This is a genomic window from Janthinobacterium silvisoli (genome assembly GCF_014200725.1).
Classification (GTDB): Bacteria; Pseudomonadota; Gammaproteobacteria; order Burkholderiales; family Burkholderiaceae_D; genus Janthinobacterium.
On record NZ_JACHCL010000010.1, the window covers coordinates 1 to 57,671 of the forward strand.

Below are 57,671 nucleotides of genomic sequence, written 5' to 3' on the forward strand. Positions count from 1 at the left end.
GTGCTGCAACCAGTGTGAAAGTAGGTTATTGTCAGGCTTGTTATTCGTAGTAGAGAAAAACCCCTCCGGTATCCGGTGGGGTTTTTTTTCGTCTGCTGCTTTTGCTGGGATGAACCTCAACGGCAAGGGCCGGGGTCAGACCCGGCGGGTCTGACCCCGGATTTTAACTGCCTCTATACGTCGAATAGGACCAGGGGGAGACGACGAGCTCCTCATTCGCACCCTCAATAATCAGCCGGCCCCATATATCGGACCGGCCCCAGATGGCAGTATCACACCCAAACAGCAGCTGCGCTTGGCCGCTTAAGCTCTGCTTTTAGCGCTTTAAAATAGAGGGATTACTTCCACTTCGGATATCTCTCTGCTCGATCACATATGCGTCATCAAGGTTTATATCCATCGTTAAGTATCTTCAAGAAAGCGATGAGGTCAGCGATCTCTGCGTCGTTCAACGGCGGCGTATCGCCAGCTTTTTTGTCGAACGGTGCATCGAAGACGTCGATATTGGTGTGATCGCTTGCAGGTAGGTCATCGTATTGTTGAACATGTCCATTTTTATCGTGCGGATAAATTTTTTCGGGTTGCGTTGCCCGCAAATTATAAAAATCCAGGACTTGCTTTAGGTCGTGATAGACGCCGTTATGGAAGAACACTTTTCGCATTGCCGCATTGCGCAGGGTCGGGGTCAGGAACATGCCGCAGTACTGCGATTGTGTCGCCATATCTTTACGGAGAGGGCCGCAGATGCCCATGTCGTAGAACGTTGCAGCGCGATTTGCCGGTAAATCCCGGTTACGGGGAACCCCCAGCGCTTCGTACTGTGTATCGGTAAACAGCGGTGGCTGACCATCCTGGGACGGTTGACTCAAATGGCACGCGGCGCAATTTCCCTTGTTTTTATCGTTGAAAAGCACCATGCCACGTTGTTCCGACGACGTTAATCGTGCATGCCCTTCCAGCCAATAGTCGTACTTGCTGGAGAACGCATGAAACGAAGCATCTTCGAATTGGTAACGGCCGATTGCGAACATGGCCTCGGAAACGAACAAGTTCGGGTCCTTCGTCACCGCTGTACCGAAAATTTTAGCCAATTCGGCGCCATAACCAGCTTTCGCCAACTTACGCGCGACCTCGGCATTGTCCACGTTGGCCATCTCGGCCGGATTGGTCAAAGGACCGATTGCCTGGTCCTGAAGGGTGCTCGCACGGCCGTCCCAGAAGAACCCGCCCTGCGGCACCATTGCTGGTGCCGCCACCTTGACGTCTGCGGCCTTCTGCTGGCGAGGCGTATTGAGGGCGGAGGAGGCGAGTTGATCTAGATTCACTGGCGTGTCGGTCTCTCCGGCTTCAGGACCGATACCGAATACAGACTGGCGATACAGGTAGGCCAACGAGGGCACGGCCCGCAAGCCAGCTGTCGCCAGGTGCAGGCCGCCGAGTTGCACCGACTGTCCATTGGGTGGGCCATATCCGTTTTGCGCGTTATGGCAGGACGCACAAGATTGCCTGCCTGATGCCGAGAGCGTCGGGTCGTGAAATATGCGCTGGCCAATCAGGGCGACGGCGCTAAGCGGCATAACCGGAGGACGCACAAGCTTGACCGGGTGAGGGTTGATGCCGAACAGATTTCCGGCGAGCTGCGCTATCGGTTCCGGCAGAGCTTGGGGACGGTAATATTGCGCGATGGTCGCGACGATACAGATGACCGCGGCGCTGAGGATTGCTATCGACCAGCCTCGGCGAACGAAGTGGGGAGAAGATGTCGTGGGCATGGTGGTATTGTTTAAACCCCAAAAAATTCGATATCCTGGATTTTTTGGGGTTGGCTGGAGAATTAGCAGCAGTGTCTGCTATTAAGCCGTCTTCCGCTCGTGCGCAAGGCGGCCGATTATCAGCTCAGATTGGTGTTAACAACAGGAGGTGTTGAAACCTTCAGGCCGGTTGTCGTGTCGATATAGACTGGTGGCGCAGGGTTGGCGGGTTTGAAATTGAACAGGCTCATGATGCTGCCCGTTGTTGCATCGTGCGAACCGTTACCGAGACGCTTACCCCCCAGCCAGTTATCCTCGATGAACTGGACGATCGACGCCTGAGTGACTTGGGTATGGTCGATATAGTTCACCTTCGCATAAGGCGAAATTACCAATAACGGAATGCGGGTGCCAGGGCCGCAACGGCCGTTGACTGCACTGCCGGTGACGCCAACGCCTTGTTTTGCAGCGCTTGAAGTACAGGAACCCACACCGTTCAACTGGTCATGCACGGGGTCGAACGAGGAGGTGGTCGGTGCCGTATAGGCATGGTCGTACCAGCCATCCGAGTCGTCGTATGTAACGACCACGGCGGTATTCTTCCAGTCTGGCTGCTGTTGCAGGAAGTTAACCACGTTGGCGATAAATGCCTGTTCATCGAGTGGATCGGAATTGCCAGGATGCGCATCGCCGACGGCGGGCGCCTTGATGTAGCTTACCGAGGGGAAGTTACCTGCAGACACAGCCGCGAAGAAGTCATTCACGTCATATTGATGATGCACTGGAGTCGCTGTGCTGTCGAGCGGATCGGTGGCGCCGATCACAGCAGTCGAGCTTGGACGGGTATGCGCTGGATTTTGCGTAGTCGGATAATACTGGAACCAGGCATGGTGAGGCACATAGTCTGTCGAGTTGGCGGCCAGCACACTCGAATACGTACTGCGCTTGCAGCCATTTGTTCCGTTGGCGTTGACGGCTGCGAGATTGAAGCCGCCCATGAAACCACCCCAGGTGATGTTTTGGGCATTCAACAGGTCGCCGATGTTCTTGTTGTTCGAACTCATTTGCACGAGGTTGCTGGCGGAGGTCGAAGAACAAACGTCACCGACCGGATCGGAGTCGCCGTTCATCGTGAAACCACCAGCCCCGTCGGCAATCACATTGTCGCCTTGCGCCGCACCGTTTGCCGGGATGGCGCCATTGGTCTGACCAGACACCACTTCGAGTGCGCCTGGCGTCGAAGGGCCGTACGTATCAGTGTACATATTGTCGCTCATGGCGAAATTCTGGGCGTAGTTCCAGAGTGCCGTGACCGTATTGCCATCGTAGTAGCCCATGACGAGACCAGGTGTACCGAACTTGGTGCCGCTTCCACCACCGTTGTTACCGGTTTTTGCAGGGAACAGGTCGGCCGCGCCATTGTTGTAGGCCAATTGCTCGTTCGCGTAGTCGTGCGATTGGCCATTGGTATTCGCCTGGCTGCGATCCAGACGGAATGGATTGATACCGCTACCGGGAGCAGTGGCATTATTTTGCGGATTGAGGAAATTCGGGTTATTCGTCAGCAGTGTGCCTTGCGTCAGGTTGTTCGGCACGGTAGTGCCGGGAGCCGCATTGAAGGCCGGTTCGTTGAGGGGGTTCGCTGCGTTGGGATAGGTACCAAAATAATGGTCAAACGAGCGGTTTTCACTGAAGATCACGACCAGGTGCTTGATCGGCGTTGTGGTTGTCAACGCGTCCTGTGCCGAAACAGGCGGCGTGGGAGATCCATTTCCGCCACTCGCCGCAGGCGAGCTATCGCCTGAACTACAAGCGACGACTGTGAGCGCTAACGCAACACTTCCGCATAAAATCTTAAGAGAATTATTATTAATTAACATATCGACAGGCTCCTGGAATACATATGATGCTGCCGTCAAGGCAACGCCACGATAATTCGAAATGAATATAAGAAATGCATAATTGGCAACGGTTGGCGTCGCAACCATAAGTATGAGACGGATTTATGACCGTATTGTGACGTCGTGACTGAAGATGGCAAGTTTGCAAGCGTTTCCGCTATGCATTCCTGATAATTATCGACAAACTATTACATTGATCTATGCGGGAAATGCAAGGTGTTACACGAGAAGCGATAGCAAATGTGGCAACAACAGGGGACGCTGCGCCAGCAATTGGCAAGTCCGGCGCTTGAGCGTTATGCCGCTGCGGGCACGCTGCCGATACACAACAATCTGCTCGAGAACGCCATCCGGGCTATGGTCATCGGTAAGTTCAAGCTGCATACCTGGCTTAGGTGGGGCGGCTTGCCGCTTACAAAAAAAGCAGCGCTACGCGCTGCTTTTTTGCTTTTATGGCCGTTCTTTATTGACCGGCTATCACTGGCATGGCGCCGCTTTTGGCTACCCAGTCGATCAACGCATCGGTAATGGCGCGCCCATTACCGTTGCCGACCAGCTTGCTGTTGATCATGGCGACCACGATGCAGAGCTGGTTGTTGGCGTCGGGAACGTAGCCGGCGATGGCCACTACATTATTCAAGGTTCCCGTCTTGATGCGTGCCCGCGCTGCTGCCGGGCTGTTCAGCAGGCGCTTGCGCATGGTGCCGTCGAGGGCGGCGATAGGCAGGCTGGACTGGAACTCGGGCGCCCACACGCTTTGCTGCATGGCTTGCAGCACGCCCGCTATCTGGCGTGGTGAAACACGTTCCGTACGCGACAAGCCAGAGCCGTTTTCAATCTGCAAGCCCTGGTCATCGATATTGTGTCGCTGCATCCACTCATGGATGACTTGCCGCGCGCGCGTTGCCGTATCTTCCGGGGCGGCCATGGCGACCGGGCGGCTGCCCAACCAGCCATCGCTTTGCAAGCTGCCCAGGCTTAAGAAAAGGGTACGGGCCAAGGTGTTATCCGAATTCTTGTTGGTATCGCGCAGCACTTCCGGCAAGGCGCGGGCCACGTGGTCAGCCAGCAAGCGGGTGCCGACCGGGTCGGCCGTGGGTGGAAGTCCGGTCGGCGCTGCTTCACGCACCGTGCCCATCAGCGTACCGCCCAGCCGTTTCCAGGTGGCACGGAACAAGCGGTCCGCATAATCCGTGCGATCGAGGACATTGATGCTGGTGGCTTTGGTGCAGTTTTGCGGGAAGGTGCCATGCAGTATCACTTGCAGCTTGCCGTTCGGGCCACGCACATATTCAGGCGGGCGCCAGCCATCTTCCCATTTGGCGCAATTTCCCTTGATCAGCTTCATGTCGCTGCTGATGCTGACATTGTCCAGCGGCGGCATCAGCAGCAGTTGCAATTGCCGTTCCGTCGAACTCATCTGGACGTCGAGCAGATTCGTGTTCAGCAGCAAGGCGTCGGGGATGACGTTATAGCGGAACTCGGCCGATTCATCGAAGGGCGGCGCTCCGATATCGGGCCGGGCCGGCTGGAAGAGCTGGCGGTCCAGGATCAAATCGCCCTTGATAGTCGTGATGCCCTGGTTGCGCAAGGCTTGCAGCATGTGCTCGAGCACATCGGCATTGAAATCCGTATCGGCGCCACCGCGCAATATCAAATCGCCTTTCAGCACGCCATTGATGACATCGGCGCTGGTGCGCAATTCCGTGCGCCCCCGAAAGATGGGACCCAATTGCTCCAGGCTGACGGCGGTAGTGACGATTTTCATGGTGGAGGCCGGTTCCATGCTGCGCTCGGCGCCATGCGACAGCACGGTGGTATTGCCCCGCAAGACAATCGCGCCGATGGCATCTTCTGGAATATTCGCGCCACGCAACAGCAGGCTGACGGATTCAGGTAGCTGCGCCTGCGCGTTGGCAATACCTATGCCGGCGAGCAAGGCGGCAAGCAAGACGGGACGTAACATGGCTCTCCTTAATGGAAAAAGACGTAGGCGACAAAGATGGCGGCGATGACGCCAGCCAGGTCGGCGATCAGTCCGGCCGTGATGGCATAACGCGTCTTGCGGATGCCCACCGAGCCGAAGTACAAGGCCACGATATAGAAGGTGGTGTCGGCCGATCCTTGGAACACGCAAGCGAGGCGGCCGACGAAGGAGTCGACGCCGTAGGTATTCATGGCGTCGATCATCATGGCTTTCGAGCCGGAACCGCTGAGCGGCTTCATCATGGCGGTCGGCAGCGCGGGCACGAAGTCCGTATTGATGCCCAGGTTGGCAAAGACCCAGTTCAGGCCCCCCATCACAAAGTTGAACACGCCCGCGTTGCGGATCACGCTGATGGCCACCAGCATGCCGACAAGATAAGGAATTACGGTGATCGAAGTCTGGATGCCGCCTTTCGCGCCTTCAATGAAAGCGTCATAGACATTCACGCGCTTGCGCAGCGCGCCGATGATGAAGATGGCGATCACGCTAATTAACACCAGATTGCTGACCACCTTCGATACCAGTTCGATTTCCTGTTTCGTCAGGTACTGCGTGAAATACCAGATCAGCGCGACGATGGCGCTGGTCATGCCGCCCAGCCAGCCCAGCACGACCCGGTTGATCAGATTGATGCGCTGCTTGATGGCAACGGTGATGATGCCGACCACGGTGGCCACATAGGTGGCGATCATGCAGGGAATAAAGATGTCGGAAGGATCGGCCGCACCCAGGATAGAGCGTTGCGCCATGATGGCCAAGGGAATTAAAGTCAGGCCCGAGGTGTGTAGCACCAGGAACATGATTTGCGCGTTGGTCGCCTCATCCTTGTTCGGATTCAAGGTTTGCAGGCTTTCCATGGCTTTCAAGCCGAATGGCGTGGCGGCATTGTCCAGGCCCAGCAGGTTGGCCGAGAAATTCATCACCATATGGCCGGTGGCCGGATGGTCCTTGGGAATTTCCGGGAATATCCTCGAAAAGAAGGGAGCGATCACTTTCGCCAGCCAGCCCACGATGCCAGCCTTCTCGCCGATATTCATGATGCCCAGCCACAAGGTCATCACGCCGGCCAGCGGCAGGGCGATATCCATCACGCCCATGCGCGCTGTTTCAAACGTGCCGTCGATGATGCGCTTGAAAATATCCGTGTCACCGAGAAACAGCCACTGCAAGATGGCAGCGAGGAAACCAACGAGGAAAAAGCCGGACCAGATGTAATTAAGTGCCATATCAGTTCTTTGCAGTGCGGTGTTGCGGGACGGGGAATGTAGCTGCAAGCAAAGTATAGAGGTAGCCCGATACGAGTTGATGAAAGAATGCAGCAATCACATGCCAAAAAGTTATAAGCTGGCAGTCTGTTTTCATTGGCGCCCCATGGCTTGCCCGCGTAGTCTCGGTGACGCCTTTCCTTCTGTACTGGAATACTGATGATGTCTCTGCATAAAACCGCCTGCGCCGCCGGCCTGGCCATCGCGCTTCTTTTCACCACCGGCAGCCATGCCGCGACCGAGGCGGCTGACGCTCGCGCCGGCAAGACCTTGCACTTATTCCTGAGCACCAGCGAGACGGGCCTGGACCCGGCCGTGGCGTCGGACCTGGCCAGTTTGAACCTGATGGAAAACGTGTTTGACCCGCTGCTGCGCTACGACTATCTGGCGCGCCCCGTCAAGCTGCAGGGTAATACAGCGCGCGGCTTGCCCAAGGTCGCGGATGGCGGCCGCACCTATATCTTCCAGATACAACCCGGTATTTTTTTCACGCCCGACCCGGCCTTCAAGGGCAAGCCGCGCGAAGTGACGGCGCAGGATTATGTGTATAGCCTGACGCGGCTGTACGACCCCAACCTGAAATCGCCGTGGTTGTTTTTACTGGAAGACAAACTGGTGGGTGATGCGGCGCTGAAAGCCAGGTTCAGCTATGACAGACCGATCGCGGGATTGCAGGCGCTGGACAAATACACCTTGCGCATCCGCTTGAATGGCGTCGACCCGAACTTCCTGTTTTACCTGGCCATGCCAGCCACTGGCGTGGTGGCGCGCGAAGTGGCTGAAGCTTATCCGGCAGCCGGCCAGTTTGGCAATCACCCGGTTGGCACGGGACCGTTCATGATCAAGGAATGGAAGCGCAGCGACAAGATCGTGCTGGAGGCCAACCCGACTTTCCGAAAAAGTCTGTTTCATACGGAGCCGGCAGCACTGGCCGCCTTGGCACCTGGTGACCAGGCGATTGCCACAGCGCTGGAAGGCAAGCAATTGCCGCTGGTGCAGCGCATCGAGGTACGCATCGTTGAGGAATATCAATCGCGCATGCTGGGTTTCCTGAAAGGCGAATTCGATTATCTGGAGCAAGTGCCGGAATCGCTGACGGATATGGTGCTAGACCATGGCAAGTTGAAGCCGGAGCTGGCGACCAGGGGCATCACCCTCGACCGCTTTCCCGTGCTGCAGACGTATTACATGTGGATGAATATGGACGATCCCGTGCTGGGCGGCTATACCAAGGACAAGCTGGCCCTGCGGCGCGCCATCGCCCTCAGCTACAACAGCCGCGAAGATATCGCCTTGCTGAAAAAGGGCCTGGCCTTGCCAGCGCAATCGCCACTGCCACCCAACGTGCTCGGTTATGACAAGGATTACCGCAGCCCCGTCGGCTACGATCCGGCGCTCGCGCGCGCCCTGCTGGACCGTTATGGCTACAAGCTGGGCGCGGATGGTTTTCGGCATCAGCCAGATGGTACGCCCTTGATTTTGAGCATGCATACGGAAGCGAACATGGTGGGGCGCTTGCGTGATGAATTGTGGCGCCGCAATTTGAACGCCATCGGCTTGCGCGTGGAATTCAAGAGCGACAAGAAGACGGAAATCATCAAGGCTTCGCGCCTGGGCAAGGTGCAGATGTTCGAGACCAACTGGGTGGCCGATTTCCCGGACGGCGATAACTTTATGCAATTGTTGTACGGTCCCAACAGTGGCCGCGCCAACTATGCCCGCTTTAATTTACCCGATTACAATAAACGCTATGAGGAGGCGCGCCTGCTGTCCGATTCGCCGCGCCGCCGCAGTCTGTACTTCGATATGTCACAGCTGATCCACGCGTACACGCCGTGGGTACTGCTGACACACCCCATCTCAGCCGACTTGCAGCAGCCGTGGCTAAAAAACTACAGGCGTCATCCCGTTGAATTCACGTCCTGGCGCTATCTGGACGTCGATATGACGCGGGGTCGCCCGGCTGGCAAGTGACCATGGTCTGAGAAAAAGGCATTCATTCCAAAAAGTTATAGTTAGGAAAGCATTTTTCATTAGCGGGTGTTTGAGGCAAGGCGTTACTCTGAAATTGAAAACAAATAAAGTCATGCGTAGAAGTCATTAGAAGAAGTAATGCGAGCAGTAACGCGAAAAGTCCTACTGAGACAGACGCTACGACATGAAAAAACGACCTGACTTGAGAAACTCAAGTTTCGCTTGCCCAAACGAAGGAGAGACCCGTGAAATTGAAGAAACTGGCGCAGTTGATGGCATTGATAGGGGTGGTGAGCCCGGCATTGGCACAGGAAGCCGCGCCGCAATCGTTGCAGCGGGTGGAAGTGACGGGCAGTAGCATCAAGCGCGTGGCCAATGAAGGCGCCTTGCCGGTGCAAATCATCAGCTACGATCAAATCGAAAAACAAGGCATCACCAGTGCCGAACAATTGCTGTCCATCATCTCTTCGAACGGCACGGGCGCCGATAACATGACTTCGGGCAATAACGTGTTTGGCGCCGACGCCGACCGCGTCAGCGGCGGCGCCTCGTTTGCCTCCTTGCGCGGCCTGGGCCCGAACAGCACCCTGGTATTGCTCAATGGCCGGCGCATCGCTACCCACGGCGCCAGCGGCAAGGCGGTCGACCTGAACTCGATTCCGATGGGGGCGATTGCCCGCGTGGAAATTCTCAAGGATGGCGCCTCGGCCATTTATGGTACGGACGCTATCGGCGGCGTGATCAACTTCATCCTGAAAACCAATTACAACGGCCTGGAAGTCTCGGGCACCACCAATTCCACGCAAGCGGGCGGTGGCATGCAACGTCGCGCGTCCCTGCTGGCCGGCCATGGCAATCTGGAAGAAGACCGCTACAACATCATGGTCAGCTTGACGGCCGACAATGACGACAAGCTCAGCTCTAACCAGCGCAAGTTTGCCAATGGCTTCCAGCCTGGCCGTGGCTTGTCGCCGGACACGACCGGCACGCCATATGCCAACCAATTGTCTGGTGCCGGTACGGCCCTGCAAATCCCTGACCCTAAAAATCCAGGGAAATTTATTGGTGGTTATACCTTGCCTGGCGATGCGAATGTGTATCTGCAAGCCAATCCGCTGAGCTTCCAGGGCAAGTGCGACACGATCAGTGGCATGTCGCAATACCAGACGGCGCTCTGGTCGAAAGTCACCTCCCCGCTGCGCAGCACCTATTCCTGCGCCTATGATTATGGCGGCGATTATGTGATCTCTTTCCCCGTCGAACGCGTCAACTTGCTCAGCCGTGGCACCTTCAAACTTGCTGCCGATCACACGATGTTTGTCGAACTGCTCGGTTCGCGTACCAAGGCGACGGCGGAATTTACGCCGATGCAAATCCAGACCACGGTGGCCAGTGGCGGCCTGTATCCGGTCGGCGGTGCGTATTATCAGGATCTGTCCGCCTACATCTCGACTTTCGACAAGACCAAACCGATTTCCTATAAATGGCGGGCCAACGATTTCGGCAACCGCACCCAGGAAAACACCACCGACAATATACGTTTGCTGGTCGGCTTCGAAGGCTCGGTTGGCCGCTGGGATTACAAGGCGGGTGTGTCGCATGCCGAAAGCAAGACCAACACCAAGCTGACCGATGGCTACGCTTACACGGCTGCACTGTTCCCGGCCTTGGCCAGCGGCATCATCAATCCGTGGGTGGGCCCAGGCCAGACCCAGACCGACGCTGCCAAGGCCTTGATCGAGTCGACCAAGTTCCGCGGCGACTTCCAGCATGGCAAGACGACCCTGACGGGCATCGATGGTTCGCTGTCTGGCGAAGTGATGCAATTGCCGGCCGGCCCCTTGTCCGCTGCCGTGGGCTTCGATCTGCGCCGCGAAAGCTATGCCTTTGGGCAAGATATCGATGCGACTACCGTGTATCTGTCGCCGGGCAATGCCGCGCTGGACAAGGCCAGCCGCAACGTCAAGGCCGTGTATGCGGAATTGCTGGTGCCTATCGTCAAGGATTTGGAAATGCAGCTGGCGCTGCGCCGCGATGATTACAGCCTGGTGGGCGCCACGACGAACCCCAAGGTTTCGTTCCGTTATCAGCCCGCTTCCTGGCTGCTGTTCCGCGGTTCAGCCAACAAGGGTTTCCTCGCGCCCAGCTTCACGCAATTGTATTCGGGGCAGTTGTACCAAGAATTGTCCAGCGGCGTGATCGATACAGTCGGTTGTGCACGTCACCCTGGCGACCCGGCATTCTGCGCTCCATCGCGCCTGAATTATTTCTCGGGCGGCAATCCTAATCTGAAACCGGAAACCTCGAAGCAAGGCAGCCTGGGGATGGTGATCGAACCGTTCAAGGGTTATTCGGCCTCGCTCGATTACTGGGCCATCAATTCCAAGGATCGCATCCTGAACCGTTCCGCCACCATTGTGTTGCAGAACGCTGCCTTGCTGCCGCAATACATCATCCGCAATCCGGATGACACGATCAACTATGTGCAGGGCGGCTGGATCAATGCCGCCGGTTCGCGAACGCGCGGCGCCGACCTGAGCTTGCGCGGCGAAGGCAAAGTCAATGGCTTTAAATGGAATGCGACGCTCGATGGCACCTGGACGCAAAGCTTCAAGTTCGCGGAAATTGCAGGCCAGGAATACAAGGAGTATGTGGGCAATTTCTACACGCGCGATTTGTACCTGCGCTGGAAACACAATGCGACCTTCAGCCTGTCGCGTGGCGATTGGAGCGGATTGCTGGCGCAGAAATACAGCTCGGGTTATAAAGACCAGGTGCCGAACGGTGGTGCCTTGCCTTATCCGGTCGGCTTCAACCCCGACGTGTCCAGCTATACGACGTACAGCCTGTCGGGTACCTACACGGGCTTCAAGAACACCACCATCACCGTGGGCATTCAGAACCTGTTTGACCGTGATCCACCATTCACGGCGCACAACGTCGATGATGTGGTCGGTGCGGGATGGGACCCACGGGTAGCTGATCCGCGCGGGCGTGCGCTGTCGTTCCAGGTAAAGTACAAGTTCTTGTAAGGCACACTGCCAGAAAGGGCCGCATGTCCAGTCCCACCCATTTTGGCCGACGCCGCTTCGGCGGCTTGCTGGCCGCCCTAAGTATGGCTGGTACGGCTGGGATACCGGCACTGGCGGCGGCGCAGCAAAAAACTATGCCCACTCCACTCCCCCTGATCAAGCCGGCGCGGCTGCGCCAGGGCGACCTAGTCGCCATCATCGCACCGGCTGGTTTTACCGATGACGAAGCGATCGCCAAGGCGGTACAGAATATCGAATCGCTGGGCTTGCGGGCCACCCTGGGGGCGAATATCCATGCCGTGCACGGCAATTATGCGGGCACGGTGCAGCAGCGGCTAGCCGATCTGCATGCCGCCTTCCGCGATCCGCAAGTCAAGGCCGTGTGGGCCATACGCGGCGGCTCGGGATGCATTTCGCTGCTGGCGCTGATCGACTATGCCTTGATACGCAGCAACCCGAAGATATTGATCGGTTATTCCGACATCACGGCGCTGCACCTGGCCATCGCCAGCCAGACGGGCCTGGTAACGTTTCACGGCCCGGTGGCTTCCTCGACTTTTTCCGATTACACCGTGACCCAGCTGCAAAACGTGCTGATGACGCCGCAGCCGCGCTATACGATCACGATGTCTGCGGAAAATCAGCTACGCGGTGAAACGGAGCCCAATTTCGCCATCCGCACCGTGCATGGCGGCCTGGCCACGGGGCGTTTGATCGGCGGCAACCTGGCCATGGTCAGTGCGCTGGCCGGCACGCCGTATGCGGCAGACTTTCGCGAGCATATTTTGTTCCTGGAAGACGTCAACGAAGCCCCCTACCGCATCGACAGGATGCTGTGCCAGCTGGATTTGTCGGTCGGCTTCAGGCACGCGGCGGCCTTGATGCTGGGTATTTTCGAGCATTGCGAAGCGGACGAGGGCGATACCTCCCTGACCCTGAACGCTACAGTCGACCAGCATTTATTGCCCTTGTCCGTGCCTGCCGTGGCTGGTTATTCCTTCGGCCATATCCGCCATCAATTCACTTTGCCGTTGCAGATATTGGCTACCCTGGATACCGGGCGGCAAACCTTGACCTTGCTGGAAGCGGCTGTCACTTAGCGCTCCCGTGCGCGCGGCGCGGCAAGCATATTGCCGGTATGCTTGGCACATGGACATCTTCAACCGCCGCGCCAGTGCGTATATCCTCAGCCACCCGCTGGCTTTCACGCTGCAAGTGCTGAAAGCCTTCCGGGCCAACCAGGGTTTGCTGCTGGCTGGCGCCGTGGCCTATTACTCGCTGCTATCGATCGTGCCGCTGCTGATGCTGGTGGTGGTCGCGTTGTCGCATGTGATTGCGCAAGATGAATTGCTGCAAACCATAGGCCATTACCTGGAATGGCTGGTGCCCGGGCAATCGAAGGCCATCGTGGCCGAAGTCGCGCATTTCCTCGATAACCGGGGTGTGATTGGCTGGCTGCTGTTGCTGACCATGCTGTTTTTCAGTTCGCTGGCATTTACCGTGCTGGAAAACGCCATGAGCGTGATCTTCGTGCACAGGGTGGCCATACGCCGCCGGCGTTTCCTGATTTCCGCCATCTTGCCCTACTGCTACATCCTGTGCCTGGGCCTGGGTATCTTGCTGATCACCCTGGTGGCGGGCGGCTTGCAAGTGATGGGTGAGGAAAGCGTGCACTTTTTGCGCCATGACTGGGGCCTGGGGCGGCTGTCCGGCGTGCTGCTGTATCTGCTGGGGCTGGTGGGCGAAATCCTTGTGCTCAGTTCTATCTACCTGGTGATGCCGGTAGGCCGGCTGTCGATCTCGCATGCGCTGATCGGCGGCGTGACGGCAGCCCTGCTGTGGGAAATCGCGCGTCATGTGCTGGTCTGGTATTTCTCGACCTTGTCGCAAGTGAACGTGGTGTACGGTTCGATGACGACGGCCATCGTCGTGATGTTCAGCCTGGAAATCGGCGCCACCTTGCTGCTGCTGGGAGCGCAAGTGATTTCCGAGTATGAAAGAGTGGCACGCGGTGACAAGGCCAAGCCTCCAGGTGCGCTAAATACTTGATTTTAAATAGTTGTTGCGACGCACAAAAAAGCTGTGCTATAATACGTGCAGTGATTGAGATTTGCTTGCAAATAGTCTCACTATCCAGACCCCGCACGGCGACCGACAGGTGTAATGTCGATGGCGTGACAGTGTGAAGAATGGATTTTGTAATTCCGGATACGTTGGTCGATTTTACACTTGGAGTCACCATGCAGATAGCATGGGAGTCCGAAATCAGGAGGCACTTTGCAGATAGCACTGGCGTCCATGACACGATTAAAGCATTGGTAATACATTGGAACAAAGCCTGCAAATATGCAGGCTTTTTTTTCGTCCATCGTTGGCGTTTGATTGGGGTCTGACCCGCCGGGTCAGACCCCAGCTTTACAACGCCCGAGCAATCAATATCTTCTGGATATCGCTGGTGCCTTCATAAATCTGGCACACGCGCACGTCGCGGTAGATGCGTTCGACGGGGAAGTCGGACACGTAGCCATAGCCGCCGTGCACCTGGATCGCGTCGGAACAGACTTTTTCCGCCATTTCAGACGCGAACAGCTTGGCCATGGCCGCTTCTTTCAGGCAGGGCAAGCCGGCATCTTTCATCGATGCTGCGTGGCATATCAATTGCCGCGCCGCTTCGATTTGCGTGGCCATATCGGCCAGGCGGAATTGCACGGCCTGGTGTTCATAGATGGGCTTGCCGAAACTTTCACGTTCGCGTGCATAACTGAGCGCTGCTTCATACGCGGCGCGCGCCATGCCCACCGCTTGCGAAGCGATGCCGATGCGTCCGCCTTCCAGGCCAGACAAGGCGATCTTGTAGCCTTGCCCTTCTTCACCGATCAAGTTTTCCGCAGGAATGCGGCAATTTTCAAACAGGATTTGCGCCGTGTCCGATGAATGCTGGCCCATCTTCTGTTCCAGCCCTGCCACGATGTAGCCCGGCGTATTGGTCGGCACCCAGAAGGCGCTGATGCCGCGCTTGCCAGCGGCCTTGTCGGTCACGGCCATGACGATGGCCACGTCCGCATATTTGCCGCTGGTAATGAACTGCTTGGTGCCGTTGAGAACGTAGTCATCGCCATCGCGCGTGGCCGTGGTGCGCAGGGCCGAGGCGTCGCTGCCCGTGTGCGGTTCCGTCAGGCAAAACGCCCCCAGCATGGTCCCTTGCGCCAGCGGGCGCAGCCATTGTTCTTTTTGCGCCGCATTGGCGTACATCATGGCGATGCTGCATACAGGGCAATTATTGACGGAGATAATCGTCGACGTGCCCCCATCGCCAGCGGCGATTTCTTCCAGCACCAGGGCCAGCGACACGTAGTCGAGTCCGGCGCCGCCCAGCGCTTCCGGCACGGCCACGCCGAATGCGCCGAGCGCTGCCAGTTCCTGCAATTCTTCTTTCGGGAAATGATGTTCCTTGTCCCAGCGGGCGGCGTTGGGCGCCAGGCGCTCGCGCGAAAAACTGCGCAAGGCATCCTGGATCATCGCTTGTTCTTCATTCAGTATCATCGGTGCTTGTCTCTTTCTTTTTTATGTTTTGCGCCGGGTCAGCTGTTTCTCTGCTTACCAGCCGATAGGCTTGCCATCGTAGTTGCGGAACACGGCCTCTTGTGTGGGCGCCAGGCTGGCCAGGGTGGCACGAATGCCGGCAGCGCTTTCTTCAGGAGAAATATCGGCGTCACTTCCGCCCATGTCCGTGCGTACCCAGCCCGGATGGAAGGCCACGCAGCTGACGCCTTGCGGGCCATGCACGAGGGCCGTATCGATCAGCACGGAATTCAAGGCTGCCTTGCTGGCACGGTATAGCGAGCCGCGCGGACTGTTGCGTTCGGAAAGCGAACCCATGTGCGATGACAGCACGGCCAGCTTGCCCTGCGCGTTGGCGACCAGCGGCGCCAGTATGGGTAATAAACGCATGGCGGCCAGCACATTGGTGTGCATCACCGCATCGAAATCTTGCTGTGCTGGAAAACCATCGTGGCGCGGACCGTAGACGCCCGCGTTGAGGATGGCGACGTCCAGTTTTTCATCATCGAGCTTCCAGCCCATGCCGGCGCAACCTTCCACATCGATCACATCGAGCAGATGCGCTTCGGCGCCCAGCTGTTTAAGCGCTTCGCAATCGTCCGGTTTGCGGGCGGTGGCGATGACGCGCCAGCCATCGTGGCGGTACTGGCGGACGATTTCGTGGCCGATGCCGCGTGAGGCGCCGATGATCAATGCTGTAGGCATGTGCTTCTCCCTGGAATGAAATAAAAAAGCGCGCCGTCTGCAAGCTCAGTGCCGACTGCGCGCCTGTCGTGTTAAGCAGGAAGCTTATACCAGTTCGATCGCCATTGCAGTCGCTTCACCGCCGCCTATGCACAGGGCCGCCACGCCGCGCTTGCCGCCGGTCTTTTTCAGTGCGCCCAGCAAAGTGACGATGATGCGCGCGCCCGAGGCGCCGATCGGATGGCCCAGTGCGCAGGCGCCGCCATGGATGTTGATCTTGCTGTGTGGAATGTCGAGATCGTGCATGGCAGCCATCGGCACGGCGGCAAACGCTTCATTGATTTCAAACAAATCCACATTGCTGCTGCTCCAGCCCGTTTTGGCGTACAGCTTTTTCACCGCGCCGATCGGGGCCGTGGTGAACTCGTTGGGGGCTTGCGCATGGGTGGCGTGGCCATAGATTTTCGCGATCACGGTGCAGCCGAGTTTTTTGGCCGTCGATTCGCGCATCAGCACCAGCGCAGCGGCGCCGTCGTTGATTGACGAAGAAGACGCGGCGGTGATGGTGCCGTCTTTCTTGAAGGCAGGTTTGAGCGAGGGGATTTTTTCCAGGCGCGCTTTTTGCGGACCTTCATCGAGGCTGATCACCGTGTCGCCGCCGCGACCGGAGACGGTGACGGGTGCGATTTCCCATTCAAAGCTGCCATCCTTGCTGGCCGCCTGGGCGCGCTGGACTGATGCAATGGCAAACGCATCCTGCGCTTCGCGCGTAAATGCGTACTGGCTGGCGCACTCTTCGGCAAAGGTGCCCATCGAGCGGGCATTACCTTTTTCATCGCGGCTGTAGGCGTCTTCCAGGCCATCCATCATCATGTGGTCGTAAATCATGCCGTGGCCGATGCGGTAGCCGCCGCGTGCCTTGGGCACGAGGTAGGGCGCATTGGTCATCGATTCCATGCCGCCTGCCACCACTACGTCGGCGCTGCCGGCCAGCAAGGTATCGTGGGCAAACATGGTTGTCTGCATGGCCGAGCCACACATTTTCGACAGGGTCACGGCGCCGGTGGAATCCGGCAATCCAGCCTTGCGCAATGCCTGGCGGGCAGGCGCCTGGCCTTGGCCGGCCATCAGGCAATTGCCGAAATACACGTGCTCGACTGCATCAGGCGCCACGCCAGCGCGCTCGACGGCGGCGCGGATGGCAACGGCGCCCAGGTCGCTGGCCGTGACGTTGGAAAAGTCGCCCTGGAAGGCGCCCATGGGGGTGCGCGCGGCACCGACGATGACTACTGGATCTTGCATGGTGGATCTCCGTTATCTAGGGTGGCTTACTTGGTTTCCGCAAACAATTCACGGCCGATCAGCATGCGGCGGATTTCGCTGGTGCCGGCGCCGATTTCATACAGTTTGGCGTCGCGCCACAGGCGGCCGGCCGGGTACTCGTTGATGTAGCCATTGCCGCCCAGCGCCTGGATCGCTTCGCCTGCCATCCAGGTGGCTTTTTCGGCGCTGTACAGGATCGCGCCGGCCGCATCCTTGCGCAACTGGCGCACGGCTTCGGGTGTGGTGGCGCGGTCGCAAGCCTGGCCGACGGCGTAGACGTAGGCCTTGCACGCCATCATGGTCGAATACATATCGGCCAGTTTGCCCTGCATCAATTGGAATTCACCGATGGCCTGGCCGAATTGCTTGCGGTCATGCACATACGGCACTACCAGGTCCATGCACGCCTGCATGATGCCCAGCGGACCGCCAGACAATACGGTGCGCTCGAAGTCCAGGCCCGACATCAGCACATTGACGCCTTTGCCCAAGCCGCCCAGCACGTTTTCGGCTGGCACTTCGCAATCCTGGAATACCAGTTCGCCTGTGTGCGAACCGCGCATGCCCAGCTTGTCGAGTTTTTGCGCAATCGAAAAACCCTTGAAATTCTTTTCGATCAGGAACGCCGTCATGCCGCGCGGGCCCGCTTCCAGGTCATTCTTTGCGTAGACCACCAGCACGTCCGCATCGGGGCCGTTGGTGATCCACATCTTGGTGCCGTTCAAGACCCAGCGGTCGCCCTTGAAATCGGCGCGCAGTTTCATGCTGACGACGTCGGAACCGGCGTTCGGTTCCGACATGGCCAAGGCGCCTATGTGTTCGCCCGTGATCAGTTTCGGCAGGTATTTGGCTTTTTGTTCTTCGGTGCCGTTGCGCTTGATCTGGTTCACGCACAGGTTCGAATGGGCGCCATATGACAGGCCGACCGAGGCCGAGGCGCGCGAGATTTCTTCCATGGCGATGATGTGGGCCAGATAACCCATGCCGGCGCCGCCGTATTCCTCGCCGACGGTGATGCCGAGTAAGCCCATGTCGCCCATCTTGCGCCACAAATCCATGGGGAACTGGTCAGTACGGTCGATTTCAGCGGCGCGCGGTGCGATTTCAGCGGCGGCAAATTGTTGGATCGCTTCCCGCAGCGAGGCGATGTCTTCGCCGTGATCAAAGGTCAAACCTGGGAGATGGAGCATGTCGTCCTCGTCTTCGTTATAAGTATGGCAATCAAGGCTGCCGTGTCAGAAGCTAATGATACCGAGTCATGACGTTAACGTAAACGTCAAGTAAGCGTCAAATATACACCCGATCACGACTCCGGGGTTGCAGGTCTTATTTTGCCTGGACCGCGTTGCTGTCCAGACCAGCCAGCATCTGCGCGCAAGCTTCTTCGTGCGAGCTGATTTCCGCCAGCGCCATCTCGATGTCGATGCGCTGCTGTTCCAGCGTCTGGCGGTGCTGGGCCAGCACGCCGAGGAAACGGTCCATCTGCGCGCGCGTGTCCTTGGGCGTCTCATACATGTCGACCAGGCTTTTGATTTCCGACAAGGCCAGGCCCAAACGCTTGCCGCGCAGGGTCAGCTTGAGACGGGTGCGGTCGCGTGGCGTGTAGACACGGTTGCGCCCGCCCGCGCCTTCGCGCTTGGGACTGAGCAAGCCCTGGTCTTCATAAAAGCGGATGGCGCGCGCCGTGATGTCGAATTCTCGGGCCAGTTCGGTGATGGTGTAGGTCGTCATCTGTACAGGCGGTGTGGTTTGCATGGCTGGGCGTGGTGTGCAGTGAAAGGTCGGATACTGTGTGTGGTTGACGTTAACGTCAACCACATTGTAGCGCGCCTGCAGCGTGTGGCAACAAGGAAAACATGCTGAGGATGCATGCTTGCTATTGGCGAAGAGTTGCAACAAATAAATGGATTCCATGCGCTAAAAGAGGGCATAGATCGAGAGTTGGTGGCTAATATGACACCAAAAAGAATTTTCTTTGTGTCAACAGCGCATATTTTCGTTATGATAGAAGTAAATTGCAAACCCGGCAATCATGGCGCGATAACATGTTATCAAGAAACATTTCACAAGTGAAATGTTGTCATCGCCTGCATTCTAAAATGCAAATAACATGTTATTAGTGAAAAGTTTTCCATTAGGAAAGTGTATGACATACGTCTTGCACTAAACGGTGTAGGGGCGCATTATCCGATACCGTACGTTGTAGCGCCAAACCGAAGCTTTGAATCGTGTTGCAGTGCGAAAATCAAAGCTGGCCGCGAATTTGACCCGAAGCCACACAGGATAACAATAGAAAATTCGGCTCAGGTTTTTATCTGAAACCCCCGTCGGATTGTTAATTGTTAATTACTTTATTTTCAAATGTAACAATCCGTATGGTCATTCAAGAAACTGACTTTCATGTTACAACATGAAATAGTGCACCTATGAATTCTTCTAACGAACGCGAAAGCTTTAGCCAACGACTTCAGTTGGCTCTCAAAAACGCCCACTACTCCCCAGACAGCCCGACCAGATTGGCACGGGAATTCAATATCCGTTTCGACGGACGCCCGATCACCGTGCATGCCGCTAGGAAATGGTTGGTAGGTGAAGCAATTCCTACGCAAGAAAAGTTGCGCATGATTGCCCAATGGTTGGGCGTACCTGCGGAATGGTTGCGTTTTGGTGGTCCTGAAAGTGCCACGCCGAACGGCGAATCAACCGGCGGCTTGTCGCGCTTTGAGTCGGCCGATGTGAAATTAATTGCTGATTTGCAAAGATTGGATGAACATCATCGGCAAATCGCGCGTGAATTTATTCGCATGCTGGTAAGAGTTAACTACCAAAAGTAATCATTCTGGCGCTAACACGCCGTTGCCGCCCGGCTACATGCAGGCGGCGTCACCCTTGTACTTTTTTTGCGCCGGGTCATACTGGAGACATGATTTTGCCGCACAATAAGACCTCGTATGTTGCGCTGCAACCGGATTTCTTGATGATAATCCTGTAACAGTCAGCGCAGTGGCAAATACTAGCTCATAATCACATCAGAAACAGCCAGTTGTCATCCACCACGGAGCCGAGCATTTGAGCCGTCTTATGAAAAGTAACTACAGCAATACCGCGCAGCTGAAAGACTTGATGACCGTACCGCCCATGACTGCCGCGCAACATGCGGAAGTCATGCGCAAACGGATAGCCCACCGCAGGATGGTTGAAGAAGCCAGGGATTTAAAGCAGGCAGCTGCAGTTCAATTCGAAAAGCGTTGAACCGCTAGCACTAAAGAGCAGTACCGCCGTCGCTGGCGCTGGACTTCAGTCCATTCCAGCGCGGCGCCAGACCATGTTCGATGCCGAACAGGTCGATAACACGCGCCACAGTATGGTCAACCATTTCCGCTATGCTCTGCGGATGGTGGTAAAAACTGGGAAGCGGCGGGAAGATGATGCCGCCCATTTCGGTGACGGCCGTCATATTGCGCAAGTGCGCCAGGTTGAACGGCGTTTCGCGCACCATCAATACCAGCCGGCGGCGCTCCTTGAGCACCACGTCGGCGGCCCGTGTGATCAGATTATCCGACAAGCCATGGGCCACGGCCGCCAGGGTTTTCATCGAACATGGTGCGATCACCATGCCATCCGACTGGAACGAGCCGCTGGCGATCGCCGCGCCGATATCGCGCAGCTTGTGCACCACGTGCGCCAGCGCTTCGACTTCCTTGCGGGCCATGCCCGTTTCCTGGTGCAGGGTCAATACAGCCGCGTCTGACAAGACGAGGTGCGTCTCGACGCCGGGGATGGCGCCTAGCAATTGTAGCAACCGTAAGCCATACACGGCGCCGGTGGCGCCCGTGATGGCAATAACGATACGGCGCGGCTGTTGGCTATCAGGCATTCAACAGGGATTTCAGTTCGCCCGACTCAAACATTTCATTCATGATGTCGGAACCACCGATGAACTCGCCTTTGACATACAGTTGTGGAATGGTAGGCCAGTTCGAGTAATCCTTGATGCCCTGGCGAACTTCCGGGTCATCCAGCACGTTAACGGTAGCGATGTTTTCAACGCCGCATGCTTTCAGGATCTGGATGGCGCGGCCCGAAAAGCCGCATTGTGGAAATTGGGCCGTGCCCTTCATGAACAGCACGACGGGCGTGTTCGTCACGGTTTCTTTGATCCAGGTTTGTACGTCGCTCATAGCTGCCTCTGATGGGGAAATAAATAAGATGGCGTCATTTTATAAGAAAACGACGCCATGAGTATGGGCCGGGCCCACAAATGGGGAAAGCAGGCCACGTTGCCGGTGCTATAAAACTTTACCCAAACAAATAGATTGCGCGGCGCCCACATATTTGCCATAAGCAAGTATGTCGGCGTAGCCGTGCTTGCGGTAAAAGACCATCGCCCGGGCATTGACCACGCGGGTCGCCAGCCAGAGGTGGACATAACCATGGTGGCGCGCCTGGGTTTCCACATGGGCCAGCAAGGCCGCGCCCACGCCAGCCTGGCCGGGGCGCGCATACATACGCTTGAGTTCGCCGATGGTGCTGTTGCCATCGCCGCCCAAGGGCCGCAAGGCCGCGCAGCCCAGCAGGTCTCCATCGCTATTGCTGGCGATAAAAAAACCACCGCGTCCGCCCCGTGTCTCTTCTGCATCGAACGAGGAGCGGCCGCTGTCGCCATTGATGCTCAGCAAGGCGTCCGACAGGTCATCCAGCAACTGCTCCGCCTCGACGCTACCGGCATCCACCGCCGTGATGATCACTTGCTGAGCAATGGCCATGGCTTAACCACGCAGTTTGGCGAAGGCGGCGGCCATGCTGCCGGCCGGTTCGGGCGCATTGCGCGATTGCGACTGGTGCTGGGCCATGCTGCGGCGGTCGTTGCGGTCGCCACGCTGTTCCGGTTTGCTGCCCGCTTGCGGCGCGCTATCGGTCAGGCGCATGGTCAGCGCGATACGCTTGCGCTTTTCATCGACTTCCAGCACTTTCACGCGCACCACCTGGCCCGCTTTGACCACCGTGTGCGGATCTTTCACAAAGTTGCTCGACAGGGCCGAAATATGTACCAGGCCATCCTGGTGCACGCCGATATCGACAAAAGCGCCAAACGCAGCCACGTTGGTGACCACGCCTTCGAGGATCATGTCTGGACGCAAGTCGCGGATTTCTTCCACGCCTTCCTTGAAGGTGGCGGTGGTAAATTCCGGACGCGGATCGCGCCCCGGTTTTTCCAGTTCCTTCAAGATGTCGGAAATGGTTGGCACGCCGAATGTCTCGTCCGCATACTTGGCCGGGCTCAGGGTTTTCAGCAGCGCCGTTTCACCGATGACAGCCTTGATATCTTTCTTGATGTCGGCCAGGATTTTTTCCACTAGCGGATACGATTCCGGGTGAACCGCCGAGGCGTCCAGCGGATTTTCACCGCCCATCACGCGCAGGAAGCCGGCCGCCTGTTCAAACGTTTTATCACCCAGGCGCGGCACGGCTTTCAGGGACGCCCGTGAAGTGAACGCACCCTTCATGTCGCGGTAAGTAACGATGCTTTGCGCCACGCTGGCCGAAAGGCCGGACACGCGCGCCAGCAGCGGCGCCGACGCTGTATTCACATCCACGCCCACGGCGTTCACGCAATCTTCTACCACCGCATCGAGCGAACGTGCCAGCTGGCTTTGGCTCACATCATGCTGGTACTGGCCCACGCCGATCGATTTCGGATCGATTTTTACCAGTTCGGCCAGCGGATCTTGCAGGCGGCGTGCGATCGACACGGCGCCGCGCAGGGACACATCCATATCCGGCAATTCTTTCGAGGCGAACTCGGACGCCGAGTACACCGACGCGCCCGCTTCCGAGACGACAATTTTCGTCATCTTCGCTTCCGGGTGCTGCTTGATCAAATCCTGCGCCAGCTTGTCGGTTTCGCGCGAGGCGGTGCCGTTGCCGATGGAAATCAGGGAAACATTGTGCTTGGCAGCCAGGCGGCCCAGGGTATGCAGCGAACCATCCCAGTCATTTTTCGGCTGGTGCGGATAAATCACGGCCGTGTCGACCACTTTACCGGTGGCGTCGACTACGGCAACCTTGACGCCCGTGCGCAGGCCGGGGTCCAGGCCCATGGTGGCGCGCTGGCCTGCTGGCGCTGCCAGCAGCAGTGCTTTCAGGTTGGTGGCGAAGACATTGATGGCGTCCAGCTCCGAGCGTTCGCGCAGCGCGCCCATCAATTCTGTTTCCAGATGCATGAAGCTTTTTACGCGCCAGGTCCAGCGGGCCGTGTCAGCCAGCCATTTATCGGCCGGGCGGCCCAGTTGCTTGATGCCGAAACGGGCGGCGATGCGGCCTTCGCACGGGTTGTGCGGCGCATCCCACTTCGGCTTTTCCGCTTCCGTATCCAGGCGCAGGGTCACGTCGAGGATGCCTTCGCGGCGGCCGCGCAGCAGCGCCAAAGCGCGATGCGATGGCACGGTCGAAATGGTTTCCGAGTAATCGAAATAATCGGCGAATTTTTCGCCTTCATCCTGCTTGCCTTCCACCACTTTCGATTCGACCACGCCGTGTTCCTGCACGTAGACGCGCAAGGTTTGCAGCAGGGTCGCGTCTTCGGCAAAACGCTCCATCAGGATCTGGCGTGCGCCGTCCAGCGCCGCCTTGGTGTCGGCTACGCCAGGATTGTTGCCGTCGGCACTAGTAAACGCTTCGCGCAGGAATTTGCCCGCTTCCATTTCCGGCGTCAGTTCCGGGTTCTCCAGCAAGCCGTCGGCCAGCGGCATCAAGCCTGCTTCGATGGCGATTTGCGCCTTGGTGCGGCGTTTCTGTTTGTACGGCAAGTACAAATCTTCCAGGCGCGTCTTGTCTTCTGCATGCATGACGGCATCTAACAGCTCTGGCGTCATCTTGTTCTGTTCGGTGATCGAGGCCACGATGGCGGCGCGCCGCTCTTCCAGTTCGCGCAGGTAGCGCAGGCGTTCTTCGAGCAGGCGCAACTGGATATCGTCGAGGCCGCCGGTCGCTTCCTTGCGGTAACGGGCGATAAAGGGCACGGTTGCGCCTTCATCGAGCAGTTCGATGGCGGCGGCAACCTGCACCGGTTTGGCGGCAAGTTCAAGGGCAAGACGTTGTTCGATAGTGGGCAGCATGGTTGTTTCCAAAGCGATCAAGCCTGGAATGATACGCAATCGGCGCGATTGCGCAATCTTGACAGTGCAAATGGACTGTGCGTTACCGCCGTGGCCATCGGCTATCGGAAGAATTGCCAAAAAGCTTGATTTATTTCCTGAATGAATCATTTTTATGGCAGTGGCCAGACAGGGCGAGGCGCATGGCATATGCCGATACCGCCGTTTTTATGCCAATTTTGGCCCTGACATGGCGGAAGTGTGGCATTAAATACTTATTTTTTAAGCATCGCACAGGAAAACTGCCTAAACAGTGTGTGCGAATCAAGCCAGCGGCGCGTGTATGGCGGATAATATCGCCTGTTGCCGATTTGGATACGACCTTTACACACTCATGCGCCCCATGGATTTTACCCGCGACGAAACCAGTGAAACCCCAGTTGCCCCGGCCGCGCCGGGAGCGCCTTTGCCGTACGCCATCGCCACCTGGCTGCAACGGGTGGAGGCGGCCGCGCATCCGAAGGCTGTGCTCAATGTGGTCGAGCCCGACGCCAAGCTGAACCAGCATCGCTTGATTTATGTGCTGGCGCCCACCAGCGGAGGCCGCCATGTGGCGCTGTGCCTGTACAAGGCGCGGCTGCGGCCGAATGGCGATGTGGCGGCGGCCAGTCCCATCAGCGAAATTTTCTCCTTGCTGTCGGCGCCGCCCTCCTTTCTGACACCGGCCGATGAAGACCTGGTGCGTTTCTTCGTTGCCATGCGCAGCGGACAGAATTCGCAGACGGGTAGCGCCACGGAGCCGAAAGGCAAGGTCGGTGCGGCCCTGCTGAAAATGCTGGCCGAACAAGACAAGCTGTTGTGGGCCAATTCCTGGGCCGATGTGGGCAATGGCCTCGTGTATCCGCTGAAGGAAGGTCCGGTCCGTCCGGCGCGGCTGTTCTGGCGCGACGAGGGCAAGACCATGCGCCTGGGCTGGCAAGTTGACCCGCCGGAAGGCGTGAAACACCATGGCGCCGACCAGATCGACTACATGCTGCCGACCGATCCGCCGTGGTATATCGATAACCTGTCGTGCGGCGTCCTGGAATTGAACCAGGGCGGTTCCGAAATTTCGCTGGCCGACCTGCAGGCGCTGGTGGCGCAGGCGCCGCCGCTGAACGCGAACGACAAGGTGCGCGTATCGCAATTGCTGCTGGCGCAAGGCTTGCAGCATTTGATGCCGCTGCCGCAACCGTTGCCGCAACGCTTGCGCAAGGATGTGCCCGCGCAACCGGTACTGCTGCTCGATAGCGCCATGCTGGCCGACGGCAGTTTGCAGCGCTGGCATGACTTTGCCGTGCTGTCCTACGACTACGATGGCGAGCGCGTCTCGTTCGACCCGGCCCAGCGCGTGGTGCGCCAGATCGGCGATGTGACAGAAATTATCCAGCGCAATACGGCCGACGAGGCGCGCGCGTTGGCGACCCTGGCGGGCCTGCAATTCAAGAAGCCCGGCTCGGCCCCGCTGAGCGGCTTGAAGGGCGCCCTGCTGCTGCCCAGCCAGGCGGAATGGCTGCGCTTTGCCGAGGCCGGCATTGAACAGTTGCAAGCGCAGGGCTGGATCGTCGAAAAAACGGCCAAGTACCGTTATGACGTGAGCGAAGTCGATGACTGGTATGCCGAGATCGACGACCAGGACCCGGACAGTGGCAATGCCTGGTTTGAGCTGGAACTGGGCATCGTGGTCGACCATGAGCGCGTGCCACTGCTGCCGGTGCTGGTGCAACTGATACGCAATGCGCCCAATGATTTCAATCCGAAAACCATCGAAGCGCATGGCGAAGACGACCAAATGCTGGCCACCTTGCCCGGTGGCACCCGCGTCGCCTTGCCATGGGGAAGAGTGCGGCCGATTTTAAATACCCTGGGCGAGCTATATTTCAGCGACAAGATCAAGCATGCCGTGCGCATGTCGACGCTCGATGCGGCGCGCCTGGAAGAGCTGGCGCGCGGCCTGGAAATGCAGTGGACGGGTGGCGAACAATTGCGCGCCATGGGCCGCAAGCTGAGCCAGTTCGGTTCCGTGCAAAAAGTGCCGGCGCCCGCCGGCTTGCAGGCGACTTTGCGCGATTACCAGGCCGATGGGCTGGCGTGGATGCAATTCCTGCGCGACCACGACCTGGCGGGGATTTTGGCCGATGATATGGGTCTCGGCAAGACCGTGCAAACGCTGGCGCATATATTGGTGGAGAAAGAAGCGGGACGGCTGACGCATCCGGCGCTGGTGATCGCGCCGACCAGTTTGATGGGCAACTGGCAGGATGAAGCGGCCAAGTTCGCGCCTTCCCTGAAGGTATTGCTGCTGCAAGGCAAGGACCGCGCCCAGCAGTTCGACCAGATAGACTCGTGCGACCTGGTGCTGACGACGTATGCCTTGTTGCCGCGCGACGAGGAAATCCTGCGCGAACACGATTTCCACCTGGTGATTCTCGACGAATCGCATTACATCAAGAATACCCGCAGCAAGGCGGCGCAAAGCGCGGGCCTGCTGCGCGCGCGCCACCGTCTGTGCCTGTCCGGCACGCCGCTGGAAAATCACCTGGGCGAATTGTGGTCGCAATTCCACTTCCTGCTGCCGGGCTTGCTGGGCGATGAAAAGACGTTCAACACGCAATTCCGCCATCCGATCGAGCGTCAGGACGATCCGTTGCGCCGCATGCTGTTGAACCGACGCATCAAGCCTTTCCTGTTGCGCCGTACCAAGGACAACGTGGCCAAGGAATTGCCGCCGAAAACGGAAATGGTACGCAAGGTGGAATTGACGGGGCCGCAGCGCGACCTGTACGAGACCGTGCGCTTGGCGATGGACCAGAAAGTGCGCGAGGAAATCGACAAGAAGGGCGTGGCGCGCAGCCAGATTGTGATCCTGGAAGCGTTGCTGAAATTGCGCCAGGTCTGCTGCGACCCGCGCCTGGTGAAATCCTTGCCGGCGAAAAAGCAGTCGGCCGGTTCGGCCAAGCTGCTCGATCTGATGCAGATGGTGGAAGACTTGCTTGATGAAGGCCGCAAGATCCTGGTGTTCTCGCAATTTACCAGCATGCTGGAATTGATCGAGGAAGAACTGGAATCGCGCGACATCCCGTATGCCTTGCTGACGGGGGAAACCAAAGACCGCAGCGCGCAAGTGGCAGCCTTCCAGCAGGGCGCCGTACCAATCTTCTTGATCAGCCTCAAGGCCGGTGGCGTGGGCTTGAACCTGACGGCGGCTGACACGGTCATCCATTATGACCCGTGGTGGAATCCGGCCGCGGAAAACCAGGCGACTGACCGCGCCTGGCGTATTGGTCAGGACAAGCCCGTGTTTGTGTATAAACTGATCGCCAAGGGCACCCTGGAAGAAAAAATCCAGCTGCTGCAGCAAAAGAAAGCGGAATTGGCCCAATCGATCCTGGTCGAAGGCGAATCGCAAAAAATGGCCCTGACGCAGGAAGACTTGCAGCAAATTTTTGCACCGCTGGAAGATTAAACGCTGCGCAGCGCTCTATACTTGGCATTTCAATCTTGCCAGGTCTACAGCATGCTGCCTTTTCTTTTATTGCTGCTCGCCGGCGTCATCCTGATGGCGCTGCGTTTCGTGCAATTGCGCCGCGCCTTGTTGCGTGCGCGGGCTGGCGAGGCCATGTTTCGCCAACTGGCTGAGCACAGCCTCGATGCGCTCTGGCTGCTGGACTGCGCCACCCTGGAGCTGCGTTATGTGAGCCCGGCCGCGCAGCGCCTGAGCGGGCATGACTTGCCGGCGCTGCAGGAACACGCGGTGCGCCTGGCGGCGGACGTGCCAGTCCGCTTGCAGCGCTGGCGCGATGGCGATACCAGCCGTTTGAGCTTGCTGCGCGAAGTGGAACTGCCGCATCGCGATGGCCAGATGCTGGCGCTGGAAGTGACCTCGACACTCGTGCTCGATGCGGCCGGCCAGCCCATCTCGCTGGTGGGCGTGGCGCGCGACGTGACGCAGGCCCAGGCACAGGAGGCCGAGCACGAGCAACAGCAGAAGCGCTTTGCATCGATGCTGTCGCATGAATTCCGCACGCCGCTGGCCACCATCGATGGCGCCATCCAGCGTTTGGTGGCGACGGCTGGTGCGGCTGGCGTTGATGAGGGCACCCGCAAGCGTTACGTGAAGATCCAGACGGCCGTGGACCGCTTGCTGGCCATGATCAACGATTATCTGTCGCCCGAGCGCATGGCCGCCATTGGCCGTGAAAAAACGGCGAACGGCATCGCGCCGCTGGCCTTGCTGCAACAGGCGGCCGCTACCGTGCCGGCTAGCCATCCGGTACAGCTGCAGCTCGATGAAGACTTGCCGCCGCACTTGCGCTGCGATGTGCAAGGCATGGCGCTATGTTTAAAGATCTTGCTGGACAACGCCGTCAAGTTCAGTCCGGCTGGTAGTCCGATTGTGCTGGAAGGGCGGCTGGCGCCTGAAGGTGGCGTGGCCTTGTCCGTCAGCGACCAGGGACCTGGCGTGCTTGACGATGAGATGGGCCGCGTGTTTGAAAAAGGGTTCCGTGGTATCCATGCGGGTAGTCATGCGGGCGCGGGCCTGGGCTTGTACATGGCGCGCGCCGTGGTCGAGGTGCATGGCGGCAGTTTACAGCTCCGTAATCGCCCTGACGGGGGCGCGATTTTCCGGATTTGGCTGCCGATACCTGTTGATACGGGGAAAAGCCTTGCTTCAGCTGTAGTCAGCCATGATAATTCCTTGACGTAAACCTATTAGGCCGTCCATCATGGATGCAGGAGTGTTTGGCAGGTTTGCCCACGATGTTCCACTAACGGAAGAATGGCGTAGCAATGACGAAAATACTGATCGTCGAAGACAACCTGGACTACGCTGAAGACATGGCGGAGTTCCTGGTGGAGCTCGAACATGAAGTCCATATCACCAGCTCGGCTGGCGGTATGTGGACGGCCTTGAGTCATGGCAATATTGACGTGGTAGTGCTCGACCTGGGCCTGCCTGATGAAGATGGTTTCAATGTCATCCCCCGCATGCGCCAGCTGTATCCACAGATCGGCGTGCTGGTGTTGACGGGCCGCGTGGCGTTTGACAGCCGCATCCTGGGCTTGCGCCTGGGGGCCGACCATTATCTGACCAAGCCGATCAAATTCCCTGAACTGGCCGCGCACATTGAGGCGCTGGACCGCCGTGTCGGTCCGCAAGACCCTGCGCCAGAGCCTAACAAGTGGACCTTGAAAGTAAGTGCTCGCCAACTTGAGCTGATGGGCTCGGTGATCGCCCTGACGGAAAAGGAATTCAACTTCCTGCACCTGCTGACGATCAACACCCGCCCCGTGCCACGCGACGTCATCGTGGCCGGCATGGGCGGTGAAGATCCCGATGCCGGCCGCCGCGTAGACATGCTGGTGTATCGCCTGCGCAAGAAAGCCAAGACGGGCCTGGGCCAGGATTTACCGCTGCGTAGCGCCTACGGCGAGGGTTACAGCCTGTCGGCCAGCTTTAATCTGTCTTGAAAGTCTGTCCCATAGCGATGGCATGCTAAAAAGGGACAGAGTCAGGCGGATTTTCTGGCCTGAAAAATAAATTGGGGTCAGAGTCATGCCCTGCATGGTATTGTGTGTAAAATCAAGGCTGAGCCCTCTTTTTACGCACATCACCATGGCCCGTCTGCCCCGTCTGATTATCCCCAATCTCCCCCATTACGTGATACAGCGCGGCGCCAACCGCCAGCCGGTGTTCCAGGATGCCGACGATTATGCGCAATTTTTATCCTGGCTGAAAAGCGGGGCAAAAATGTTCAAAGTCGCCATTCACGCCTACATTTTGTTGCCTGATCAACTACATTTTCTGGCCACCCCAGCAGATAGCACGGGGCTCGGACAGTTGATGCAATGGCTGGGACGCTATTACGTGCCTTATTTCAATCAAAAATACAGCCGCGAAGGCAGCTTGTGGCAAGGGCGCTACAAAACGTCCGTCATCGACGCCGACAATTTCTTCCTGCTCTGCTGCCGTTACCTGGAATTCGTTCCCGTGCAAGCGGGCCTGGCCGCCCAGCCGTTTGAGTACAGCTGGTCCAGCTATGCCCACCACGCGGGTTTCCGTCCCGATGCCTTGATTACCGATCATGCGCTGTACTGGGCGCTGGGCAACACGCCGTTCGACCGCGAAGCCGCTTATCTGCGTCTGTTTGAGCAGGGTCTGGGCAGCAGCCAGGTCAAGACGGTGGAGCAGGCCGTATTGAAAGGCTGGCCGCTGGGTTCCGAGGCGTTCAAGCAAGCGCTGGAACTCAAGATGAAGCGGCAAGTGCTGCCCGCCAAGCGGGGCCGGCCGCGCAAAATCGTCAGCGAGACGGTCGAGCAATAACTTTTTAGCAAAATACAGGCAGTTTTCAGAATTGAATCAAGATTGCTTTTACTATGTCCCCATTTAATTTTATGGGCGACAAAATGAAATTTAATTCGACTCCGACCCTAATTTTTTCAGTTGAGTTTTTTATTGCATTGCACTACTCTAGTTTTTCGATAGTCATATGCAGCGGAGAAGCCCATGAAAGCGCAAGGCCTGTACGACCCAGCCAATGAACACGATGCCTGCGGCGTCGGTTTCGTCGCCCATATCAAGGGCAACAAGACCCATTCGATCGTCGAACAGGGTTTGCTAATCCTGAAAAATCTCGATCACCGGGGTGCCGTGGGCGCCGATGCGCTGATGGGCGATGGCGCCGGCATCCTGATCCAGATTCCAGACCAGTACTACCGCGAAGAAATGGCCAAGCAGGGCGTGGAATTGCCGCCGCCTGGCGAATATGGCGTGGGCATGGTCTTTTTGCCGAAAGAAAACGCTTCGCGCATTGCCTGCGAACAGGAAATCGAGCGCGCCGTGCGTATCGAAGGCCAGGTCGTGCTGGGCTGGCGCAACGTGCCCATCGATACCGAGATGCCGATGTCGCCCACCGTGCGCGCCAAGGAACCCGTGATCCGTCAGATTTTTATCGGCCGTGGCCCGGACATCATGGTGACCGATGCGCTCGAGCGCAAACTGTATGTGATCCGTAAATCGTCGGGCCACGCCATCCAGGCGCTCAAACTGCTGCATGGCAAGGAATTTTTCGTGCCGTCGATGTCGGCGCGCACCATCGTCTACAAGGGCTTGCTGCTGGCCGACCAGGTGGGCGTGTACTACAAGGACTTGCAGGATGCGCGTTGCATCTCGGCGCTGGCGCTGGTGCATCAGCGTTTCTCGACCAATACTTTCCCGGAATGGCCGCTGGCCCACCCGTATCGTTTGATCGCGCACAATGGCGAGATCAACACGGTGAAAGGCAATTTCAACTGGATGCGCGCGCGCGAAGGCGTGATGAAGTCGGCCGTGCTGGGCGAAGACTTGCAAAAGCTGTTTCCACTGATTTATGAAGGCCAGTCCGACACGGCGTGTTTCGACAATGCGCTGGAATTGCTGCTGATGGCCGGCTATCCGATCGCCCAGGCGATGATGATGATGATCCCGGAAGCGTGGGAAAACCACACGACCATGGATGACAACCGCCGTGCCTTCTATGAATACCATGCCGCCATGATGGAGCCGTGGGACGGCCCGGCCGCCATGGCGTTTACCGATGGCCGCCATATCGGCGGCACGCTGGACCGCAATGGCTTGCGCCCGGCGCGCTACATCGTCACCGACGATGACCTTGTCGTGATGGCCTCGGAATCGGGCGTGCTGCCGATCCCGGAATCGAAAATCATCCAGAAATGGCGCTTGCAGCCTGGCAAGATGTTCCTGATCGACCTGGAAGCGGGCCGCATCATCGACGACCAGGAATTGAAGAATACCTACGCCAACGCCAAGCCATACAAGGCGTGGATCAACTCGGTGCGCATCAAGCTCGACGCGATCAAGCTGCTCGATGGCCAGGTCAGGCACGCGCCTGCGCAAGGCGAAAAAGCCCAGCCGTCCTTGCTGGACCGCCAGCAAGCGTTTGGCTACACCCAGGAAGACTTGAAATTCCTGATGGCGCCGATGGCCGTGGCCGGCGAAGAGGCCACCGGTTCGATGGGCAATGACTCGCCGCTGGCCGTCATGTCGAACAAGCTCAAGCCGCTCTACAATTACTTCAAGCAATTATTTGCGCAAGTGACCAATCCGCCGATCGACCCGATCCGCGAAGCGATGGTGATGTCGCTGGTGTCGTTTATCGGACCGAAACCGAACTTGCTCGACACGAATAACGTCAATCCGCCGATGCGCCTGGAAGTGTCGCAGCCGGTCCTGGGTTTTGATGACATGACGCGTTTGCGCAATATCAGCGCGCATACGGGCGGCAAGTTCAAGTCGTATGAACTCGATATCTGCTATCCATTGGCCTGGGGCAAGGAAGGCGTGGAAGCCTGCCTGGCCTCGCTGTGTGCCGAGGCGGTCGATGCCGTGAAATCCGGCCACAACATTTTGATTGTTTCGGATCGTGCCATCTGCGCCGATCAGGTGGCGATCCCCGCGCTACTGGCGACATCGACCGTGCATCAGCACCTGGTCAGCAAGGGCTTGCGCGCCTCTACCGGCTTGGTGGTGGAAACGGGCTCGGCGCGCGAGACGCATCACTTCGCCTTGCTGGCAGGCTATGGTGCGGAAGCCGTCCACCCGTACCTGGCGATGGAAACCCTGGTCGAGCTGGCGCATGGTTTACCGGGCGATTTGTCTGGCGACAAAGCCATCTATAACTACACCAAGGCCGTCGGCAAGGGCTTGATGAAGGTGATGTCGAAGATGGGCATCTCGACGTATATGTCGTATTGCGGTGCGCAAATCTTTGAAGCGATCGGCTTGAACAAGTCGCTGGTCGACAAATACTTCAAGGGCACGGCGTCGAACGTGGAAGGCATCGGCGTATTTGAAGTGGCGGAAGAAGCGCTGCGTTTGCACAACCTGGCCTTCGGCAACGATCCCTTGTTGGCCGACAAGCTCGACGCGGGCGGCGAATACGCGTTCCGCGTGCGCGGCGAAGACCATATGTGGACGCCGGACGCGATTGCCAAGTTGCAGCACTCCACGCGCAGCAATAATTTCTCCAGCTATAAAGAGTACGCGCAAATCATCAATGACCAGAGCCGCCGTCATCTGACCTTGCGCGGCCTGTTCGAATTCAAGCTCGACCCGACCAAGGCGATCCCGCTCGATGAAGTGGAACCGGCCAAGGAAATCGTCAAGCGTTTTGCGACCGGCGCAATGTCGCTGGGCTCGATCAGCACGGAAGCGCACGCGACCCTGGCCGTGGCGATGAACCGCATCGGCGGCAAGTCGAATACGGGCGAGGGCGGCGAAGATCCGAACCGCTATACGCAGGAATTGAAGGGCATCCCTATCCGCCAGGGCGACACCATGGCCTCGGTAGTGGGCGCCGAACAGATCGTGGTCGACATCCCGCTGCAGGAAGGCGATTCCATGCGTTCGCGCATCAAGCAAGTGGCGTCGGGCCGTTTTGGCGTCACGGCCGCTTACCTGAATTCGGCTGACCAGATCCAGATCAAGATGGCGCAGGGTGCAAAACCGGGCGAAGGCGGTCAGTTGCCTGGCCATAAGGTGTCGGAATACATCGCCAGCCTGCGCTTTTCCGTGCCGGGCGTGGGCTTGATTTCGCCGCCGCCGCACCATGATATTTATTCGATCGAAGATCTGGCGCAGCTGATCCATGACTTGAAAAACGCCAATCCGCGCGCCTCGATTTCCGTGAAACTGGTGTCGGAAGTGGGGATCGGCACGGTGGCTGCCGGCGTTACCAAGGCCAAGGCCGACCACGTGGTGGTCGCTGGCCACGATGGCGGCACGGGTGCGTCGCCGCTGTCGTCGGTGAAGCATGCGGGCACGCCGTGGGAACTGGGCCTGGCCGAAACCCAGCAAACGCTGGTGTTGAACGGCTTGCGCAGCCGCATCCGCGTGCAAGCCGATGGCCAGATGAAAACCGGCCGCGACGTGGTGATTGCCGCCTTGCTGGGCGCCGATGAAATCGGTTTCGCCACGGCGCCGCTGGTGGTCGAAGGCTGCATCATGATGCGCAAATGTCATTTGAATACCTGCCCGGTCGGTGTGGCCACGCAAGACCCGGTGCTGCGCGCCAAGTTCTCGGGCAAACCCGAGTATGTCGTCAATTACTTCTTCTTCGTTGCCGAAGAAGCCCGTCAATTGATGGCGCAGCTGGGCATCCGCACTTATGACGAGCTGATCGGCCGCGTCGACCTGCTGGATAAATCGAAGGCGATTTCGCACTGGAAGGCGCAGGGCCTGGATTTCTCGGCCATCTTCCACAAGCCGGAAACGCAAGATGGCCAGTCCTGTCGCCACGTGGAAAACCAGGACCATGCGCTGGAAAAAGCGCTGGATCACAAGCTGATCGCGCAGGCGCGCGCGGCGCTGGAAAAGGGCGAGCGCGTTTCGTTCATTTCGCCGGTGCGCAACCTGAACCGCACGGTAGGCACCATGCTGTCCGGTGAAGTGGCGAAGAAATATGGCCATGCCGGCTTGCCGGATGACACGATTCACATCCAGCTGCAAGGCACGGCAGGCCAGTCGGCCTGCGCTTTCCTGGCGCACGGCATCACGATCGACCTGGTGGGCGAAGGCAACGATTACGTGGGTAAAGGTTTATCGGGCGGCCGCATCATCGTGCGCCCGAATACGGAATTCCGTGGCTGGGCGGTGGACAACATCATCATCGGCAACACGGTGCTGTATGGCGCAATTGCCGGTGAAGCCTTCTTCAATGGCGTGGCCGGTGAACGCTTTGCCGTGCGCAACTCGGGCGCCACCACGGTGGTCGAGGGCCTGGGCGACCATGGCTGCGAATACATGACGGGCGGCACGGTGGTGGTGCTGGGCGCTACGGGCCGCAACTTTGCGGCCGGCATGTCGGGCGGCATCGCCTATGTGTATGACCCGGCCGGCGAATTTGCCAGCAAGTGCAACACAGCCATGGTCAGCCTGGACAAGGTGGTCAGCGCGTCTGAACAGCAGGTCGACCGCGACGCCTGGCATACCCAGCACCGCGACGGCTTGCCGGAAGCCGACGAAGTGATACTGAAGCGTTTGATCGAGCGCCACTTCAAGCATACGGGCAGTACCCGCGCCCGTTTCCTGCTCGATGACTGGGCCACGGCACGCGCCAAGTTCGTCAAGGTCTTCCCGAACGAATACAAGCGCGCACTGATCGAAATGGCGGCCGACGCCGCCATGGAAGTCGAAGCCGTCGCTGCCTGAGCCAGCCTAACACTATGACCGGGAGCGGCCAGGCCGCTCCCCGCTAGCCAAATACAAAGGAATTATCGTGGGTAAAATTACCGGCTTCATGGAATTCAAGCGCCAGGACGAGCAGTATCTGGAGCCTGCCGCCCGTTTGAAGAACTACAAGGAATTCGTGCTGCACCTGACGGATGCGCAAGCGACCGTGCAGGGTGCGCGCTGCATGGATTGCGGCATCCCTTTCTGCAACACGGGTTGTCCCGTGAATAACATCATTCCTGACTGGAATGACCTGGTCTACCGTGGTAATTACCGCGAAGCGCTCGATATCCTGCATTCGACCAATAACTTCCCGGAATTCACGGGCCGCGTCTGCCCGGCGCCGTGCGAGTCGGCCTGCACCCTGGGCATCCACGAAGATCCGGTCGGCATCAAGTCGATCGAACATAAGATCATCGACATGGGCTGGGAACATGGCTGGGTGGTACCGCAGCCGGCCGGTTTCAGCACCGGCAAGAAAGTGGCTATCGTCGGCTCCGGCCCGGCAGGCCTGGCGGCGGCGCAGCAACTGGCGCGCGCAGGCCATGCCGTGACCGTGTTTGAAAAGAGCGACCGGGTGGGCGGCTTGCTGCGCTACGGCATTCCCGACTTCAAGATGGAAAAGTCGCACATCGACCTGCGCGTGAAACAGATGGAAGCGGAAGGCGTGGTGTTCCGTACCAGCGTGCTGGTCGGCAAGGATTTCCCGGCCAGCGTGAATAACTGGGCCAAGGAAACGATTTTTCCGGAAGACCTGGAAAAAGAATTCGATGCCGTCATCCTCACCGGCGGCGCCGAGCAGCCACGCGACTTGCCAGTGCCGGGCCGCGACTTGAAGGGCGTGCATTACGCGATGGACTTCTTGCCGCTGCAAAACAAGGTCAATGCGGGCGACAAGCTGAAAGACCAGATCAAGGCCACTGGCAAACATGTGGTGGTGATCGGCGGCGGCGACACGGGTTCGGACTGCGTGGGCACGTCAAACCGCCACGGTGCCGTTTCGGTGGCCCAGTTCGAATTGATGCCGCAGCCGCCGGAAAAGGAAAACAAGCCGCTGGTCTGGCCGTACTGGCCGACCAAGCTGCGTACCTCGTCGTCGCACGAGGAAGGCTGCGAACGCGACTGGGCGGTGGCCACCAAGCGTTTCGAAGGCAAGGGTGGCAAGGTGGAAAAACTGATCGCCTGCCGGGTGGAATGGAAAGACGGCAAGATGAGTGAAGTGCCGGACTCGGAATTCGAGATGAAAGCCGACCTGGTCTTGCTGGCGATGGGTTTTGTTTCTCCCGTGCAACAGGTGCTCGACGCCTTTGGCGTGGATAAAGATGCGCGCGGCAACGCCCGCGCCAGCACCGAAGGCGATGACTGTTATCAGACGTCGGTGCCCAAAGTGTTTGCTGCCGGCGACATGCGCCGTGGCCAGTCGCTGGTGGTCTGGGCCATCCGCGAAGGCCGCCAATGCGCGCGCGCCGTCGATACCTTCCTGATGGGCGGCTCGCTGCTGCCACGCTGATCGTCGCCTGTCGGCGATTCCGGGGGCCACGGCGCAGACTGCGCCGTGGCCCTTGTTATTTTGTCAGTGGCAAGCTCGCTGGGCGGTGATCGCATGCAGAGCGTGGCTTTTTACAATAAACTATCTGACTTTCGATTCATTAGTGTTGTATTCTTCCCCCTTACCGGGATGCCCAAGGGGGCCTCTCAGCAGAGTTTGGCGTTTCTGCACTACAATACGCCATTAAAAAAAATGAGCTTCGTCGTGCCAAATCTTGTTGAAATCCGTGATTTACACTTTGCCTATGGTGAACGTTCGATCTTGTCGGGCCTTCAGATGGATTTCCCACGTGGAAAAGTTGTGGCGGTCATGGGTGGTTCCGGCAGCGGCAAGACGACTGTATTGCGCCTGATCGGCGGCCAGTTGCGCCCGAGCGCCGGCACCGTCAATGTCGATGGCCAGATCGTCCATGCGCTCGATACCAAACAGTTGTATCAGATGCGCCGCAAGATGGGCATGCTGTTCCAGCACGGCGCCTTGTTTACCGACCTGACGGCGTTTGAGAACGTGGCGTTTCCGCTGCGTGAACATACGGACCTGAATGAAGAACTGATCCGCACCCTGGTACTGATGAAGCTGCAGGCAGTAGGCTTGCGCAATGCGGCGCAATTGAAGCCGGGCGAGATTTCGGGCGGCATGGGCCGCCGTGTGGCGCTGGCGCGGGCGATTGCGCTCGATCCTGAATTGATCATGTATGACGAACCGTTTGCCGGCCTGGACCCTATTTCGATGGGCGTGACAGCCAATTTGATCCGCAATCTGAACGATGCGCTCGGTTCTACATCGATTCTGGTATCGCACGATGTGAAGGAGTGTTTCGCGATCGCTGATTACGTGTATTTCCTCTCATCGGGAAAAATTGTGGCGCATGGCACGCCGGCTGAAATGGCCGTCTCCACGCACCCGTATGTCAAACAATTCGTCAACGCGGAAGCCGATGGCCCCGTACCGTTCCATTATCCGGGCAAATCGCTGGCCGATGACCTGGGTCTGCATGCGGGAGCGGGCCGATGATCGCGCGTTTCCTGGGAGCGGTCGGAGCCTGGCTGCGCCGTTCGGTACAAGACCTCGGCTTTGCTGTGCGTTCGTTCTTTATCATCATCGCCTCGTCGGGTGGCCTGTGGCGCCGTCCACGGCTGGTGATTGAACAACTGTTCTTTATTGGTAATCGCTCCCTGGTGATTACGGCCGTGTCCGGCCTGTTTGTCGGCATGGTGCTCGGTTTGCAAGGTTATTACACCTTGACGACCTATGGGGCAGAACAGTCTCTGGGTCTGCTGGTGGCGCTGTCGCTGACGCGCGAACTGGGTCCCGTGGTTACTGCCCTGCTGTTTGCGGGCCGCGCAGGGACCTCGCTGACGGCGGAAATTGGCTTGATGAAGGCGGGCGAGCAATTGTCCGCCATGGAAATGATGGCCGTGAATCCGGTCGAGCGCGTGCTGGCGCCACGTTTCTGGGCCGGCGTGATCGCCATGCCGATTTTGGGCGCGATCTTCACGGCGGTCGGCATCATCGGCAGTTATCTGGTTGGCGTGGTGCTGATCGGCGTCGACGAAGGCTCGTTCTGGTCGCAGATGCAAAGCGGCGTGGATGTCTGGAAAGAAGTTGGTAACGGTACCCTGAAGAGCCTGGTGTTCGGTATCGCGGTCACGTTTATCGCCCTGTTCCAGGGTTATCAGGCACAGCCGACGCCGGAAGATGTTTCCGGCGCCACCACGCGTACGGTTGTTATATCGTCGCTGATGGTGTGGTGGCTTGATTTCATGATGACAGCGTTGATGTTTAGCAAGTAATTCGGTCACTGGCGTAAAAATTAGCCGCTTGCGCAGTTTCTGCGCAGGGTGCAGCAAGTAAAAATTATTTAGGATTGTTTATGCAACGTAAATCTTTGGATGTCTGGGTAGGCTTGTTCGTCTTGCTGGGTGTAGCAGCATTGATGTTTCTGGCGCTCAAGGCTGGCAATATGAGCTCGCTGTCTTTCAGCAAGACGTATACCATTAGTGCCAAGTTCGACAACATTGGCGGCCTCAAGCCGCAGGCGCCCGTCAAGGGTGCCGGCGTGGTGGTCGGCCGCGTGGCCGAGATCACGTTTGATGACAAGAGCTATCAGGCGCTGGTCAAGCTGGACATCGAAGACGGTTATAAATTCCCGAAAGACAGCTCGGCCAAGATTCTGACGGCTGGTTTGCTGGGTGAGCAATACATCGGCCTGGAAGCAGGCGGAGATTTGGCTAATCTGGCAGAGGGCGACAAGATCGCCCGCACTCAATCGGCCACAGTGCTGGAAGACCTGATCAATCAGTTCATCTACAGCAAGGCAGCGGATGGAAAGGATAGCAAATGAGCCAATCGAAGCAACATATCACCACAGGTCGCCTGAGCCGTATCGGCCTGGCCCTGACCATCGCCGCGACCCTGAGCGCCTGCGCCAGCACCACCGCCAACAATCCCGTCGATCCGTTCGAAGGCTACAACCGCGCCATGTTCAAGTTCAACGATACGGTCGATACGTATGCCTTGAAACCGGCCGCCACTGCTTACAAGACCGTCTTGCCATCGTTCGTGCAAACGGGCGTGGGCAACTTCTTCGGCAACTTGTCCGACGCCTGGAGCGCCGTGAACAACTTGTTGCAAGGTAAGGGCGAGAAAGGCTTGCAAGATATTGCGCGCGTTGGCCTGAACACGACTTTCGGTATTTTCGGCCTGATCGACTTTGCGTCGCCAGCGGGCATCCCGAAACACAATGAAGACTTTGGCCAGACTCTGGGCTGGTATGGTGTGCAGTCCGGTCCTTACCTGATGCTGCCGCTGCTGGGCCCGTCGACTGTGCGCGACACGGTGGCCTTGCCGGCCGATATCGCCGGTGACCCATGGCGCTACAAGGAGCCTGTGTCGGTGCGCAATATCGGTACGGCCACGCGCGTCGTCGACAAGCGTGCTTCGCTGCTCGATGCGACCAACCTGATGGAAGCGGCTGCTCTGGACCGCTACGAATTCATCCGCGACGGTTTCCTGCAAGCGCGTGAAAGCAAGGTCTTCGATGGCGACTTGAGCCGTAGCAAAAAATTCAAGAACGACTCCAGTTCGCTGGATTCTGACCATGATGACTTGAAACAAGCGCCGATGACCGCAGATGTTGCGCCAGAGGCCCCAGCCGTTACCCCTGCACCTGTCGAACTCGTAACATCTGGTAGCAATACCGTTGCGTCACAGGCCAAGCCGCAGGAGTAGACTAAGGCATAAGAACACACGGCTGAGAAAAACTCCAGCCGGTGCCGAGCAACACCACCATAAGGGTAAAACCATGAAACTAATGAAACAATTGCTCGCGATGGCCACCATCGCCTTTGCTACCGCTGCGCAGGCTGCGCCTGCCGCCCCTGCGAACGAAGCACCGGACGCGCTGGTCAAGCGTATCAGCCAGGACGTACTCGATACGGCCAAGAACGACAAATCCATCCAGGCGGGCGACATCAAGCGCGTGACTGAACTGGTCGAAACCAAGATCCTGCCGTACGTGGACTTCCAGCGCATGACTTCGCTGGCCGCTGGCCGCTTCTGGCGCGACGCCACGCCGGACCAGCAACAGCAGCTGTCGACGGAATTCCGCACCCTGCTGATCTACACGTATTCGGGCGCCCTGTCGCAAGTGAGGAACGAAACCGTGGAATTCAAGCCACTGCGCGCCGATCCTGGTGATACCGACGTAGAAGTGCGTTCGCAAGTGAACATGCCACGCGGCGAACCAGTACCGCTGAACTATCGTGTTTCCAAAACGCCAACGGGCTGGAAGATCTACGATATCAACGTGCTGGGCGCGTGGCTGGTGGAAACTTACAAGAGCAGCTTTGCCAGCGAAATCAGCAAAGGCGGCATCGATGGCCTGATCAAGACCTTGCAAGCGAAAAACAAGGCTTTGGCAAACCGTCCGGCGCCCAAAGCCAAATAATCGGCTATCATATAGCTCCACACGCTAAACCAGCGCAACCCGACGCCATGCCAGACTCTCTCGACACTTTGCAGTCCCTGACTTCACTGACCGTGCACAACGCCACTTCGGCGCTGGAGCAGGGTCTGGAGGCGATCAAGTCTGGCCAGACCCGGTTTGACCTGCGCAACGTCAAGGCTGTCGATTCGGCGGCCGTGTCGGTCATGCTGACCTGGCAGCGCGCTGCGCAAGAGGCCGGCGGCGTGCTGGAGCTGAAAAACCTGCCGACCAATCTGAAAAACCTGACCAAGCTGTATGGCGTCTGCTCGCTCGTCTCGAGCACTACCAGCGACGAAAACTGCGGCACTGCCGGCGACACCGCCGAACGCAGCCCGTCCGACCTGCATCATCATTGATCCTGTCCCACTCCCCGCATCAGCAGTAGCTTTCAAGCCGGCATGCCAGCAGCGCCGCCGTATTGATCTCCAAGTGTTCCACGAATTTTCAAACTATAATTGACTGTTGCGCTACTTCTCCGGAAGGCGGCGCCTTGTACCGGCCTGTGGCCCGCCTCGTGGCTGACACACGCATCACATCTGATAAGCACATGACCGCAATTCAAATAACGAATGTAGAAAAGAGCTATAAATCGCTCAAGGCGCTGGGCGGCGTGTCGCTGGCGATCGAGGAGGGCGAGTTTTTCGGCCTGCTCGGTCCCAACGGCGCCGGCAAGACCACCCTCATTTCCATCATCGCCGGCCTGATACGGCCCGACGCGGGCACCGTCAAGATCCATGGCCACGATGTGGTCAAGGATTTCCGCAATGCCCGCCGCAACCTGGGCGTGGTGCCGCAGGAACTGGTATTCGACCCGTTCTTCACCGTGCGCGAAACCTTGCGCCTGCAGTCCGGCTACTTCGGCTTGCCGAACAACGACAAGTGGATCGACGAGGTCATGGAAAACCTCGACCTGACCGGCAAGGCCGACACGAATATGCGTGCCCTGTCCGGCGGCATGAAGCGCCGCGTACTGGTCGCTCAGGCGCTGGTGCACAAGCCTCCCGTGATCGTGCTCGACGAGCCGACCGCAGGCGTCGACGTGGAACTGCGCCAGACCCTGTGGAAGTTCATTTCGCGCCTGAACCGCGAAGGCGGCCACACCGTCGTGCTGACTACCCACTACCTGGAAGAGGCGCAAGCCATGTGCCAGCGCGTGGCCATGCTCAAGTCGGGCAAGGTGGTGGCGCTCGACACCATGTCGGCCCTGATCCGCCGCATCGCCGGCTCCCAGCTGCAGGTGCACCTGAAGCATGGCGCCTTGCCGGCCGACCTGCAGCACCTGGTGCTGCATCCGGAAGAGCGGCAGGCGCCGAACAAGTTCAGCCTGCGCGTCAATGAATATAGCGAAGTCGAACAAATCCTGGCACGCCTGCGCGAGGCGGGCGCCGAAATCGACGAAATGCAATTGCAACAAGCCGACCTGGAAGATATCTTCTTGCAGATCATGGATAAAGGTACCGTATGATTTCGACTGGATTTCGCACCCTCGTCTACAAAGAGACTTTGCGTTTCTGGAAAGTGGCGACGCAAACCGTGGCCGCGCCCGTGCTCACCTCGATGCTGTACCTGCTGGTATTCGGCCATGTGCTCGATGGCCGCGTGCAGCCCAGCCCCGGCATCAGCTACACGGCTTTCCTGATCCCCGGCCTGGTGATGATGAGCGTGCTGCAAAACGCCTTCGCCAATTCCTCGTCCTCGCTGATCCAGTCCAAGATCACGGGCAACCTGGTGTTCGTGCTGCTGACGCCTCTGTCGCACTGGGAAATCTTTTCGGCGTATGTACTCGCTTCGGTCGTACGTGGCCTGGCCGTGGGCTTTGGCGTATTCGCCATCACCTACTGGTTCGTCGACCTGTCGTTTGTCGCGCCGCTGTGGATCGTCATCTTTGCCTTTTTGGGCGCCGCCATGCTGGGCACCATGGGCTTGGTCGCCGGTATCTGGGCCGAGAAATTCGACCAGCTGGCAGCCTTCCAGAACTTCCTGATCATGCCGGCGACCTTTTTGTCGGGCGTGTTCTATTCGATTCATTCGCTGCCCGCATTCTGGCAGACGGTATCGCACCTGAATCCCTTCTTTTACATGATCGACGGCTTCCGCTACGGTTTCTTCGGTACTTCCGACGTCAGCCCGTGGCTGAGCCTATCCGTCGTCGGCGGCTTCCTGGTGGTGCTGGCGCTGCTCTCGATCCGCCTGCTGAAAAGCGGTTATCGTTTGCGCCACTGATCGCGGCATACCAATTACTACACTATTCAAATATCAAGGACTTATCGTGACTACCACCCCAGAACTGATCCATGGCTACCTGTCGGCAGGCCTCGACTGCACGCATCTTGAAGTGGAGGGCGATGGCCAGCACTTCCAGGCCGTGATCGTTTCGCCGCAGTTTACCGGCAAGCGTCTGATTCAGCGTCACCAGATCGTCTACGCGGCGCTGGGCGACCGCATGCGCGAAGAAATCCACGCGCTGTCGATGAAAACCCTGACACCTGAAGAATTCCAAGGATAAGCACATGGACAAGCTCCTCATCAACGGCGGCAACCGCCTGAACGGCGACATCGCCATCTCCGGCGCGAAAAACGCTGCCCTGCCCATCCTGTGCGCCGGTCTGTTGACCTCGGGCGACCTGGAACTGACGAATGTGCCGAACCTGCACGATGTCTCCACCATGCTCAAACTGCTGGGCCAGACGGGCTTGAAAGTGCAGCACGAAGGCGACCGCGTGGTCTTGAACGGCAGCGCCATCACGACCCTGGAGGCGCCATATGAACTGGTGAAAACCATGCGCGCCTCGATCCTGGTGCTGGGCCCCATGCTGGCGCGCTTCGGCGAAGCCAAGGTGTCCTTGCCGGGCGGCTGCGCCATCGGTTCGCGTCCTGTCGACCAGCACATCAAGGGCCTGGAAGCACTGGGCGCCGAGATCCGCATCGAAGCTGGCTATATCTACGCCAAATGCCCCAAGCTGAAAGGCGCGCGCATCGTCACCGACATGATCACCGTGACCGGCACCGAGAACCTGCTGATGGCCGCGACCCTGGCCGAAGGCGAAACCATCCTGGAAAACGCTGCCTGCGAACCGGAAGTGACCGACCTGGCACACCTGCTGGTGGCCATGGGCGCGAAGATCGAAGGCATCGGCACCAACCGCCTGGTGATCCAGGGCGTGCCGCAATTGCACGGCGCCACCCACGCGGTGATCGCCGACCGCATCGAGACGGGTACTTTCCTGTGCGCCGTGGCCGCCACCGGTGGCGATATCACCCTGCGCAATGTGCGTACCGATATCCTCGACGCGGCGCTCGACAAGCTGCGCGCGATGGGCTTGACGATGACCTTCGGCGCCGACTGGATCCGCGCCGAGATGTCGGCCCGCCCGACTCCGGTCAGCTTCCGCACCACTGAATACCCGGGCTTCCCGACCGACATGCAGGCGCAGTTCATGGCGGTCAACACCATCGCCAATGGCGCCAGCCGCGTCACCGAGACGATCTTTGAAAACCGTTTCATGCACGTACAGGAAATGAACCGTCTGGGCGCCGATATCAGTATCGATGGCAAGACCGCCATCATCACCGGCGTCAAGCAGCTGCGCGGCGCGCCTGTGATGGCGACCGATTTGCGCGCTTCGGCCTCGCTGGTGATCGCAGCCCTGGCAGCAGATGGCGAAACCCTGATCGACCGCATCTATCACCTTGACCGCGGCTACGATCGCATGGAAGTCAAATTGTCGGCGGTGGGCGCGAACATCGTGCGCGTCAAATAAACAAGAGGAACGAGCATGAACGGATCGAACAGTGGCGCCAATGGGCAGCTGATACTGGCGCTGTCAAAGGGCCGCATTTTTGAAGACACCATGCCGCTGCTGGAAGCGGCCGGCATCCGTGTGCTGGAAAACCCGGAGACTTCGCGCAAGCTGATTTTGGCCACCAACGATCCGAACGTGCGCGTCATCATCGTGCGCGCCAGCGATGTGCCCACCTATGTGCAGTACGGCGCGGCCGACTTCGGCGTGGCCGGCAAGGATGTCTTGCTGGAGCACGGCGGCGAAGGCCTGTACCAGCCGATCGACCTCAATATCGCGTCCTGCCGCATGTCGGTGGCGGTGCAGGCCGGTTTCGATTACGAAAAAGCCGTGCACCAGGGGGCGCGCCTGCGCGTGGCCACCAAGTTCGTGCACACGGCGCGTGAACACTTCGCCGCCAAGGGCGTGCACGTCGATTTGATCAAGCTGTATGGCTCGATGGAGCTGGCGCCGCTGGTGGGCCTGTCCGACGCGATTGTCGACCTGGTCAGCACGGGCAGCACCCTGCGCGCCAACAACCTGGTCGAAGTCGAACACATCATGGAAATTTCGTCGCGCCTGGTTGTCAACCAGGCTGCCTTGAAGCTCAAGCGCGAACGCTTGCAGCCGATTATCGAGGCGTTCGAACGCGCCTCGCAGACCCGATAACAGCAGGAGGCTATGATGCCGCTACAGATACGCAAGCTCGATTCAAGCCAGGATGGTTTTCAACAATCGCTCGATACCTTGCTGGCGTTCGAAGCCGGCACCGATGAAGCGATTGAAACGGCGGTCACGAAAATCCTGGCGGACGTGAAAGCGCGCGGCGACGCCGCCGTGCTCGATTACACCAACCGTTTCGACCGCATCCCCCATGGCGGCGCGGCGGAAATGTCGGCTTTTGATCTTTCGCAAGCCGAATTGCAGGCAGCCTTGAATGGCTTGCCATCGGCCCAGCACGAAGCGTTGCAGGTAGCTGCCCAGCGCATCCGCGCCTTCCACGAACGCCAGCGCGAAGAGTTGCGCAGCTTTAGCTATACCGAAGCTGACGGCACCGTACTGGGACAAAAAATCACGCCGCTGGACCGGGTCGGCATCTATGTCCCGGGTGGCAAGGCGGCGTATCCATCGTCGGTGCTGATGAATGCGATTCCTGCCCACGTGGCTGGCGTCAAGGAAATCATCATGGTGGTGCCGACGCCGGACGGCGTGAAAAACCAGATGGTGCTGGCCGCCGCCGCGATTGCCGGCGTCACGCGCGTGATCACCATTGGCGGCGCACAAGCCGTCGGTGCACTGGCCTATGGCACGCAGACCATCGGTGCCGTGGACAAGATCGTCGGACCTGGCAACGCTTATGTGGCTGCCGCCAAGCGCCGCGTGTTCGGCATCGTTGGCATCGACATGATTGCAGGGCCGTCTGAAATCCTGGTCATCTGCGATGGCACGACGGACCCGGACTGGGTGGCGATGGACCTGTTTTCGCAGGCCGAGCACGACGAGCTGGCGCAAGCGATTTTGCTGTGCCCGGACGCTACCTACATCGCGCGCGTGGAGGAAAGCATCGCCAAACTGCTGCCGACCATGCCGCGCCAGGCCACCATCAGCACCTCGCTGGCCGACCGTGGCGCCCTGATCAAGGTGCGCGACATGGCAGAAGCCTGCGCGATCGCCAACAGCATCGCGGCCGAACATCTGGAAATCTCGGCCGAAAACCCGCAGCAATGGGCCGACCAGATCCGCCATGCGGGCGCGATGTTCCTGGGCCGATTCTCGTCCGAGTCGCTGGGCGACTATTGCTGCGGCCCTAACCACGTGCTGCCGACCTCGCGCACGGCGCGCTTTTCGTCGCCGCTGGGCGTGTACGACTTCCAGAAGCGCTCGTCCATCATCCACGTCAGCGAAGCGGGCGCGCAAACCCTGGGCCGTGTCGCCGCCACCTTGGCATATGGCGAAGGCTTGCAGGCGCATGCGCGCAGCGCAGAACTGCGTTTGAAGCCGCAGCCATGACGAATATGGCGGACCGGCCGGACTGGCTCAACCGGGTCTATTGCGAAGACGCGCTGGCGGGGCTGGCGCGGATTCCCGATGGCTCGGTGGACTTGATCCTGACCGACCCGCCCTACAACCTGGGCAAGGATTACGGCAATGCCTCGGACCAGCAATCGGTAGCGGACTACCTGCGCTGGACCGAACAATGGATCGATGCGGCGCTGCCCAAGCTGAAAGCCAACGGCAGCCTGTATATTTTTCTGACCTGGCGGTATTCGCCAGAGATTTTCGTCATGCTGAAACAGCGCATGGCGATGATGAACGAGATTATCTGGGACCGCCGCGTGCCATCCATGGGGGGCAGCGTGCGCAGCTTTTCATCGGTGCACGACACCATCGGCTTCTTCGTCAAGCGCAAGGATTACTACTTCGATCTTGACTCTGTGCGCATCGCCTACGACGCGGCCACCAAAAAAGCCCGTTCGCGTTCTATCTTCATCGGCGCGAAATGGCTGGAAGTGGGTTATAACCCGAAAGACTTGTGGAGCGTATCGCGCCTGCACAAGGAGCATCCGGAACGGGCCGACCACCCGACCCAAAAGCCGCTCGAAATCATCGAGCGCATGGTCAAGGCTTCCTGCCCACCCGGCGGCGTGGTACTCGATTTGTTCATGGGCAGCGGCACCACGGCGCTCGCTGCCAAGCGCTGCGGGCGCGATTTCGTCGGTTTCGAGTTGAACCCCGATTACTGCGCCATCATCGAACAGCGTTTGACGGCGCAGGAACTGGATATGAGCGCGCCGCCGGCACCGGTCAAGAAAGCCGCTGCCAAGCGCAAGACCGCTGTGAAAAAAGCCGCCGCCGTGAAAAAGCCGGCGGCCAGGAAAACACCGTCCAGGAAGGCGCCTGCCGCCGTGCCGGAAGACGTCACCACCTAGACCCTTAAAAAATTATCAGGAGTGCTTGCAGCAATGTCTTTCCTCGATCAGTTAATCAGCAATACCGTACGCTCCGACGTACAGGCGATCGGTAGTTATCACGTGCCCGATGCCAGCGGCTATATCAAACTCGATGCGATGGAAAATCCGTATCTGCTGCCGCAGCATTTGCGCGACGAACTGGGTGTACGCCTGGCCGGTGCGGTACTGAACCGTTATCCACCGTCGTACGCCAGCCTGAAGGCGGCCATCTGCGACAAACTGGGCGTACCCGCCGGCTACGATGTCTTGCTCGGTAATGGTTCCGATGAATTGATCTCTATCCTGGCCATGGCCTGCGCTATACAAGACCAGTCGCGCCGCGCGGTGCTGCTGGCGCCCGTGCCCGGCTTCGTCATGTACGCGCGCTCGGCGCAGTTTGCCGGCATGGATTTTGTCGGCGTGCCCTTGCGGGCCGACCTGAGCCTCGATATCGACGCCATGCTGGCCGCCATCGCGCAGCACCGCCCGGCGCTGGTGTTCCTGGCGTATCCGAACAACCCGACCGGCAACCTGTTTACCGTGGCCGATATCGAGCGCATCATCGCCGCCCTGGGCGACACCGGCATTGCCGTCGTCGATGAAGCTTACGAGCCGTTCGCGCAGCAGAGCTTCATGGGCCGTTTGCCGGAATTCGAAAACCTGGTGGTGATGCGCACCGTGTCGAAACTGGGCCTGGCCGGTATCCGCCTCGGCTATATGTCGGCCGCACCGGCCTTGCTGGCCCAGTTTGAAAAAGTACGTCCGCCGTATAACGTCAATGTGCTGACGCAGGCGGCCGCTGAATTTGCGCTGGAACACATCGACGTGCTCAACGCACAGGCAGCCTTGCTCAACAGCGCGCGCGATGAGCTGGCCGAACAATTGGCCGCACTGCCCGGCGTGACTGTGTTTCCCTCAAAAGCAAATTTTCTTTTGATACGTGTGCCAGATTCCGACGATGCCTATGCAAAATTGCTCACTCACCGGGTTTTAATTAAAAATGTGAGTAAAATGCATGCAGTGCTGGCCAATTGCCTGCGCATCAGCGTCAGCACGCCGGAAGAAAATGCCGTCTTTTTCAATGCCTTCAAAGCATCCCTCGTTTAGCCTACCGCCAGAGTCCCGCCATGAACCGCACCGCAGAAATCACGCGTAATACCAACGAGACGCAAGTACGCGTCGCCCTCAACCTCGATGGCACCGGCCAGCAAAAGCTGAACACCGGCGTGCCCTTCCTCGACCATATGCTGGACCAGATCGCCCGCCACGGCTTGATCGACCTGGACATTGAAGCGACGGGCGACGTGCATATCGATAACCACCATACGGTGGAAGACGTGGGTATCACGCTGGGCATGGCGGTGGCCAAGGCCATCGGCGACAAGAAGGGCATCCGCCGCTATGGCCATGCGTATGTGCCGCTGGACGAAGCGCTGTCGCGCGTGGTGCTCGATTTCTCGGGCCGTCCAGGCATCGAATACCACATCCCTTTTACACGCGCGATGATCGCCGGCTTTGATGTCGACCTGACCCTGGAGTTTTTCCGTGGCTTCGTCAACCATGCGGGCGTGACCTTGCATATCGACAACTTGCGCGGCACCAATGCCCATCACCAGTGCGAAACCGTGTTCAAGGCCTTTGGCCGCGCGCTGCGCATGGCTGCCGAGCTCGACGAGCGCGCAGCCGGCATCATCCCGTCGACCAAGGGCAGCCTGTAAGCTGGCCTTGATTCCTGGTGCATAGATTTCTAGATTAAAACAGATGAATAAAATTGTGGTGGTGGATTACGGCATGGGCAATCTGCGCTCGGTAGCGCAAGCTTTGCGGGCTGTGGCGCCGGAAGCCGATGTCTGCATTTCCGGACAGGTGGCTGACATCGACAGCGCCGACCGCATCGTCTTGCCGGGCCAGGGCGCGATGCCCGACTGCATACGCAGCCTGCGTGAATCGGGCGTGCTGGACGCCTTGTTGCGCGCAGCCGACAGCAAGCCCGTGCTGGGCGTGTGCATCGGCGAGCAAATGTTGTTCGACAGCAGCGAAGAGGGCGATGCGGCCGGTTTGGGCTTGCTGCCAGGCAAAGTCGTGCGTTTCCAGCTCGATGGCCAGGTGCAGGAAGACGGCTCGCGCTTCAAGGTGCCGCAGATGGGCTGGAACCAAGTGCGCCAAACGGCGTCACATGCCATGTGGGATGGCATCGCCGATGATGCTTATTTCTACTTTGTACACAGCTACTTTGCTCAGCCTCAAGTAGCGGCCCACACGGTCGGCCAGACTGTCTACGGCAAGCCGTTCGCTTGCGCCGTTGCCCGTGATAATATTTTTGCGACCCAGTTCCATCCTGAAAAAAGCGCTGCCGCGGGTCTGCAGCTGTACAAGAATTTCGTTCATTGGCAACCTTGATTTCAGTTTTACCGTCCTTGCTATTTCCACTTACCTTTATAACCCTGACCACACGACCATGCTGCTCATTCCCGCCATCGACCTGAAAGACGGTCACTGCGTACGCCTGAAACAAGGCGATATGGAACTTGCCACCGTATTTTCCGAAGACCCCGCTGAAATGGCACGCCACTGGCTGCAGCAAGGCGCGCGGCGGCTGCATCTGGTCGACTTGAACGGCGCATTTGCCGGCAAGCCGAAAAACGAAGGCGCCGTGAAAGCCATCCTGAAAGCGGTGCAGGAATTCGCGCTGGAAAACGATATCGAAGAAATTCCCGTGCAACTGGGCGGCGGCATCCGCGATCTCGACACCATCGAGCGCTACCTGGACGCAGGCATCAGCTACGTCATTATCGGCACGGCGGCCGTGAAAAGCCCCGGCTTCCTGCACGATGCCTGCAGCGCCTTCCCCGGCCACATCATCGTCGGCCTGGACGCCAAGGATGGCAAGGTCGCCACCGATGGCTGGAGCAAGATGTCGGGCCACGAAGTGATCGACCTGGCCAAGAAATTCGAAGCGTACGGCGTGGAATCGATTATCTATACGGACATCGGCCGTGACGGCATGATGGGCGGCATCAATATCGAGGCCACTGTCAAGCTGGCGCAAGCGGTCAAGATTCCCGTGATCGCTTCGGGCGGCTTGCACAATATTGGCGATGTGGAAGCCTTGTGCGCGGTGCAAGCCGAAGGTATCGAAGGCGTGATTTGCGGCCGTTCGATTTATGAAGGCACGATCGACCTGGCGCAGGCGCAAGAACGCGCCGACGAGTTGAGCGACGAGGCTGTTTAAGCCAGCCAGGCCGGGGAGGTGCATACCTTCCCTTGCCTGGTGACAATTGGATATCATCATGCTTGCAAAACGAATTATTCCCTGCCTGGACGTGACGAATGGCCGCGTCGTCAAAGGTGTCAATTTCACGGAGTTGCGCGACGCGGGCGATCCGGTAGAAATTGCCCGCCGTTATGACGAGCAGGGCGCCGATGAAATCACTTTCCTCGACATTACCGCGTCAAGTGATAACCGCGGCCTGATCTTCGACATCATCGAAGCGGTCGCCTCGCAAGTCTTCATTCCGCTGACGGTGGGCGGTGGCGTGCGCGTGGTGGAAGACGTGCGCCGCCTGCTCAACGCGGGCGCCGACAAGGTCAGCATCAATACCTCGGCCGTAACGAACCCGCAACTGGTGTATGAAGCCTCGCAAAAGCACGGCTCGCAATGCATCGTCGTCGCCATCGACGCCAAGCAGGTGTCGCCCGGCAAGTGGGAAGTGTTTACCCATGGCGGGCGCAATGCCACAGGCCTTGATGCGTTCGAGTGGGCGCGTAAAATGGAAAGCCTGGGTGCCGGAGAAATCTTGCTCACCAGCATGGATCGCGACGGCACCAAGGTGGGCTTCGACCTGGGCCTGACGCGCGGCGTGTCCGATGCGGTCAGCATTCCCGTGATCGCCTCGGGCGGCGTGGGCGGCTTGCAGGACTTGGCAGACGGCATCAAGATAGGCAAGGCCGACGCCGTATTGGCGGCCAGTATTTTCCACTATGGTCAGCACACGGTGCAGGAAGCCAAGCGCTTCATGGCGCAGCAGGGCATCCCCATGCGTTTGAGCTGATAGGATATGAATAACATGCAAAACGGAACTATTGTGTCTAGCAATGCAAAGTGGCTGAAAAAGGTCAAGTGGGACGAGCACGGCCTGGTGCCGGTGATCGCGCAGGAAGCGGGCAGCAATGACGTGCTGATGTTTGCCTGGATGAACCGCGACGCGCTGGCGCGCACGGTAGAACTCGGTGAAGCCGTGTACTGGAGCCGTTCGCGCAAGAAACTGTGGCACAAGGGGGAAGAATCGGGCCATACGCAGAAAGTGCTGGAAATCCGCCTCGATTGCGATGAAGACGTGGTCTTGCTGAAGATCGAGCAGGCGGGCGGCATTGCCTGCCATACGGGCCGCCATTCGTGTTTCTTCCAGAAATTCGAAGGCGATGAAAAAACGGGCGAGTGGCAAGTCACCGATCCCGTGCTGAAAGACCCGGAAACGATCTACGCGGATGCAAAAAAATGAGTGAAACCTTGAAACGCCTGGCCGCCGTGATCGAATCGCGCAAGCTGGCCAATGGCGGCGACCCCGCCACCTCGTATGTGGCGCGGCTGTTTGCCAAGGGCGACGATGCAATCCTGAAAAAAATTGGCGAGGAAGCGACGGAAACAGTGATGGCCGCCAAGGATGCGCGGCGCGACAATGATCCGTCGAAAGTGTTGTACGAGTGCGCCGACCTGTGGTTTCATAGCCTGGTGATGCTGGCCCAGTTCGACTTGACGCCGCAGCAGGTGCTCGATGAACTGGCGCGCCGCGAAGGCTTGTCCGGTCTCGATGAAAAAGCAGCGCGCAAGGATGCGCTGGATCAACCCTGATACATTCTGGAGTGTGCGTGGATAACTGTATTTTCTGCAAAATTGCTGCCAAAAAAATTCCTGCTACCGTCGTGTATGAAGACGATGACTTGCTGGCCTTCAAGGATATCAATCCAGCCGCGCCCGTGCACTTGCTGCTGATTCCGAAACGCCATGTATCGACCTTGTCCGAGTGCGACGACAGCCATACGGAAGTGCTGGGCAAGCTGCTGCGCCTGGCGCCGAAACTGGCCGCCGAGTTCGGCTGCGCCGTCAGCTACGACGCCGATGGCACCCCATCGGGCGGTTTCAAGACCATGATCAACAGCGGTCCCGATGGCGGACAAGAGGTGTATCACCTGCATATGCATGTGTATGGCGGCCCGCGTCCCTGGCGCGGCCAGCACTGATTTCGCTGCGCGCCGGGTTCGCGTGTATACTGTCTGCATAGTTTGATGCGATCCGGGCGCCGTCCGGCAAGGAGAATATGATGGGTTCATTGAGTATTTGGCACTGGCTGATCGTTCTGGTCATTGTGATGCTGGTCTTTGGCACCAAGAAACTGGGCAATATCGGTGGTGATATTGGCAAGGCCGTCAAAGGCTTCAAGGATGGCGTCAAGGGCGAGGATGAAACCCCGCCAGCGAACACCCCCCCTGCCACGCCATCGCAAGTGGCCGACAAAACCACGATCGACGTGGATACGAAAGAGAAAAGCAAGTTCTGATAGCCGGGCGGGGCCAGTTTCCTGCCCAGCCACAGCACTTGTACGCTTATGATCGATCTCGGTCTTTCTAAAATCGCCATCATCGGCGTGGTTGCCCTGATAGTCATCGGCCCTGAAAAGTTGCCGAAAGTGGCCCGTATGGCCGGCACCTTGTATGGCCGCGCACAGCGCTATCTGAATCAGGTGAAATCCGAAGTCACCCGTGAAATCGAATTGGAAGAGCTGAAAAATCTGCAGAAGGAAGTGCAGGACGCGGCCCATTCCGTCAAGCAAAGTGTGGAGCAATCCATGCATGGCCTTGAAAATTCCATTTCTGGCAATATTTCTTCGATGGAAGAGAGCTGGCGCGGCAATAACGACCATTATGGCGAGCCGGGTGGCGATGCGCATGAAGCGATGTTGCGCGCCACCAAGGATGAGCTGGCCCGCAAGGCGCGCGAATTCCGCCGTAAAAAACTGGTGCGCAATTCGGCCGTGCCTGGCTGGTACAAACACCGCCATGGCGGCAAGATGCATGTGCAATCAGGCGCGGCGCGCGTGGCCCGCTTCCGTCCCCGTAGTACCACTTCCTCGTCGTCCTTTTACTCATGAGTAACAAAGCCCCGTTGGAAGAAACGTTTATTTCGCATCTGGTCGAGCTGCGCAACCGCCTGGTGAAGGCCTCGATCGGCTTTGCCGTCGTCTGCGCCGTGCTGTTTTACTGGCCAGGCGCCGCGCACATCTATGACTTCATCGCCGAGCCCATGTTGGCCGCGCTGCCGGCCGGCTCGAAACTGATCGCCACCGGCGTGGTGTCACCCTTTCTGATTCCCATGAAGGTGACTTTGCTGCTGGGCTTTATTGTTTCCTTGCCTTGGGTCTTGTACCAGCTGTGGGCGTTTATCGCCCCTGGCTTGTACACGCATGAAAAACGCCTGATTGCGCCGCTGGTAATTTCCTCGTCGCTGCTGTTCATCGCCGGCGTGGCTTTCTGTTATTTCTTTGTGTTTGGCCGCGTGTTTCACTTCATTAGCAATTTCGCGCCTGCTTCGATTGCCGTCACGCCTGATATCGAAAATTATCTCGATTTCGTCATGTCGATGTGTTTGGCGTTTGGCGCCACCTTTGAAGTACCGGTGGTTGTGGTGATTTTGGTGCGCATGGGCCTGGTCAGCATTGCCAAGCTCAAGCAAATGCGCCCTTATGTGATCGTCGGCGCCTTCGTGATCGCCGCCATCGTGACGCCACCAGACGTGGTCAGCCAGTTTTCGCTGGCCATCCCCATGTGGCTGCTGTTTGAGCTGGGCTTGCTGGTGGCGCCTATCTTTGTGAAAGCCACACAAGCGCCGGAAGAAGCTTCCTGAGTTTCTAGCTGCTGACGTGAAAAAGCCGCTGCATTCGTGAGGAGCAGCGGCTTTTTTCATGGATAGCCCAGAACGCTATTGCAGCACGCTATTGCAACGTCAATTTGCTCAAGATACCCAGGTTCAAGAGGATCAGGGTGCTCATCATCCAGTAGACATGTTTCATGTCTGCCCCTTGCCGCAAGTCCATGCGTTCGAGCTGGCCATGGATTTGCTGTTCACCGAACTTGATTGCCGACAGCAGGTTTTGTTCCAGTGCAGACAGTTCACCGCGTGCCACGGCTGACGACGCCAGCGCATTGCCCAAGGCGGCCGCATGGGCTTTCGCCTGCGGTGCGGGGATACCGGCAGAGGATAATTTTTTGGCGTAATCGAGCGTATCGAATTGGATGGTCATGTTCATGATGCTCCCTGCCTTTCAGCCTAGCAGAAAAAGTGGCAAATGCCAGTGCCGCATAGTTGGTGATGGCATCAAGGAGCGTAGTCCTTTGTACCAGCATTGGGTTTACGAACGCACAAGCCCATGAAAAAGGGCGCCGCAGCGCCCTTTCCAACGATTCTCTGTCTTGTTTACTGCATCAATTCCTTGATGACTTTCACCGGTGCGCTACCGTAACTGAGGAATTGCTCATGGAAATCCTTCAGCACAAACTTGCTGCCCAAGGCTTGCTTGCGTTGTTCGCGCAAGTCCATGATTTCGCTGAAACCGCTGAAATAGCTGGTCAGTTGTACGGAGCTCAGCTGGACGCGGCGCCATTTTTCTTTCGCCTCGCGCGGGGTCTGGAAGGCCTGGCGTGTCAGCAAGTCGAGCGCCTGCTCTTCCGTCATGCCCAGCACATGCACGCTGTAATCGAGGATGGTGTTGGTGACGCTGCGCAAATTCCACTTCGAGTACATCAGCCACATTTCTGGCGCATTGTCGCCATAACCGGACTCGAGCATCATGCGCTCGCCATACACGGCCCAGCCTTCGACCATGGCGCCGTTGCCGAAAATGGATTTGATCAGCGATGGCGACTTGTTGGCGTAGATCAGCTGCGTGTAATGGCCGGGAATGGCTTCGTGGATATTGAGGATTTGCAAGATCCAGTGATTGTATTCACGCAAACTGCTTTCCTGCTGTTCCGGCGTTTCGCCATCGAGCGGCGTCACGTTGTAATAAGTGCGGTCTTGCGGACGGTACGGGCCGGGCGCTTCGATGCTGGCGCCAGCCACGCCGCGTTGATAGGCCGGCGTTTCACGCACCACCAGCGGCTTTTTCGGGTCCATGGTCAGCAGGTTGTGGCTGGTGACCCAGGCTTGCAGTTCGGGAATCTGGCGGCGGATTTCCGGCACGAAGTCGGCAGGCGCCACATGATTGCTCGACAGCTTGTCGATCACCATGCCGATCTTGGCCGTGCGGTCGGCTGGTTTCGGCGTATCGCCCATGGTCTTGGTCCACAGTTCGTCGGACAGGCTATCCATGTGCGTGAGCAGCTTTTCGCGCTCATCCAGGGCCTTCTGGTACATCTGCTCCGCGCTGACGCCGGCTTGTATATCGTAGGCAAATTTCTGGTCATACAATTCCTTGCCGATACGGAAGGAACGCGCACCGTTTTGCGCCAGCAAGGCGTCTTGCTCGCCCAGCCAGCTGGCATAGCCTTGCACGGCCGTCTTTGCTGCAGTGATGCGCACGTTGTACAGCTGCTTCTCGGTCGGCGTCAGGATCGACGCTTGCGCCGTCTTGTTCAGGTCGTCCAGCACGCTCAACACGCCCGCGCTTTGCGCAATGGCCAGCTGGGTGTGTTCCCGCGTCGGGTGATTGATGTTGGCGCGCGCCGCCGCATAGTATTGCGGCACGGTGGCGATGCGCTTGAGCAAGGTACGCAGGCGCTGCGGCTGGGATGCATATTCCGTATTGAGGATAAAGTCGATCGTGCTGGCCACGTTGTATTCGGCCGGATTCCACTCGAAATCGCGGAAGGTGGTCAGATACCAGCGGTCCGATTGCAGCTTGTTGGTGACTAGCGCCAGGTCGGTGCGCTGCTTGGGCGACATTTTGCTGCCGTCGAGCTTGCCGAACTTGTCCAGCCATTCATCGATGAAGGCCAGGCGCGCCTGGCGGTTGGCTGCGTCGGGTATCGTCAGGTTGGCAGCGCCATCATATTTGCCGACGGAAATCGCCGCTTCCGGATCGATGCGCCACAGGGCCGTCAGGAATTGGCCGCTTAGATTATTCATGGCGCGGTCGCGGCTGTTTTCTGCCGCGACGGGTGCGGCGGCTGCCACGGCTTTTTTCTTGCTGGCGCTGGCGGCTGCCTTGCCATGTTTTTGCGGTTTCTTGGCAGCGCTGGCGGGCGCCATCGTGAAGGCCATCATCAATGCAGCGATTGCAACTTTATTCTTCTTCATCATCTCAAATCTCTTGATTATTTGGTTATTTGTAAAAATCAGTGAATAAAAACCTGACAATATAAGTAACAAACAATTATTTTTAACGTGGGTTTGCTTGCCTGGACGGCCCAAAGATTAGCATCAATTACCAAGCCTGCGCAGATTTTTGCGGTTGGGAAATTGTGCTAGCGCCTACAAGGTGACGGCATGGCTGCCTATCATTTCTTGCAGACGCGCATTCACGCTGGCCACGGCATCCTTGCCGCGCGCCATGCCACTGGCGAAA

At 58.5% G+C, this 57,671-nt stretch carries 52 protein-coding genes (1 of these 52 running past the window's edge); 36 read left to right on the forward strand and 16 right to left on the reverse strand.

The annotated features are described in order from the left end of the window. Nucleotides 1–383 precede the first annotated feature (383 nt). Both HDE75_RS25270 and HDE75_RS25275 read right to left on the reverse strand, forming a co-directional pair. Nucleotides 384–1,772, reverse strand: a complete 1,389-nt coding sequence (locus HDE75_RS25270) for a cytochrome-c peroxidase (protein WP_183682453.1) — start codon at nucleotides 1,770–1,772, stop codon at nucleotides 384–386. Between the two features lie 119 nt (nucleotides 1,773–1,891). Beyond that, nucleotides 1,892–3,631 carry a phospholipase C gene (locus HDE75_RS25275; protein ID WP_183682456.1) on the reverse strand — a complete coding sequence of 580 codons (1,740 nt, stop codon included), beginning with the start codon at nucleotides 3,629–3,631 and terminating at the stop codon, nucleotides 1,892–1,894. 261 nt (nucleotides 3,632–3,892) lie between these two features. Here HDE75_RS25275 and HDE75_RS27085 point away from each other — a divergent pair, with 261 nt between their 5' ends. Beyond that, nucleotides 3,893–4,180, forward strand: a complete 288-nt coding sequence (locus HDE75_RS27085) for an IS66 family transposase (RefSeq protein ID WP_465052679.1) — start codon at nucleotides 3,893–3,895, stop codon at nucleotides 4,178–4,180. Here HDE75_RS27085 and dacB read toward each other — a convergent pair. Next, nucleotides 4,116–5,618 (reverse strand): D-alanyl-D-alanine carboxypeptidase/D-alanyl-D-alanine endopeptidase, encoded by a 1,503-nt coding sequence (dacB, locus tag HDE75_RS25280; protein ID WP_183682459.1) that lies wholly within the window; start codon nucleotides 5,616–5,618, stop codon nucleotides 4,116–4,118. The genes HDE75_RS27085 and dacB overlap by 65 nt on opposite strands. An 8-nt stretch (nucleotides 5,619–5,626) precedes the next feature. Beyond that, nucleotides 5,627–6,865, reverse strand: a complete 1,239-nt coding sequence (locus HDE75_RS25285; protein WP_183682462.1) for a nucleoside recognition domain-containing protein — start codon at nucleotides 6,863–6,865, stop codon at nucleotides 5,627–5,629. Nucleotides 6,866–7,066: 201 nt separating this feature from the next. On the opposite strand from HDE75_RS25285, the gene HDE75_RS25290 reads away from it, so the two are divergent. The 4 genes from HDE75_RS25290 to HDE75_RS25305 all read left to right on the forward strand — a co-directional run bounded on the left by HDE75_RS25290 (nucleotide 7,067) and on the right by HDE75_RS25305 (nucleotide 13,959). Next, nucleotides 7,067–8,878, forward strand: a complete 1,812-nt coding sequence (locus HDE75_RS25290; RefSeq protein WP_409254938.1) for an ABC transporter substrate-binding protein — start codon at nucleotides 7,067–7,069, stop codon at nucleotides 8,876–8,878. Between the two features lie 245 nt (nucleotides 8,879–9,123). Then, a complete protein-coding gene (locus HDE75_RS25295; RefSeq protein ID WP_183682467.1) occupies nucleotides 9,124–11,910 on the forward strand; it encodes a TonB-dependent receptor in 2,787 nt (928 codons plus the stop codon). Nucleotides 11,911–11,933: 23 nt separating this feature from the next. Next, nucleotides 11,934–13,010: a S66 peptidase family protein gene (locus tag HDE75_RS25300; protein WP_183682470.1), complete on the forward strand. Its 1,077-nt coding sequence runs from the start codon at nucleotides 11,934–11,936 to the stop codon at nucleotides 13,008–13,010. A gap of 49 nt (nucleotides 13,011–13,059) precedes the next feature. After that, entirely contained in the window at nucleotides 13,060–13,959 is a 900-nt protein-coding gene (locus tag HDE75_RS25305; RefSeq protein ID WP_183682472.1) for a YihY/virulence factor BrkB family protein, read from the forward strand. A gap of 366 nt (nucleotides 13,960–14,325) precedes the next feature. Here HDE75_RS25305 and HDE75_RS25310 read toward each other — a convergent pair whose 3' ends face one another. The 5 genes from HDE75_RS25310 to HDE75_RS25330 all read right to left on the reverse strand — a co-directional run bounded on the left by HDE75_RS25310 (nucleotide 14,326) and on the right by HDE75_RS25330 (nucleotide 19,209). Further along, entirely contained in the window at nucleotides 14,326–15,453 is a 1,128-nt protein-coding gene (locus HDE75_RS25310) for an acyl-CoA dehydrogenase family protein (RefSeq protein ID WP_183682475.1), read from the reverse strand. Between the two features lie 54 nt (nucleotides 15,454–15,507). Beyond that, the gene (locus tag HDE75_RS25315; RefSeq protein ID WP_183682478.1) at nucleotides 15,508–16,176 is read right to left on the reverse strand and encodes an SDR family oxidoreductase; all 669 of its coding nucleotides are present in this window, start codon (nucleotides 16,174–16,176) and stop codon (nucleotides 15,508–15,510) included. Between the two features lie 84 nt (nucleotides 16,177–16,260). After that, nucleotides 16,261–17,457, reverse strand: a complete 1,197-nt coding sequence (locus HDE75_RS25320) for an acetyl-CoA C-acyltransferase (protein ID WP_183682481.1) — start codon at nucleotides 17,455–17,457, stop codon at nucleotides 16,261–16,263. A gap of 26 nt (nucleotides 17,458–17,483) precedes the next feature. Continuing rightward, on the reverse strand, nucleotides 17,484–18,668 hold the full coding sequence (locus tag HDE75_RS25325; RefSeq protein ID WP_183682484.1) for an isovaleryl-CoA dehydrogenase: 1,185 nt from the start codon (nucleotides 18,666–18,668) through the stop codon (nucleotides 17,484–17,486). 136 nt (nucleotides 18,669–18,804) lie between these two features. Further along, a complete protein-coding gene (locus HDE75_RS25330) occupies nucleotides 18,805–19,209 on the reverse strand; it encodes a MerR family transcriptional regulator (protein ID WP_183682702.1) in 405 nt (134 codons plus the stop codon). A 695-nt stretch (nucleotides 19,210–19,904) separates the two neighbouring features. Between HDE75_RS25330 and HDE75_RS25335 the strand changes: the two genes are divergently transcribed. Beyond that, complete coding sequence (locus tag HDE75_RS25335) at nucleotides 19,905–20,312, forward strand: hypothetical protein (protein ID WP_183682488.1); 408 nt, start codon at nucleotides 19,905–19,907, stop codon at nucleotides 20,310–20,312. 428 nt (nucleotides 20,313–20,740) lie between these two features. Here the strand turns inward: HDE75_RS25335 and HDE75_RS25340 are convergent, their stop codons facing one another. The 4 genes from HDE75_RS25340 to HDE75_RS25355 form a co-directional block, all read right to left on the reverse strand. Then, nucleotides 20,741–21,355, reverse strand: coding sequence for a UbiX family flavin prenyltransferase (locus HDE75_RS25340; protein WP_183682491.1), 615 nt, complete (start codon nucleotides 21,353–21,355; stop codon nucleotides 20,741–20,743). After that, entirely contained in the window at nucleotides 21,348–21,659 is a 312-nt protein-coding gene (grxD, locus tag HDE75_RS25345) for a Grx4 family monothiol glutaredoxin (protein WP_183682494.1), read from the reverse strand. Before grxD ends, HDE75_RS25340 begins: the two co-directional genes overlap by 8 nt. A gap of 108 nt (nucleotides 21,660–21,767) precedes the next feature. Next, complete coding sequence (locus tag HDE75_RS25350) at nucleotides 21,768–22,244, reverse strand: GNAT family N-acetyltransferase (protein WP_183682497.1); 477 nt, start codon at nucleotides 22,242–22,244, stop codon at nucleotides 21,768–21,770. 3 nt (nucleotides 22,245–22,247) lie between these two features. Further along, nucleotides 22,248–24,596, reverse strand: a complete 2,349-nt coding sequence (locus tag HDE75_RS25355) for a Tex family protein (RefSeq protein WP_183682500.1) — start codon at nucleotides 24,594–24,596, stop codon at nucleotides 22,248–22,250. A 382-nt stretch (nucleotides 24,597–24,978) separates the two neighbouring features. Between HDE75_RS25355 and HDE75_RS25360 the strand changes: the two genes are divergently transcribed. From HDE75_RS25360 to tatC, 30 genes are all read left to right on the forward strand, one after another. Beyond that, the gene (locus tag HDE75_RS25360; RefSeq protein ID WP_183682502.1) at nucleotides 24,979–28,080 is read left to right on the forward strand and encodes a DEAD/DEAH box helicase; all 3,102 of its coding nucleotides are present in this window, start codon (nucleotides 24,979–24,981) and stop codon (nucleotides 28,078–28,080) included. 51 nt (nucleotides 28,081–28,131) lie between these two features. Beyond that, a complete protein-coding gene (locus HDE75_RS25365) occupies nucleotides 28,132–29,322 on the forward strand; it encodes a PAS domain-containing sensor histidine kinase (RefSeq protein WP_183682505.1) in 1,191 nt (396 codons plus the stop codon). A gap of 83 nt (nucleotides 29,323–29,405) precedes the next feature. Further along, nucleotides 29,406–30,086, forward strand: coding sequence for a response regulator transcription factor (locus HDE75_RS25370; protein ID WP_183682508.1), 681 nt, complete (start codon nucleotides 29,406–29,408; stop codon nucleotides 30,084–30,086). A gap of 145 nt (nucleotides 30,087–30,231) precedes the next feature. Then, nucleotides 30,232–30,939: a transposase gene (locus HDE75_RS25375; RefSeq protein ID WP_183682511.1), complete on the forward strand. Its 708-nt coding sequence runs from the start codon at nucleotides 30,232–30,234 to the stop codon at nucleotides 30,937–30,939. Between the two features lie 183 nt (nucleotides 30,940–31,122). Further along, entirely contained in the window at nucleotides 31,123–35,823 is a 4,701-nt protein-coding gene (locus HDE75_RS25380; RefSeq protein ID WP_183682514.1) for a glutamate synthase-related protein, read from the forward strand. A gap of 67 nt (nucleotides 35,824–35,890) precedes the next feature. Then, on the forward strand, nucleotides 35,891–37,354 hold the full coding sequence (locus tag HDE75_RS25385; protein WP_183682518.1) for a glutamate synthase subunit beta: 1,464 nt from the start codon (nucleotides 35,891–35,893) through the stop codon (nucleotides 37,352–37,354). 243 nt (nucleotides 37,355–37,597) lie between these two features. After that, nucleotides 37,598–38,407, forward strand: a complete 810-nt coding sequence (locus HDE75_RS25390; protein WP_300759972.1) for an ABC transporter ATP-binding protein — start codon at nucleotides 37,598–37,600, stop codon at nucleotides 38,405–38,407. Further along, nucleotides 38,404–39,186: a lipid asymmetry maintenance ABC transporter permease subunit MlaE gene (gene mlaE / locus HDE75_RS25395; protein ID WP_183682525.1), complete on the forward strand. Its 783-nt coding sequence runs from the start codon at nucleotides 38,404–38,406 to the stop codon at nucleotides 39,184–39,186. Before HDE75_RS25390 ends, mlaE begins: the two co-directional genes overlap by 4 nt. 80 nt (nucleotides 39,187–39,266) lie before the next feature. Then, a complete protein-coding gene (gene mlaD / locus HDE75_RS25400) occupies nucleotides 39,267–39,737 on the forward strand; it encodes an outer membrane lipid asymmetry maintenance protein MlaD (protein ID WP_183682528.1) in 471 nt (156 codons plus the stop codon). Beyond that, nucleotides 39,734–40,624 carry an MlaA family lipoprotein gene (locus HDE75_RS25405; protein ID WP_183682531.1) on the forward strand — a complete coding sequence of 297 codons (891 nt, stop codon included), beginning with the start codon at nucleotides 39,734–39,736 and terminating at the stop codon, nucleotides 40,622–40,624. The genes mlaD and HDE75_RS25405 overlap by 4 nt, the downstream gene beginning before the upstream one ends. A 73-nt stretch (nucleotides 40,625–40,697) precedes the next feature. Beyond that, a complete protein-coding gene (locus HDE75_RS25410; protein WP_183682534.1) occupies nucleotides 40,698–41,342 on the forward strand; it encodes an MlaC/ttg2D family ABC transporter substrate-binding protein in 645 nt (214 codons plus the stop codon). Nucleotides 41,343–41,389: 47 nt separating this feature from the next. Next, nucleotides 41,390–41,737 carry an STAS domain-containing protein gene (locus tag HDE75_RS25415; RefSeq protein ID WP_183682537.1) on the forward strand — a complete coding sequence of 116 codons (348 nt, stop codon included), beginning with the start codon at nucleotides 41,390–41,392 and terminating at the stop codon, nucleotides 41,735–41,737. A 191-nt stretch (nucleotides 41,738–41,928) separates the two neighbouring features. After that, on the forward strand, nucleotides 41,929–42,846 hold the full coding sequence (locus HDE75_RS25420; protein WP_183682540.1) for an ABC transporter ATP-binding protein: 918 nt from the start codon (nucleotides 41,929–41,931) through the stop codon (nucleotides 42,844–42,846). Next, nucleotides 42,843–43,604, forward strand: a complete 762-nt coding sequence (locus HDE75_RS25425; RefSeq protein ID WP_183682543.1) for an ABC transporter permease — start codon at nucleotides 42,843–42,845, stop codon at nucleotides 43,602–43,604. The genes HDE75_RS25420 and HDE75_RS25425 overlap by 4 nt, the downstream gene beginning before the upstream one ends. Before the next feature lie 46 nt (nucleotides 43,605–43,650). Further along, a complete protein-coding gene (locus HDE75_RS25430) occupies nucleotides 43,651–43,887 on the forward strand; it encodes a BolA family protein (RefSeq protein ID WP_183682546.1) in 237 nt (78 codons plus the stop codon). Nucleotides 43,888–43,891: 4 nt separating this feature from the next. Beyond that, nucleotides 43,892–45,142, forward strand: a complete 1,251-nt coding sequence (gene murA, locus HDE75_RS25435) for a UDP-N-acetylglucosamine 1-carboxyvinyltransferase (RefSeq protein ID WP_183682549.1) — start codon at nucleotides 43,892–43,894, stop codon at nucleotides 45,140–45,142. A 15-nt stretch (nucleotides 45,143–45,157) separates the two neighbouring features. Continuing rightward, nucleotides 45,158–45,829, forward strand: coding sequence for an ATP phosphoribosyltransferase (gene hisG / locus HDE75_RS25440; protein ID WP_183682552.1), 672 nt, complete (start codon nucleotides 45,158–45,160; stop codon nucleotides 45,827–45,829). 15 nt (nucleotides 45,830–45,844) lie between these two features. Then, complete coding sequence (gene hisD / locus HDE75_RS25445; RefSeq protein ID WP_183682555.1) at nucleotides 45,845–47,170, forward strand: histidinol dehydrogenase; 1,326 nt, start codon at nucleotides 45,845–45,847, stop codon at nucleotides 47,168–47,170. Next, nucleotides 47,167–48,090: a DNA-methyltransferase gene (locus HDE75_RS25450; RefSeq protein ID WP_409254937.1), complete on the forward strand. Its 924-nt coding sequence runs from the start codon at nucleotides 47,167–47,169 to the stop codon at nucleotides 48,088–48,090. The genes hisD and HDE75_RS25450 overlap by 4 nt, the downstream gene beginning before the upstream one ends. Before the next feature lie 33 nt (nucleotides 48,091–48,123). Then, a complete protein-coding gene (gene hisC / locus HDE75_RS25455) occupies nucleotides 48,124–49,218 on the forward strand; it encodes a histidinol-phosphate transaminase (RefSeq protein ID WP_183682558.1) in 1,095 nt (364 codons plus the stop codon). Nucleotides 49,219–49,238: 20 nt separating this feature from the next. Further along, nucleotides 49,239–49,829 carry an imidazoleglycerol-phosphate dehydratase HisB gene (hisB, locus tag HDE75_RS25460; protein ID WP_010402123.1) on the forward strand — a complete coding sequence of 197 codons (591 nt, stop codon included), beginning with the start codon at nucleotides 49,239–49,241 and terminating at the stop codon, nucleotides 49,827–49,829. 43 nt (nucleotides 49,830–49,872) lie between these two features. Next, entirely contained in the window at nucleotides 49,873–50,511 is a 639-nt protein-coding gene (hisH, locus tag HDE75_RS25465; protein WP_183682561.1) for an imidazole glycerol phosphate synthase subunit HisH, read from the forward strand. Between the two features lie 58 nt (nucleotides 50,512–50,569). Beyond that, a complete protein-coding gene (gene hisA / locus HDE75_RS25470) occupies nucleotides 50,570–51,343 on the forward strand; it encodes a 1-(5-phosphoribosyl)-5-[(5-phosphoribosylamino)methylideneamino]imidazole-4-carboxamide isomerase (protein ID WP_183682565.1) in 774 nt (257 codons plus the stop codon). Nucleotides 51,344–51,401: 58 nt separating this feature from the next. Then, complete coding sequence (gene hisF, locus HDE75_RS25475; RefSeq protein WP_183682568.1) at nucleotides 51,402–52,163, forward strand: imidazole glycerol phosphate synthase subunit HisF; 762 nt, start codon at nucleotides 51,402–51,404, stop codon at nucleotides 52,161–52,163. Nucleotides 52,164–52,196: 33 nt separating this feature from the next. Further along, complete coding sequence (hisI, locus tag HDE75_RS25480; RefSeq protein WP_183682571.1) at nucleotides 52,197–52,613, forward strand: phosphoribosyl-AMP cyclohydrolase; 417 nt, start codon at nucleotides 52,197–52,199, stop codon at nucleotides 52,611–52,613. Next, on the forward strand, nucleotides 52,610–52,963 hold the full coding sequence (locus HDE75_RS25485; protein WP_183682574.1) for a phosphoribosyl-ATP diphosphatase: 354 nt from the start codon (nucleotides 52,610–52,612) through the stop codon (nucleotides 52,961–52,963). The genes hisI and HDE75_RS25485 overlap by 4 nt, the downstream gene beginning before the upstream one ends. Before the next feature lie 17 nt (nucleotides 52,964–52,980). After that, nucleotides 52,981–53,352, forward strand: coding sequence for a histidine triad nucleotide-binding protein (locus HDE75_RS25490; RefSeq protein ID WP_183682577.1), 372 nt, complete (start codon nucleotides 52,981–52,983; stop codon nucleotides 53,350–53,352). 80 nt (nucleotides 53,353–53,432) lie between these two features. Then, complete coding sequence (tatA, locus tag HDE75_RS25495) at nucleotides 53,433–53,669, forward strand: Sec-independent protein translocase subunit TatA (protein ID WP_183682579.1); 237 nt, start codon at nucleotides 53,433–53,435, stop codon at nucleotides 53,667–53,669. Between the two features lie 48 nt (nucleotides 53,670–53,717). Continuing rightward, complete coding sequence (gene tatB, locus HDE75_RS25500; protein WP_183682582.1) at nucleotides 53,718–54,260, forward strand: Sec-independent protein translocase protein TatB; 543 nt, start codon at nucleotides 53,718–53,720, stop codon at nucleotides 54,258–54,260. Beyond that, a complete protein-coding gene (tatC, locus tag HDE75_RS25505) occupies nucleotides 54,257–55,012 on the forward strand; it encodes a twin-arginine translocase subunit TatC (protein ID WP_183682585.1) in 756 nt (251 codons plus the stop codon). Before tatB ends, tatC begins: the two co-directional genes overlap by 4 nt. A gap of 88 nt (nucleotides 55,013–55,100) precedes the next feature. On the opposite strand, the gene HDE75_RS25510 is transcribed toward tatC, so the two are convergent. From HDE75_RS25510 to HDE75_RS25520, 3 genes are all read right to left on the reverse strand, one after another. Beyond that, nucleotides 55,101–55,415 (reverse strand): hypothetical protein, encoded by a 315-nt coding sequence (locus HDE75_RS25510; protein WP_183682587.1) that lies wholly within the window; start codon nucleotides 55,413–55,415, stop codon nucleotides 55,101–55,103. A 167-nt stretch (nucleotides 55,416–55,582) separates the two neighbouring features. Next, nucleotides 55,583–57,403 (reverse strand): DUF885 domain-containing protein, encoded by a 1,821-nt coding sequence (locus tag HDE75_RS25515; RefSeq protein WP_183682708.1) that lies wholly within the window; start codon nucleotides 57,401–57,403, stop codon nucleotides 55,583–55,585. A gap of 174 nt (nucleotides 57,404–57,577) precedes the next feature. Then, a protein-coding gene (locus HDE75_RS25520; RefSeq protein WP_183682590.1) for a hypothetical protein crosses the window boundary here: on the reverse strand, nucleotides 57,578–57,671 show its 3' portion. The gene runs 395 nt beyond the window's last position; the window shows 94 of its 489 coding nt (coding positions 396–489); its start codon lies off the right edge, out of view — the gene reads right to left on this strand; its stop codon occupies nucleotides 57,578–57,580.

Bases quoted from the DNA above. Each gene is read 5' to 3' on its own strand.
- HDE75_RS25270 (WP_183682453.1), bottom strand. From the start codon at position 1,772: ATGCCCACGACATCTTCTCCCCACTTCGTTCGCCGAGGCTGGTCGATA.
- HDE75_RS25275 (WP_183682456.1), bottom strand. From the start codon at position 3,631: ATGTTAATTAATAATAATTCTCTTAAGATTTTATGCGGAAGTGTTGCG.
- HDE75_RS27085 (WP_465052679.1), top strand. From the start codon at position 3,893: ATGTGGCAACAACAGGGGACGCTGCGCCAGCAATTGGCAAGTCCGGCG.
- dacB (WP_183682459.1), bottom strand. From the start codon at position 5,618: ATGTTACGTCCCGTCTTGCTTGCCGCCTTGCTCGCCGGCATAGGTATT.
- HDE75_RS25285 (WP_183682462.1), bottom strand. From the start codon at position 6,865: ATGGCACTTAATTACATCTGGTCCGGCTTTTTCCTCGTTGGTTTCCTC.
- HDE75_RS25290 (WP_409254938.1), top strand. From the start codon at position 7,067: ATGTCTCTGCATAAAACCGCCTGCGCCGCCGGCCTGGCCATCGCGCTT.
- HDE75_RS25300 (WP_183682470.1), top strand. From the start codon at position 11,934: ATGTCCAGTCCCACCCATTTTGGCCGACGCCGCTTCGGCGGCTTGCTG.
- HDE75_RS25305 (WP_183682472.1), top strand. From the start codon at position 13,060: ATGGACATCTTCAACCGCCGCGCCAGTGCGTATATCCTCAGCCACCCG.
- HDE75_RS25310 (WP_183682475.1), bottom strand. From the start codon at position 15,453: ATGATACTGAATGAAGAACAAGCGATGATCCAGGATGCCTTGCGCAGT.
- HDE75_RS25315 (WP_183682478.1), bottom strand. From the start codon at position 16,176: ATGCCTACAGCATTGATCATCGGCGCCTCACGCGGCATCGGCCACGAA.
- HDE75_RS25320 (WP_183682481.1), bottom strand. From the start codon at position 17,457: ATGCAAGATCCAGTAGTCATCGTCGGTGCCGCGCGCACCCCCATGGGC.
- HDE75_RS25325 (WP_183682484.1), bottom strand. From the start codon at position 18,668: ATGCTCCATCTCCCAGGTTTGACCTTTGATCACGGCGAAGACATCGCC.
- HDE75_RS25330 (WP_183682702.1), bottom strand. From the start codon at position 19,209: ATGACGACCTACACCATCACCGAACTGGCCCGAGAATTCGACATCACG.
- HDE75_RS25335 (WP_183682488.1), top strand. From the start codon at position 19,905: ATGAATTCTTCTAACGAACGCGAAAGCTTTAGCCAACGACTTCAGTTG.
- HDE75_RS25340 (WP_183682491.1), bottom strand. From the start codon at position 21,355: ATGCCTGATAGCCAACAGCCGCGCCGTATCGTTATTGCCATCACGGGC.
- grxD (WP_183682494.1), bottom strand. From the start codon at position 21,659: ATGAGCGACGTACAAACCTGGATCAAAGAAACCGTGACGAACACGCCC.
- HDE75_RS25350 (WP_183682497.1), bottom strand. From the start codon at position 22,244: ATGGCCATTGCTCAGCAAGTGATCATCACGGCGGTGGATGCCGGTAGC.
- HDE75_RS25355 (WP_183682500.1), bottom strand. From the start codon at position 24,596: ATGCTGCCCACTATCGAACAACGTCTTGCCCTTGAACTTGCCGCCAAA.
- HDE75_RS25360 (WP_183682502.1), top strand. From the start codon at position 24,979: ATGGATTTTACCCGCGACGAAACCAGTGAAACCCCAGTTGCCCCGGCC.
- HDE75_RS25365 (WP_183682505.1), top strand. From the start codon at position 28,132: ATGCTGCCTTTTCTTTTATTGCTGCTCGCCGGCGTCATCCTGATGGCG.
- HDE75_RS25370 (WP_183682508.1), top strand. From the start codon at position 29,406: ATGACGAAAATACTGATCGTCGAAGACAACCTGGACTACGCTGAAGAC.
- HDE75_RS25375 (WP_183682511.1), top strand. From the start codon at position 30,232: ATGGCCCGTCTGCCCCGTCTGATTATCCCCAATCTCCCCCATTACGTG.
- HDE75_RS25380 (WP_183682514.1), top strand. From the start codon at position 31,123: ATGAAAGCGCAAGGCCTGTACGACCCAGCCAATGAACACGATGCCTGC.
- mlaE (WP_183682525.1), top strand. From the start codon at position 38,404: ATGATCGCGCGTTTCCTGGGAGCGGTCGGAGCCTGGCTGCGCCGTTCG.
- mlaD (WP_183682528.1), top strand. From the start codon at position 39,267: ATGCAACGTAAATCTTTGGATGTCTGGGTAGGCTTGTTCGTCTTGCTG.
- HDE75_RS25405 (WP_183682531.1), top strand. From the start codon at position 39,734: ATGAGCCAATCGAAGCAACATATCACCACAGGTCGCCTGAGCCGTATC.
- HDE75_RS25410 (WP_183682534.1), top strand. From the start codon at position 40,698: ATGAAACTAATGAAACAATTGCTCGCGATGGCCACCATCGCCTTTGCT.
- HDE75_RS25415 (WP_183682537.1), top strand. From the start codon at position 41,390: ATGCCAGACTCTCTCGACACTTTGCAGTCCCTGACTTCACTGACCGTG.
- HDE75_RS25420 (WP_183682540.1), top strand. From the start codon at position 41,929: ATGACCGCAATTCAAATAACGAATGTAGAAAAGAGCTATAAATCGCTC.
- HDE75_RS25425 (WP_183682543.1), top strand. From the start codon at position 42,843: ATGATTTCGACTGGATTTCGCACCCTCGTCTACAAAGAGACTTTGCGT.
- murA (WP_183682549.1), top strand. From the start codon at position 43,892: ATGGACAAGCTCCTCATCAACGGCGGCAACCGCCTGAACGGCGACATC.
- hisG (WP_183682552.1), top strand. From the start codon at position 45,158: ATGAACGGATCGAACAGTGGCGCCAATGGGCAGCTGATACTGGCGCTG.
- hisD (WP_183682555.1), top strand. From the start codon at position 45,845: ATGCCGCTACAGATACGCAAGCTCGATTCAAGCCAGGATGGTTTTCAA.
- HDE75_RS25450 (WP_409254937.1), top strand. From the start codon at position 47,167: ATGACGAATATGGCGGACCGGCCGGACTGGCTCAACCGGGTCTATTGC.
- hisC (WP_183682558.1), top strand. From the start codon at position 48,124: ATGTCTTTCCTCGATCAGTTAATCAGCAATACCGTACGCTCCGACGTA.
- hisB (WP_010402123.1), top strand. From the start codon at position 49,239: ATGAACCGCACCGCAGAAATCACGCGTAATACCAACGAGACGCAAGTA.
- hisH (WP_183682561.1), top strand. From the start codon at position 49,873: ATGAATAAAATTGTGGTGGTGGATTACGGCATGGGCAATCTGCGCTCG.
- hisA (WP_183682565.1), top strand. From the start codon at position 50,570: ATGCTGCTCATTCCCGCCATCGACCTGAAAGACGGTCACTGCGTACGC.
- hisF (WP_183682568.1), top strand. From the start codon at position 51,402: ATGCTTGCAAAACGAATTATTCCCTGCCTGGACGTGACGAATGGCCGC.
- HDE75_RS25485 (WP_183682574.1), top strand. From the start codon at position 52,610: ATGAGTGAAACCTTGAAACGCCTGGCCGCCGTGATCGAATCGCGCAAG.
- tatA (WP_183682579.1), top strand. From the start codon at position 53,433: ATGGGTTCATTGAGTATTTGGCACTGGCTGATCGTTCTGGTCATTGTG.
- tatB (WP_183682582.1), top strand. From the start codon at position 53,718: ATGATCGATCTCGGTCTTTCTAAAATCGCCATCATCGGCGTGGTTGCC.
- tatC (WP_183682585.1), top strand. From the start codon at position 54,257: ATGAGTAACAAAGCCCCGTTGGAAGAAACGTTTATTTCGCATCTGGTC.
- HDE75_RS25510 (WP_183682587.1), bottom strand. From the start codon at position 55,415: ATGAACATGACCATCCAATTCGATACGCTCGATTACGCCAAAAAATTA.
- HDE75_RS25515 (WP_183682708.1), bottom strand. From the start codon at position 57,403: ATGAAGAAGAATAAAGTTGCAATCGCTGCATTGATGATGGCCTTCACG.